This is a genomic window from Xanthomonas cissicola, assembly GCF_008801575.1.
In the GTDB taxonomy this organism is placed as follows: domain Bacteria; phylum Pseudomonadota; class Gammaproteobacteria; order Xanthomonadales; family Xanthomonadaceae; genus Xanthomonas; species Xanthomonas cissicola.
Map to the genome: position 1 here is coordinate 1 of NZ_VZPL01000028.1, position 57,671 is coordinate 57,671.

Annotated in this window: 44 protein-coding genes and 2 pseudogenes (1 of these 46 running past the window's edge); 16 read left to right on the forward strand and 30 right to left on the reverse strand. The window is 65.5% G+C overall.

What is annotated here, in order from left to right:
* Positions 1-187: transposase (locus tag F7R02_RS13230; RefSeq protein WP_151210039.1), on the reverse strand; the 187-nt coding region annotated here is incomplete at its 3' end.
* Between the two features lie 197 nt (positions 188-384).
* Between F7R02_RS13230 and F7R02_RS13235 the strand changes: the two genes are divergently transcribed.
* From F7R02_RS13235 to F7R02_RS13250, 3 genes are all read left to right on the forward strand, one after another.
* Positions 385-543, forward strand: a complete 159-nt coding sequence (locus tag F7R02_RS13235) for a DUF2256 domain-containing protein (RefSeq protein ID WP_011349095.1) — start codon at positions 385-387, stop codon at positions 541-543.
* A 224-nt stretch (positions 544-767) separates the two neighbouring features.
* Positions 768-1,301, forward strand: a complete 534-nt coding sequence (locus F7R02_RS13240; RefSeq protein ID WP_039416554.1) for a hypothetical protein — start codon at positions 768-770, stop codon at positions 1,299-1,301.
* Positions 1,302-1,853: 552 nt separating this feature from the next.
* The gene (locus F7R02_RS13250) at positions 1,854-2,876 is read left to right on the forward strand and encodes a Kelch repeat-containing protein (protein WP_011349097.1); all 1,023 of its coding nucleotides are present in this window, start codon (positions 1,854-1,856) and stop codon (positions 2,874-2,876) included.
* Between the two features lie 132 nt (positions 2,877-3,008).
* Here F7R02_RS13250 and F7R02_RS13255 read toward each other — a convergent pair whose 3' ends face one another.
* The 14 genes and pseudogenes from F7R02_RS13255 to F7R02_RS13325 form a co-directional block, all read right to left on the reverse strand.
* On the reverse strand, positions 3,009-3,755 hold the full coding sequence (locus F7R02_RS13255) for a TetR/AcrR family transcriptional regulator (protein ID WP_029820776.1): 747 nt from the start codon (positions 3,753-3,755) through the stop codon (positions 3,009-3,011).
* A gap of 211 nt (positions 3,756-3,966) precedes the next feature.
* Positions 3,967-5,403 carry an aldehyde dehydrogenase family protein gene (locus F7R02_RS13260; protein WP_078589833.1) on the reverse strand — a complete coding sequence of 479 codons (1,437 nt, stop codon included), beginning with the start codon at positions 5,401-5,403 and terminating at the stop codon, positions 3,967-3,969.
* Positions 5,404-5,505: 102 nt separating this feature from the next.
* A complete protein-coding gene (locus F7R02_RS13265; protein ID WP_078589850.1) occupies positions 5,506-6,645 on the reverse strand; it encodes an MFS transporter in 1,140 nt (379 codons plus the stop codon).
* Between the two features lie 78 nt (positions 6,646-6,723).
* Positions 6,724-7,365: a hypothetical protein gene (locus tag F7R02_RS13270; protein WP_029820779.1), complete on the reverse strand. Its 642-nt coding sequence runs from the start codon at positions 7,363-7,365 to the stop codon at positions 6,724-6,726.
* Positions 7,366-7,369: 4 nt separating this feature from the next.
* Entirely contained in the window at positions 7,370-8,818 is a 1,449-nt protein-coding gene (locus F7R02_RS13275; protein ID WP_078589834.1) for an aspartate aminotransferase family protein, read from the reverse strand.
* 11 nt (positions 8,819-8,829) lie between these two features.
* Positions 8,830-9,510 carry a class II aldolase/adducin family protein gene (locus F7R02_RS13280; RefSeq protein ID WP_065613378.1) on the reverse strand — a complete coding sequence of 227 codons (681 nt, stop codon included), beginning with the start codon at positions 9,508-9,510 and terminating at the stop codon, positions 8,830-8,832.
* The gene (locus F7R02_RS13285; protein ID WP_011349102.1) at positions 9,497-11,143 is read right to left on the reverse strand and encodes a xylulokinase; all 1,647 of its coding nucleotides are present in this window, start codon (positions 11,141-11,143) and stop codon (positions 9,497-9,499) included. Before F7R02_RS13285 ends, F7R02_RS13280 begins: the two co-directional genes overlap by 14 nt.
* On the reverse strand, positions 11,143-12,060 hold the full coding sequence (locus tag F7R02_RS13290; protein ID WP_078589835.1) for a TorF family putative porin: 918 nt from the start codon (positions 12,058-12,060) through the stop codon (positions 11,143-11,145). The genes F7R02_RS13285 and F7R02_RS13290 overlap by 1 nt, the downstream gene beginning before the upstream one ends.
* Before the next feature lie 82 nt (positions 12,061-12,142).
* The gene (locus F7R02_RS13295; protein ID WP_008573850.1) at positions 12,143-12,589 is read right to left on the reverse strand and encodes a DUF2147 domain-containing protein; all 447 of its coding nucleotides are present in this window, start codon (positions 12,587-12,589) and stop codon (positions 12,143-12,145) included.
* Positions 12,590-13,099: 510 nt separating this feature from the next.
* Entirely contained in the window at positions 13,100-14,137 is a 1,038-nt protein-coding gene (locus tag F7R02_RS13305; protein ID WP_008573847.1) for an SMP-30/gluconolactonase/LRE family protein, read from the reverse strand.
* A gap of 211 nt (positions 14,138-14,348) precedes the next feature.
* The gene (locus F7R02_RS13310; RefSeq protein ID WP_078589836.1) at positions 14,349-15,533 is read right to left on the reverse strand and encodes an endo-1,4-beta-xylanase; all 1,185 of its coding nucleotides are present in this window, start codon (positions 15,531-15,533) and stop codon (positions 14,349-14,351) included.
* Positions 15,534-15,580: 47 nt separating this feature from the next.
* Positions 15,581-18,352 carry a beta-galactosidase GalB gene (gene galB / locus F7R02_RS13315; protein ID WP_172397228.1) on the reverse strand — a complete coding sequence of 924 codons (2,772 nt, stop codon included), beginning with the start codon at positions 18,350-18,352 and terminating at the stop codon, positions 15,581-15,583.
* 84 nt (positions 18,353-18,436) lie between these two features.
* Complete coding sequence (gene uxaC / locus F7R02_RS13320; protein ID WP_078589837.1) at positions 18,437-19,855, reverse strand: glucuronate isomerase; 1,419 nt, start codon at positions 19,853-19,855, stop codon at positions 18,437-18,439.
* A 40-nt stretch (positions 19,856-19,895) separates the two neighbouring features.
* Positions 19,896-20,708, reverse strand: a pseudogene (locus tag F7R02_RS13325) (endo-1,4-beta-xylanase); the annotation flags it as partial.
* Here F7R02_RS13325 and F7R02_RS26905 point away from each other — a divergent pair.
* Positions 20,616-20,894, forward strand: coding sequence for a hypothetical protein (locus tag F7R02_RS26905; protein WP_026006886.1), 279 nt, complete (start codon positions 20,616-20,618; stop codon positions 20,892-20,894). The pseudogene F7R02_RS13325 and the gene F7R02_RS26905 sit on opposite strands and share 93 nt — an antisense overlap.
* 77 nt (positions 20,895-20,971) lie before the next feature.
* Here the strand turns inward: F7R02_RS26905 and F7R02_RS13330 are convergent, their stop codons facing one another.
* The 3 genes from F7R02_RS13330 to F7R02_RS13340 all read right to left on the reverse strand — a co-directional run bounded on the left by F7R02_RS13330 (position 20,972) and on the right by F7R02_RS13340 (position 23,853).
* Entirely contained in the window at positions 20,972-21,292 is a 321-nt protein-coding gene (locus F7R02_RS13330) for an MFS transporter (RefSeq protein ID WP_078589838.1), read from the reverse strand.
* Between the two features lie 74 nt (positions 21,293-21,366).
* Positions 21,367-22,359, reverse strand: coding sequence for an endo-1,4-beta-xylanase (locus F7R02_RS13335; protein ID WP_078589839.1), 993 nt, complete (start codon positions 22,357-22,359; stop codon positions 21,367-21,369).
* Between the two features lie 9 nt (positions 22,360-22,368).
* Positions 22,369-23,853, reverse strand: coding sequence for an MFS transporter (locus F7R02_RS13340; RefSeq protein ID WP_078589840.1), 1,485 nt, complete (start codon positions 23,851-23,853; stop codon positions 22,369-22,371).
* 279 nt (positions 23,854-24,132) lie between these two features.
* On the opposite strand from F7R02_RS13340, the gene F7R02_RS13345 reads away from it, so the two are divergent.
* The 4 genes from F7R02_RS13345 to F7R02_RS13360 all read left to right on the forward strand — a co-directional run bounded on the left by F7R02_RS13345 (position 24,133) and on the right by F7R02_RS13360 (position 30,599).
* Entirely contained in the window at positions 24,133-27,066 is a 2,934-nt protein-coding gene (locus F7R02_RS13345) for a TonB-dependent receptor (RefSeq protein ID WP_139370929.1), read from the forward strand.
* A 97-nt stretch (positions 27,067-27,163) separates the two neighbouring features.
* Entirely contained in the window at positions 27,164-28,651 is a 1,488-nt protein-coding gene (locus F7R02_RS13350) for an MFS transporter (protein ID WP_005922832.1), read from the forward strand.
* 32 nt (positions 28,652-28,683) lie between these two features.
* A complete protein-coding gene (locus tag F7R02_RS13355; RefSeq protein ID WP_078589842.1) occupies positions 28,684-29,718 on the forward strand; it encodes a glycoside hydrolase family 43 protein in 1,035 nt (344 codons plus the stop codon).
* A gap of 347 nt (positions 29,719-30,065) precedes the next feature.
* Entirely contained in the window at positions 30,066-30,599 is a 534-nt protein-coding gene (locus F7R02_RS13360; RefSeq protein ID WP_005916193.1) for a lipocalin family protein, read from the forward strand.
* A gap of 58 nt (positions 30,600-30,657) precedes the next feature.
* Here F7R02_RS13360 and F7R02_RS13365 read toward each other — a convergent pair whose 3' ends face one another.
* The 3 genes from F7R02_RS13365 to F7R02_RS13375 form a co-directional block, all read right to left on the reverse strand.
* A complete protein-coding gene (locus tag F7R02_RS13365) occupies positions 30,658-31,011 on the reverse strand; it encodes a ribonuclease E inhibitor RraB (RefSeq protein ID WP_003485066.1) in 354 nt (117 codons plus the stop codon).
* A gap of 207 nt (positions 31,012-31,218) precedes the next feature.
* Complete coding sequence (locus F7R02_RS13370) at positions 31,219-31,422, reverse strand: DUF5076 domain-containing protein (RefSeq protein WP_139371458.1); 204 nt, start codon at positions 31,420-31,422, stop codon at positions 31,219-31,221.
* Positions 31,423-31,665: 243 nt separating this feature from the next.
* Positions 31,666-32,238 carry a hypothetical protein gene (locus F7R02_RS13375; RefSeq protein ID WP_078517742.1) on the reverse strand — a complete coding sequence of 191 codons (573 nt, stop codon included), beginning with the start codon at positions 32,236-32,238 and terminating at the stop codon, positions 31,666-31,668.
* 152 nt (positions 32,239-32,390) lie between these two features.
* Here F7R02_RS13375 and F7R02_RS13380 point away from each other — a divergent pair, with 152 nt between their 5' ends.
* On the forward strand, positions 32,391-32,594 hold the full coding sequence (locus F7R02_RS13380; protein WP_003485069.1) for a YdcH family protein: 204 nt from the start codon (positions 32,391-32,393) through the stop codon (positions 32,592-32,594).
* A 241-nt stretch (positions 32,595-32,835) separates the two neighbouring features.
* On the opposite strand, the gene F7R02_RS13385 is transcribed toward F7R02_RS13380, so the two are convergent.
* The 3 genes from F7R02_RS13385 to F7R02_RS13395 form a co-directional block, all read right to left on the reverse strand.
* On the reverse strand, positions 32,836-33,816 hold the full coding sequence (locus F7R02_RS13385) for a zinc-binding dehydrogenase (RefSeq protein WP_078589843.1): 981 nt from the start codon (positions 33,814-33,816) through the stop codon (positions 32,836-32,838).
* Between the two features lie 192 nt (positions 33,817-34,008).
* Entirely contained in the window at positions 34,009-36,675 is a 2,667-nt protein-coding gene (plsB, locus tag F7R02_RS13390) for a glycerol-3-phosphate 1-O-acyltransferase PlsB (RefSeq protein WP_078589844.1), read from the reverse strand.
* Positions 36,675-37,646 (reverse strand): hypothetical protein, encoded by a 972-nt coding sequence (locus F7R02_RS13395; protein ID WP_078583750.1) that lies wholly within the window; start codon positions 37,644-37,646, stop codon positions 36,675-36,677. Before F7R02_RS13395 ends, plsB begins: the two co-directional genes overlap by 1 nt.
* Positions 37,647-38,056: 410 nt before the next feature.
* Here F7R02_RS13395 and F7R02_RS13405 point away from each other — a divergent pair, with 410 nt between their 5' ends.
* The 4 genes and pseudogenes from F7R02_RS13405 (at position 38,057) to F7R02_RS13420 (ending at position 47,202) form a co-directional block, all read left to right on the forward strand.
* Positions 38,057-39,109 (forward strand): LacI family DNA-binding transcriptional regulator, encoded by a 1,053-nt coding sequence (locus tag F7R02_RS13405; RefSeq protein WP_005917039.1) that lies wholly within the window; start codon positions 38,057-38,059, stop codon positions 39,107-39,109.
* A gap of 167 nt (positions 39,110-39,276) precedes the next feature.
* A complete protein-coding gene (locus F7R02_RS13410; RefSeq protein ID WP_005917037.1) occupies positions 39,277-42,315 on the forward strand; it encodes a TonB-dependent receptor in 3,039 nt (1,012 codons plus the stop codon).
* Between the two features lie 313 nt (positions 42,316-42,628).
* A pseudogene (locus F7R02_RS13415) lies at positions 42,629-45,663 on the forward strand (TonB-dependent receptor domain-containing protein).
* Between the two features lie 105 nt (positions 45,664-45,768).
* Positions 45,769-47,202: a tryptophan halogenase family protein gene (locus F7R02_RS13420; protein ID WP_078589846.1), complete on the forward strand. Its 1,434-nt coding sequence runs from the start codon at positions 45,769-45,771 to the stop codon at positions 47,200-47,202.
* Between the two features lie 402 nt (positions 47,203-47,604).
* On the opposite strand, the gene pyrF is transcribed toward F7R02_RS13420, so the two are convergent.
* Positions 47,605-48,336, reverse strand: coding sequence for an orotidine-5'-phosphate decarboxylase (gene pyrF, locus F7R02_RS13425; protein ID WP_005917031.1), 732 nt, complete (start codon positions 48,334-48,336; stop codon positions 47,605-47,607).
* Complete coding sequence (locus F7R02_RS13430; protein WP_078589852.1) at positions 48,333-49,292, reverse strand: 5'-nucleotidase, lipoprotein e(P4) family; 960 nt, start codon at positions 49,290-49,292, stop codon at positions 48,333-48,335. The genes pyrF and F7R02_RS13430 overlap by 4 nt, the downstream gene beginning before the upstream one ends.
* Positions 49,293-49,619: 327 nt before the next feature.
* Here F7R02_RS13430 and F7R02_RS13440 point away from each other — a divergent pair, with 327 nt between their 5' ends.
* Entirely contained in the window at positions 49,620-50,288 is a 669-nt protein-coding gene (locus F7R02_RS13440; protein WP_003485105.1) for a YceH family protein, read from the forward strand.
* Between the two features lie 276 nt (positions 50,289-50,564).
* Here the strand turns inward: F7R02_RS13440 and F7R02_RS13445 are convergent, their stop codons facing one another.
* The 3 genes from F7R02_RS13445 to F7R02_RS13455 form a co-directional block, all read right to left on the reverse strand.
* Entirely contained in the window at positions 50,565-51,599 is a 1,035-nt protein-coding gene (locus tag F7R02_RS13445) for a DUF4272 domain-containing protein (RefSeq protein ID WP_078589847.1), read from the reverse strand.
* 336 nt (positions 51,600-51,935) lie between these two features.
* Positions 51,936-52,490 carry a GNAT family N-acetyltransferase gene (locus tag F7R02_RS13450; protein ID WP_078589848.1) on the reverse strand — a complete coding sequence of 185 codons (555 nt, stop codon included), beginning with the start codon at positions 52,488-52,490 and terminating at the stop codon, positions 51,936-51,938.
* Positions 52,491-52,567: 77 nt separating this feature from the next.
* Positions 52,568-54,544, reverse strand: coding sequence for a UvrD-helicase domain-containing protein (locus F7R02_RS13455; RefSeq protein ID WP_011052868.1), 1,977 nt, complete (start codon positions 54,542-54,544; stop codon positions 52,568-52,570).
* A gap of 205 nt (positions 54,545-54,749) precedes the next feature.
* Here F7R02_RS13455 and F7R02_RS13460 point away from each other — a divergent pair, with 205 nt between their 5' ends.
* Positions 54,750-55,379: a thymidine kinase gene (locus tag F7R02_RS13460; RefSeq protein WP_005917020.1), complete on the forward strand. Its 630-nt coding sequence runs from the start codon at positions 54,750-54,752 to the stop codon at positions 55,377-55,379.
* A gap of 431 nt (positions 55,380-55,810) precedes the next feature.
* Positions 55,811-57,055: a GAF domain-containing sensor histidine kinase gene (locus F7R02_RS13465; RefSeq protein ID WP_005917017.1), complete on the forward strand. Its 1,245-nt coding sequence runs from the start codon at positions 55,811-55,813 to the stop codon at positions 57,053-57,055.
* A 166-nt stretch (positions 57,056-57,221) separates the two neighbouring features.
* Here F7R02_RS13465 and F7R02_RS13470 read toward each other — a convergent pair whose 3' ends face one another.
* A protein-coding gene (locus F7R02_RS13470; RefSeq protein ID WP_011052870.1) for an OpgD/OpgG family glucan biosynthesis protein crosses the window boundary here: on the reverse strand, positions 57,222-57,671 show its 3' portion. It continues 1,152 nt past the right edge of the window; only the last 450 of its 1,602 coding nucleotides appear in the window; its start codon lies off the right edge, out of view; it ends in the stop codon at positions 57,222-57,224.

Here is a 57,671-nt window from a genome sequence, read left to right on the forward strand (position 1 = left end):
AACGGTTCATGCGTGTGTAGACCGTATGCCAGTTGCCAAAGCGCTTGGGTAGGCCGCGCCATTTGCAGCCATGCTCGGCAACGTAAAGGATGGCGTTGACCACTTGCAGGTTGGTCATGCTGACATTGCCGCGCTGCGCCGGCAGGCAGTGTTCGATCAGAGAAAATTGTGCTGGCGTGATCTCCATGCCCAATAGTTTAATCGCTCGGGCCATTAGTGTTAACAGGCCCTATAACAAAGCGTGCGCGCCGGTCTCCCCGCCCATGTACTGCTGTGTTCTGGGCAGCTGCCTGCATGAAGTCCGAGACGGCATTTTGCAGTGGACCTCGCTATGACATGCTTTGCACCCCCCTGCACCGACACGTGTCCCAGTCCTTCCAGCCTATGGCAACACGCAAAAAACAGGATCTACCGGAGAAGGTCTGCGTGCAATGCGGGCGGCCGTTTCGTTGGCGCAAGAAGTGGGAGCGTGTGTGGGACCAGGTGAAGTACTGCTCGGACCGATGCCGGGGCGACAGCAAGCGCCACCGCTCCACGGCTTAGTCGGCACTGCCTCGGACCGGGGGCATGCCGACAAGAGACGGGCCTGTGCCGCCGCACCTCCGAGCGCAGCACGCACAAACGCGCGTTAACGATACCGCTATTTCTTCCCTGCACGCTGTTTCGTGCCGCCGGACTTGGCCGCACGCTTGCTCGTGCTGCGCTTGCTGGCGACGGCCATGTTGTCCACCAGATTCGGATATGGGCGGCCTGCGGCTTTTGCGCGCTTGCGGGCCTGGGTCTTCTGCGATGCAGACAGTGGCTTGGAGCGCGAAGCGCTCTTTGGGCTGGACGTGCTCCAGGGCGCGGACGTCTTGCCTGCACGCTGTTTCGCAGCTGTGGAGGTGCTCTTCTTCTTGGCCGCAGTGCGCCTTGATGGCGCTTTCTTGGTCGCGCCTTTCTTCTCAGCCGCGCTGCTCCTTGCTGCAGCTTTCTTGCTTGCCTTGCTTGCCTTGCTTGCGACCTTGGACGATGCAGTCTTTCTGGCAGAGGCGCTTGCGGCCGCCGTTTTTTTCGTGGTGCGCTTATTCGGTGCGGTCTTTTTTGCGACTGTCTTTTTTGCTGACTTCTTGGCCGCCGTTTTTTTGGCTGCGGCTTGCCTGGTTGCACTCTTCTTTGCTTTAACCTTCTTTACAGCAGTCTTTTTCGAGCCATTTCCGCTGCTGGCGCCCTTCGTCGCGCTTGCCTGGTGCAGGCGCGCGTACACACGCGCTGCCCAGCGCTGGCCTGCATCGCCGCCCCAGAGCAGCCAGGCGATGTAGCCGGCCGATGGCGCCTTGGCATCCGCCCAGCCCTTGCCGCTCTTGTCCACGCTGTGTCGCGCGAAGTACGAATGCATGCGTCCAATGGTCTGTGCAGACAGCGACGTTTGCGCGGAGAGATCGCGCGCACGCGCCACACCAACGGCGGTACCGCCACGGCCGTGCTGCTCGCGCAGGCGCAGTCCACGCGCCGCTGCAGCGGCGACGCTCTTGGGCGGCGTTGTCGCCGAACGGGAAGTTGTCGGGGAACGCGTCACGCAGGTCTCCTGTCATTGCGGTCGCGGTAGTGTTTGCATACGCGGTGCTGTCGGACGTGAAGAGCCGGCGTCTCCCCTGGCACTTGCAAGCAGCAAAGGCACTGGGTTTGATGAAGTGCACTGCGTATCCGGCTGCAACACCGCAATGCAGATGATCGACCACTGCCATCGTCAGCGTGGTGACAGCGCTGCACTGTCGCGGTCGCTACGCGCGTCGCGGCTCTGTCCGCTTTCTGCTATGGCGGTGCGTCGACAGGTAAGTAGACTGGCCGCTCTTTGCAACCAAGGAACACCGATGCATCGCTTGGCAACGTCTTTCTGCGCGGTGTTCCTGCTCGTGGTGACCGCAAGCATGCCTGTCAGCGGGCAGGCCAATGACCTCGAACCAGCCGGATCGACCAGCAAGCAGCAATGGCGCGCGGTGCAGGCGCAGGGCGAGCCGCACGCACGCCACGAAAACAGCATGGCCGCCATTGGCGAGCGCCTGTATTTGCTCGGCGGTCGCGGCGAACGCCCGCTGGATATCTTCGATACCCGCACCCGGCGCTGGTCGCGCGGCAGCGCACCGCCATTGGCGGTCAACCACGCCCAGGCGGCGGTCTGGGCAGGCAAGCTCTATCTGGTGGGCGGGTTTACCGGCGACTATCCCAACGAAGCGGCGTTGACGCATCTGCTGATCTACGACCCGGCCACCGACCGCTGGCAGACGGGCGCGGAGATTCCTGCCGATCGCCGCCGCGGTTCGGCCGGTACCGTCGCGCACGACGGAGTGCTGTATCTGGTGGGTGGCAATACGCGTGGCCACAACAGCGGCTATGTGCCCTGGCTGGACGCCTTCGACACGCGGACCCAGCGCTGGACGCGCCTGCCCGATGCGCCGCATGCGCGCGATCACTTCCAGGCCGTGGTGCTCGACGGCAAGCTCTACGCGGGCGGCGGGCGCCGGTCTTCGCACGACACCGGCGACACGCTGTCGCAAACAATTCCGCAGCTGGATATCTACGATCTGCGGCAGGCCACCTGGTCGGTGGCCGATGCCACGCTGCCCACCCCGCGCGCGGGCGCGGCAACCGTCGCGCATCACGGCCGGGTCATGCTGTTGGGCGGCGAAAGCACGGCCCAGGTCGCCGGCCACGCGGAGGTGGAGTCCTACGACCCGGCCACCGCGCGGTGGGAGACCGGTCCGGCCTTGCCGCGCGGCAGGCACGGCACGCAGGCGGCACAGGTGGGCGAGGATCTGTACATCGCCGCAGGCAGCGGCAACCGCGGCGGCGGACCGGAACTGCAGGATCTGCTCGTGCTGCCGTCATTGCCCTGAGCGTTGCATGCGGCGCAGGTGTGCTTGCGGCATTCAGCGCCTGCGAGCAGCCGCATTGCACCTGCCAGATGCCTCGGTGCAGGGAAGGCGCGTCCTTCGCAGGCTCTGACGACCGCGCCCGCTGCCGGCCCATCACCCAGCGCGGTTTGAACGCCGTGCCGGTGGCGAACCTCGCCGGCGCTCCACAGCGCTGCCTTTCGGCACATCGGCCGTTGCATCGCGCAACTGCTCGACGTGGCCGGCGATCATCGTGCCGACTGTCTCGGCCACCGCACGGCTGCTCAGTCGCACATCGAACAGCAGCTCCACGGTCGCATAGATCAGGTCCACCACGATGCGGCTGACCAGACGCAGTTGGCGCGGGTCTGCATCGGGGAAGAATTCGGCGAGCATGCGCACCTGCGCCTTGGTGACCTGCGCGTGCGAGTCCAGGCGCACCTGCTGCAAGGCCGGCACCGCACGCAGCGCGCGCAGGATCCAGACACCGCCCTCGGTGGCCTTGGTCACCCGGTAGGTCTCCAGCACCAAGCCGGTCAGCGCCTGCTGCACCTGTTCGCGCGAACCGGACATCGCCTGCGGCGTGATCCACTTGGGCACCAGCGCGTTCTGCCGCTGCATCAGGCGCGTGCCGAGCTCGGACAACAAGGCATATTTGTTGGGAAAGTAGCGGTACAGCGCCGGTGGCGTCAGTCCGGCATGCGCACAGACCAGATTGGTGGACAGCCGTTCCACGCCGACATCGCCGAGCAATTGCGCGGTCACCGCCAGGATATGTTCGTAGGTCTCGGTCGCGCGATGCTGGGCCGGGAGCTTGTTGCCGGTCAGCCTGGGCGCAGGCGCCTTGAGCGGCGCGCGCGGACGGGACTTGGTCGTGGACATGGGCGGGGGATTCCTCGAACACGGAGTGATGCGTCGGCCAGACCACCGCGACTGCACCTGCGCCGTTGCGTCGCTGCTGCATTGCGCCGGCCAGGCGGCGTCCATCGTCTGCAGTAGCGCCATGCCACCGCCAAGCCATGCGCCTGCACGGCCGGTGTTTGCCAGAGCCACATCATACGCGCTGCGTCGCGGGCGATCTGTGCCGCGCGCGTCATCGGCGGGCCAGCCAGGCGGTCAATGCGGTGGCCACGCGGTGCTGCCAGCCCCGATACGGCGGAAAGAAGGCCCGCGCGGTCAGCAGGCGGCCGCCGCGCAATACCGCACGTTCGTGCGAAAACGCCTTGAATCCATGCATGCCATGCGCGCTGCCGATCCCCGACTGGCCAATGCCGCCGAACGGCAAGCCGGTGTGCATGAATTGCTGCAGGCAGTGATTGACCACCACGCTGCCGGAGCTGCTGCGCGCCAGCACGCGGGCGACCTGTGCGGCATCGTTGCTCCACAGATACAGCGCCAACGGCTTGGCGGCGGCGTCGAGCCCGGCGAGCACGGTGTCGAGATGGTCGAAGGTCACCACCGGCAGCACCGGGCCGAAGATTTCTTCCTGCGCGATGCGCGCGTGTTCCGGAACATCGGCCAGTACCGTCGGGGCGATGAAACGCTGCGCCACGTCATGCTCGCCGCCGGCCACCAGCTCGGCACCGGCAGCGCGCGCTTCATCGATCAGGGCCGCCAGGCGCGCCGCATGGCCGACATGGATCATGCGCGCCAGGTCGGGGCTGGCAGCCACCGCCGCCGCGCTGCTGCCGTAGCGCTGCGCCAGCAGTTCGCGGCACCGCTGCAGCAGCGCCGTGCGGACCTCGCGATGCACGAACAGCGTATCGGGCGCGATGCAGGTCTGCCCGGCATTGACCAGCTTGCCCCACACCAGCACCTGCGCGGCGCGTTCCAGGTTGGCGCTGCGGTCGACGATGGCCGGCGATTTGCCGCCCAGCTCCAGCGTCACCGAGGCCAGCTGGGCGGCAGCGGCGGCCATGACCTGCCGCCCCACTGCCGGTGAGCCGGTGAAGAACACATGGTCGAACGGGCAGGCCAGCAAGCGCTTCGCAGTGGCCACCCCGCCCTGCACCATCGCCACTTCGGAAGGGTCGAACGCCTCGGCCAGCAGCTCGCGCAGCACCGCGTTGACCTGCGGGGTGAATTCGGACGGCTTGAGGATGGCGGTGTTGCCTGCCGCCAGCGCCGAGACCAGCGGCCCCAGCACGGTGGCAACCGGATAATTCCATGGTCCGATGATCAGGCAGCGGCCCTTGGGCTGATAGCCGATCTGCGCGTGCGTGCCCAGCGTCAGCAAGGTGGGCGACACCTTGCGCGGGCGCATCCAGCGCGGCAGCCCGGCGATGGCGGCGGCGATTTCGTCGACCACCGGCAACAGCTCGCTCAGCTCCACTTCCAGTGCCGGCTTGCCGAAGTCGCCGGCAAAGGCGGCATACAGGGCCTGCCGCCGCGCCAGCAGCGCGCTGCGCAACGCGCGCAGGCGCTCGCGCCGCTGCGCGGCGGTGGAACTGCGCCAGGCCGCGGCCACCGGCTGCTGGGCGGCGAACAGTGCCGCGATGTCCTCGGCGCAGACGTCCAGGTCAGCGTGCATGACGCGCACGCCCCTGCTGCAAGCGCACACACTGCAAACGCATCCGCGACCGGCGCGCCGGACGCGCCGGCACGCTGCGGCCCATTCCGCACACGCTGTCGCTCATCGATCCCCCCTGTTCTGCTGCGCTCCGGCCGGCGCCCGGCGGCGCTGGTCGCGGCCGGCTGCCGCCGCCAGGACCGCCGCCAGCAATGCGGCGGCCAGACTGAACGCCGGTACCGGAGCCGGATCATCGTGCTGTAGCAGCAGCGAAGCGAGCAAGGGGCCGGCTGCCGATCCCAGCAACTGCACCGCCGGCACCAGCACCGCCACCCGGCCATGCGCGTCGGCAACGAACGCCAGACCCACGTGGAAGGGCATCAGGAACATCCAGGCCAGGCCGAAGCCCACGCAGGCAACCGTGAACGCGGCAGTGCCGGCCGGCGCCGCACGCGCCATGGTGGCCGCCACCGCCGCCAGCACCAGGCTGCCGACCACCAGGGTGCGCGCGTGACCGAGCCGGCGCACCCACCAGATCGCCGCCAGCGCGCCGACGATCTGCAGCGTCAGCACCAGCGAGGTGTGCGCCTGCACCGCCCCGGCATCCAGGCCGGCGCGCAGCCCCAACGGTTCCATGTACGCCCACAGCGCGCCGATCGCGGCCATCTGCACGAAGGCGATCAGCAAGGGCAACAGGGTTGTCGGCGACCAGCGCACGCGGCTCGCCGGCGCGGTTGCGCTCACGGCAGACAAGGTCGCCGGCAGCAACGGTGTCAGCAGCGCCGCGCACAGCGTCACCGCGCCCAGCGCCACGAAACCGCCTTTCCAGCCGGTGGACGGCAGCACCCACCACGCCAGCAGATTCGCCAGTGCGATCTGCGCCACCGCCTGGGTCAGCATGAACACCGCGGTGACCCGATCCGGCTTGGCCGCGCGCACGATGGTCAGGGTCGCCACCCACAGCAGCAGCCCCTCCGCCAGGCCGGCAGCTGCGCGTACCAGCACGAATGCGGTGTCGCCGACCGCCTGGGTGGTGGCCAGGTCCAGCAGTGCCGCCAACAGCGCCGCCAGCACGGCGACCTGGCGCTGCCAGCGGTGCGGCAACAGCGCATCGCCCAGCGCCACGCCCAGGCCGAGCGCGACGATCTCCCCCATTGCCACGATGCCCACGCCGGAGAGCGTGATCAGCTTCTGCTCGACCAATGTTCCCAGCAGGATCGGCTGCACGCCCAGGATGAGCAGGGCGATCGAACCGATCAACAAACCGGACGGCAATCCCTGCGAGGCGGGAACGGCCACGGCGGACAACGCGGGTGGATGACTGCTGCGCATGAGATGCCCTCAGTAGGCCGTGCTTTCGGTGGGCAGGGCGCCATTGGCGAATGCGGCGCTCGCACGTACCTGGTCCTTGCGCAGACGCCCGTTGGCGATGCGACGCACCCACCACGGCAGCTGCCGGGTGGGTCCTCCGGTGGCCGCCGCCAGCACATACGCCTTTGCGCACTTTTCGAACAACGCGATGTTCAGCGCCAGGCGACGCGCACTGGTACCCAGGCACAGCGGCCGCCGTGCCACCAGCACGGCATTGCCGATCGCCCCGGCCAGCGTGGCCGCCGCGTCGGCCGCGCGCACCGGCGGCGGCATCGGCCCCAGATGCCGCGCCTGTTCGTCGAACACCTGCGGCAACGCGCCGCCGCAGTCGGCCAGGCAGTGGCCGAAGGCACCGGCCGACCACGCCACCGCCCCCACATCGCCACGCTGCGCATAGACCTGCGCATGCAGGCGCTGCGCCGCATCCAGCGCGGCATCCTCGCGCCAGTCCAGCAGCAGCGGCGTTGACGCGGTGGCGCTGCCGATCCACATCTGCGTGGCGCCCGGGCAACGCACCGACAAGGCCGCGTCATCGTCGCCGAGCAAGTGGGAGGCCTGCAGCCGTTCGCGGGTCTGCAGCCAGGTGTCGCGCAGGGCATCGGTGGCGTTCATCGGCTCAGACCAGTGCGAAGACATCGTCGAAACGGTTCAGGGCCTCGTCGATCACCGCATCGGTGTCGGCCATGCTGGTGTAGATGCGGCTACCGGCCAGGGTGATCAGGCCATGCGCCGAATACGCCGCGCCCATCTCTTCCATCATGTGCTTGCGCGCCTTGGCTTCGTTGCGCACGCGCCAGAGTTTGTAGAGGTTGCCGGTGTCCAGCAGCAGCACGCCGGAGGTCTGCAGGTGCACGATCGAGCCCATGTTGTAGACCACGTACGGCAATCCGCAGCGCTGGATGATCGCCTCCAGACCCGCACGCAGGCGATCGCCGGCGCGGCCGGCGCGGCCGGCCGCATCGTTCTGCTGCGCTTCCAGCAACGCGTAGTAGCCGGCCACGCAGGACAGCGGGTTGGCCGAGAGCGTGCCGCCGACAAAGGCGCGCCGCGCGGTCGTGCCGATGCCGCCCACCAGGCTCATCATGACCTCACGGCGGCCACCGATCGCCCCGGCCATCGGATAGCCGCCGGCCAGGCACTTGCCCAGCACGGTGATGTCCGGCGCAACGCCGAAGTAGCCTTGCGCACCGCCGGGGCCCAACCGGAAACCGGTGACCACTTCATCGAAGATCAGCAGCGCCCCGAACTCGTCGCACAGCGCGCGCACCTGGCGGTTGTAGTCCGCATGCACCGGGCGGGTTCCGCTCTCCGGCCCCAGCGGTTCCAGCAGCACCGCCGCGGTGCCGCCACGCAGGCGATTGAATTGCAGCTTGCGGCGCAACGCGTCCAGATCGTTGGGCAGGCATTCCTGGGTCTGCGCGGTCGCCCCACGCGGAATGCCGATCGCTTCCATGCGGCCGGTGCCGGGCAGGCGCAGGCCGTACACCAACTGGTCGCTCCAGCCGTGATACGCACCGCCGATCTTGATGATCCAGCGCTTGCGGGTATACGCGCGCGCCAGGCGCACCGCGCCCATCACCGCCTCGGTTCCCGAACCGAGCAGGCGCACCATCTCCACCGCCGGCATGCTGGCGCAGACCAGCTCGGCCAGTTTGACCTCGTATTCGTGCAGCAGTCCGGTCACCGGTCCGCACTGGTCCAGCACCTCGTTGACGCGTGCGCGCAACGCCGGAGGGTTGGAGCCGAGCAAGGTCGGTCCGCCGGCCTGCAGGAAATCGATGTAGCGGTTGTCGTCGACGTCGGTCAGGTAGGCGCCCTCGGCGCTGCGCATCGCCAGCGAGAACGGGTAATTGAAGGCCAGGTTGTGCTGCACGCCGCCGGGAATCACCCGCTGCGCGGCGTCGCCCAACTGCTTGGAGCCTTGGCAGCGCTGCTCGAAGTAGCGCATCACCTTGTCCATGCCTTCGCGCCGGACCGGCCGCATCGGCTGTTTGACCAACGCATCGAAGCGGCGATACAGCTGGTCCACATCGGGCCATTGCGAAATCGCGGAAGTCACGCTCATCGTCGGTGTCATCATGTCTGGGAAAGGGAGGACGCGCCGGACGTGTGCCGGCTGGAATCCAGCGCCGTCAGCACCCGCTGCAGGCCGACCGCGAGGTCGGGCTCGCGCGCCGCACGCGCCTGGATCTGCGTCTGCAGGTGGCTGCGCGCGACCAGCTCCAACGCCTCGACCACGGTAACGGCCGCCTCCAGGTTGGTGCCGCAGCAGACCACGCCGTGATTGCGCAGCAGATAGGCGTTGACGGTGGGCTGCAGCTGCCGGGCCAGCAGGCGGGCCAGCAGGCCGGTGCCCGACGGCATGTAGCCGGCGATCGGAATCCGTGCGCCGAGCAGCCGGCGCAACGCCGGTTGCGTCACCTCCAGCGGCGCGCCCAGCAGGGTGCAGGCGCTGGCGACCGGCTGGTGGGTGTGGATGCTGCAGCCCACGTCCGGGCGCCGCCGCATCACCTGCGCATGCAGGCCGGTTTCGACCGACGGCGTGCGCGTGCCGTCGAGCTGGTGCAGGTCCTTGGTGCGGACGATGCAGATATCCTCGGCCTGCATGCTCAGGTAGTCGATCGCCGAGGGAGTGACCGCGAAACACTCGGCATCGATACGCAAGGCGACATTGCCGCCGGTGCCGGCCAGATAGCCGCGGCGCGACAGTTCGATGCACAGCGCGACCACGCGCTGGCGTTGTTCAAGGGCAAACATGCGTGGCGACCTCCGGGGCGGGCGCAGGCGTGGAGGGATTGAGCCGTCGGTAGATCGGCGCCAAGGTGCGCTGCAGGTCCTTGAACACCGCGTAGCGGTCGTCGTACAGCGCACGCGTGCCCGCATCCGGCTCGTAGACCCGCCGGGGGCGCTGCAATGCCGCCAGGTCGCCGAAGCCGAGCCGGCCCAGGCCGACCCCGGCGATGAAGGCCGCGCCCACTGCGTTGGCCTGGATCGGATTGTGCAATTGCCGGATCGGCCGGCCGCTGACATCGGCGATGATCTGGCACCACAGATCCGACTGCGCGCCGCCACCGACCGCGGCAATCGTGCCTGGGTCGCAGCCAAGCAGGCGCGCGAACGGCTCCATCATCCAGCGCGTGTTGAACGCCACCCCTTCCATCACCGCGCGGATCATGTCCTCGCGGCTATGCATCAGCGAGAGATTGATCAGGCCGGCACGCAGGCTCGGGTCTTCCACCGGCGTGCGTTCGCCGAACAGCCAGGGCATGTAGATCAACCCGTTGGATCCTGCGGGCACGCGCGCGGCGATGCGATTGAGCACTTCATAGACGTCCGGGCGCTGCTCGTCGCTGAGCAGTTCGTCGGCATGGAACAGGATGCGGTCGCGCAGGAAGGACAGGTTGGCACCGGCGGTGGTCTGCAGGGCGATCGCCAGATAGCGCCCTTCCACTGCGCACGGCACCGCGGCGATCGTACTGCGCACATCGGTTTTCATGCGCGGCACATGCGCGCCGAGCCATGACGAGGTCCCCAGGTACAGATGCGCGGCGTGATCCTCCACCGCCGCGGCCACCGCCACTGCCGAGGTGTCGATCGCGCCGGCCACCACCACGGTCTGCGGCGACAGGCCCAGCGCCTGGGCCACCTGCGGCAGCAGCGGCCCCAGCACCGCAGTGGACGGCACCAGGTCCGGCAACTTGTCGCGCTCCACGCCGACCATGTCCAGCAGGCCCGCGTCGTAGCGAATATGGTGCGGGTCGCGATTGTCGGTGACCCAGGTGGTCAGCATCGAATCGGGAGTGGCACAGAACCGGCCGGTCAGGCGCAGGTTCATGTAATCGAGCACGTTGAGAAACTTGTGCGTGCGCTGGTAACGCACGGGCTGGTGATCGCGCAGATAGGCGATGTGGCCGGCGCAATCCTTGCCGCTGCGCGCAGGCGCGCCACCGCTCAGGCGCAACCATCGCCACAGGCGCAGGGGATCGTAGCCGCGCACATTGAGCCAACGCCCCTGCAGACGCCGGGCGATGGCCGCCTGGCCGCGCATGTCCAGCCACAGCATGGCGCGCCCGAGCGCCTGGCCGTTATGGTCCACGCAGACGGTGCCTTCGCCCTGGGTCGAGCAACACACGGCCACCACGCGTCGGCGCAGCGCCGCATCACCCTGCACCACGGCAGCGGCGGTGGCGCTGAACGCGTCCCACCACGCGTGCGGGTCTTGTTCGGCAGCGACGCCCTGCACGTGCAGTTGCACCGGTTCGAACGCCCAGGCGAGCACCTTGCCGTCCAGCGTCACCAACGCGCATTTGCAGCCGGAGGTTCCCAGGTCCACCGCCAGCACCAGCGGCGCATTGCCGCCGGTGTCGTCTGCGAGCGTTTGGGTGCGCATCAGAACGTGTAGCCGATCGAGAACACCAGCGCATCGCCGTCGGTCTTGCGGATACGCTCGCCGTCCTGCACCCAGTACAACTGGTGCGCGTTGGTGTTGGTGGTCAGCCAGTCCAGGTTCCAGTCCAGGCCCCAACGCCGATGGGTGATGCCGATCTGGTAATCGGCGAAGTTGCCTTCGCGAAAGTTGGCCAGTTTCTGGTAGCCGGCATGCAGGCGCAGCGTCGTGGACGGCAGCAGCGAGGGCAGCAACGGCAACTGGGTATTGAGGTCGGCCAACACGGTGCCACGCGAATCCTGTTCGCCGCGCGCGTAGCACTGCAATGCGGCGGTCGGATCGATCGAGAAGCGCAGGATCTGCCCGCACACGCCGCCAGTATCGGCACCGCGGTAGGTCTTGGACACCACATACAACACGCGCCCTTCGACGATGCCGTAGCCCAGCTCCATCACGGCGAAGTCGCTGTTGTAGTTGGTCGTGCGCACGTCGGTCGGGGTGCCGGCTTCCAGGTCGATGCTGTGCGGCGCCATGAAGCGTGCGCCCGGGAATCGCTCGGTGGCCAAGCCCACGCCGGCGTGCCAGCGGTCCGGATTGCCGAAGCGATAACCGCCCGCCAGGGTGACGCCCAGGCCGTCGCCATTGACGAACTGCTTCTTGCTGACCCCGGCCACTTCCAGCAAGGCGACCAGCCCGCTGGCATGCACGAACTGGGTGCTCCACTTGGCCGAGGGCCGCATCAACGAATCGGAGATGCCGCGCGTGCGCTGTTCGCTCATCAGCTTGACCTGGTTGTCGAACTGATAGGTCGCCACGCTGCCCTCGCTGGCCGGGTCGGCTTGCTGGGCCTGCGCCGGCAGGCAAGCCGCACCTTGCAGCAACGCACACGCGACAACCGCGCCGACATGGATCTTCGCCATCTGGATTCCCCCGGTGGATGTGAGTGAGAACCGCCGCGATCGCGGCGGCCGGTGCTGCGCGCGCATGTGGCGCTGGCCGCAGCTAGTGGCTGGCGCACACCGGCGTGGATGGCAGGGCCTGCACGCGGGTGAACAGCATGTTTTCGCCGAGCACTTCGGCGCCGATGAACGCGCGCAGGGTCAGGCTGTCGCCCTTGCTCCGCAGCGTGGCCTTGTAGCGCTTGCCGCTGCGCGGATCGAATGCCCAACCCTCGCGCCAGGTGCCGTTGTCGTCGCGCTCCAGGCGCGCGATCTGCACACCGCAGGTGTCCTTCGGCGTGCCGGCGTCCTTGTCCCACACCACCTTTCCGCACATCGCGCTGGCGGCATCGGTACACGGCGCAAATGCGATGACGGCGTCCTTGGCCGCAGTCAGCCACAGGCCCTGTACCGGCGAGGACGCTGCCGCCAGCGCAGGCATCAGCGGCAGCGCCGCTACGACAACGCACGCCAGGGTGCGCAGCAACCGGGAAACGCAAGCTTCGTTCATTGCCGCAACCCCGCGGGCACCCGCTCATGACAGTAGTGAAAACTACCGTATAGCGATGATTACCTTTTTGCAACAGGCTCAAGCGTGGCGATTGCCTGGACAGCTGCACGCCTTGGCACAGCAGGCGTTGCGCGGTGCAAGAGCGATTCGGTGCACGCCTGTTTTGACGCGCCGCACCACGGTTGCGGTCGCCAACGTTGGTGCGGCGAGCCAGGTAAAAGGCCTGGCTCGCAGGCGCTGCGGCCGGCGGTCGGAGGTGCGGGCACCACGCTGCTCGGTAAGACCGGCAGCGGTGGCGCTACGGGCGAGGACGCGTCGTGCGGGCGCGCGTCATGGCCGCTGGCCTTGTCTGCAAGCAAGCGGCCTGTGGCGGCTGGACGATTGACCGAGGCAGTACACAAGGCAGCCGACACGGCGGCAGTACCAGGCGATTGGCGCTGCGGTCAGACACGCATGCGGCCAGACGTGCGTGTCCATCGCGAGGCGATGCAGCGGCATCGCCGCGATCGTCTAGCGCACGAACTGCAGGCCCAGCGACTTCACGCGCACGCGCGCCAGCATCGCGTGCGAGGTCATGTACAGCGTGTGGCCATCGTTGCCGAAGGCGCAGTTGGAGACGGCCTCGCCGGTGGCGATGCGACCCAGGCGTTGGCCGGCGGGATCGAAAACGATCACCCCGCCGGGGCCGGTGGCAAACAACGTACCGTCGGCGGCAACCGCCATGCCGTCGGGCAGGCCGGGAACATCCTTGGCGATCAGGTCGGACGCATCGGCGAACACGCGCTTGCCGGTGACGGCACCCTGTGCATCCAGTGCATACGCCATCCAGATCGGCCGTTGCGGATCGGAGTTGGAGACGTACAAGGTGCGCGCATCCGGCGACAGGGCAATGCCGTTGGGAAAGCTCAGGCTATCGTCCAGCAGATGCACGCTGCCATCGGTGTCCAGGCGATAGACGCCATTGAAGCGCAGCTCCTTGACCGGCGATTTATCCAGATCCTTCAACCCGTACGGCGGGTCGGTGAAGAACACCACGCCATCGCTGCGCCGCACGACATCGTTGGGGCTGTTGAAGCGGTGGCCCTCGAAGGCAGTCGCAAGCGGTGTCTTCTTGCGCGTGACCGGATCGAGCCTGGCCAGGATGCGCGTGCCGGAATCGGCTAGCAGCACCGTGCCGTCGGGCTCGGCGTACAGACCATTGGCGCCGGCTTCGCGCAGCGTGGGCAGTTCCGGGCCGGTGTAGCCGGAGGGCGAGAGCAGGACCGACAGGCCGGCCTGTTCGGACCAGCGATACAGCTTGTTTTCCGGCACATCCGTAAACAACAGATAGCCTCCCTTGCGTACCCATGCCGGGCCTTCGGACCAGGTGAAGCCTTCGGTGAGCTTCTCGATGCGCGCATCGCTTGCCACCACATCACCGAAGCGGCGGTCGAATGTCTGCAGCTGGCCGATGGCCGCAAAACGCGGCGTCGGTGGAGTCTGCTTGGTGCAGGCAGCAAGCACCGCCAGCAACGGCACGGCCAACAGCAGATAAGACGGCAAGCGCATCGGTCAGTCCTGTCTCATGGTTGGGGGCATGATGCCATCATGCGTGTGCAGGCGACTGCGCATAGCGGCCACCAATGCATCGCGCGCATGCATCTATGAGGTGCACGGCACGCAGGAATGCGGTGTTTCGAGCCATCCATGCCGCACCGAACATCGGCCGTGCTCGCCTGTGCCCGGGCGTGGTGGTCAGCAGCTCTTGGGCCGGCAGCCGCTAGCGTGCAGCGGTTGCGGTGGGCACGGCCAACACCGCATCCAACGCCGGCTTGGGTTGATGATTGCGATCGAACAGCAGCGGATAGTTGGTGCGCCCAGGTACCGGGTAATCGTTTTTCCACGACATGTCATCGCTGACGCCCCACACGCTGACGCGCGCAATCTTGTCGCGCTTGCGCCAGAACAGCGCGAACAGCTCGGCATACCGGTCGCGCAATTGCGCCTGCACGTCGGCAGGCAAACCATCGCGATAGGGGTCGAGAAAGCGCTTGAATTCCGGCAGCTGAAACTGCTTGTGCGCCATGCCGGTGCCGATGATCTGGCCTTCCTTGGTGAGCGGCAACACATCGATGTCCAGCTCGGTGATCATGACCTTGACGCCAAGCGCAGCGTACGCATCGATCGCGTCCTCGATGTCGCGCAAGCTGGGGTAGTTCAGCCCCCAATGGCCTTGCATGCCCACGCCATCGATACGGACACCAGCCTGCTGCAGCATCTTGACCATGCGCACGATGCCCTCGCGCTTGGCCGGCCGCCATGCATTGAAATCGTTGTAGTAGAGCTGCGCATCCGGTGCATAGCGCTGTGCGAAGGTGAAGGCATTGCGGACCACCGTGTCGCCGTCGCCCACGCGCTGTACCCAGTTGGTCGAACGGTAACTGCCGTCTTCGTCGATGATTTCGTTGACCACATCCCAGGCTTGCACCTTGCCCGTGTAACGCCCGGCCACCGCCGCGATATGCGCACGCATGCGTTCCAGCTGCTGTGCCGGCGTATTGGGCCGACCATCGGCGGTAGTGAAGAACCACTCCGGTGTCTGGTTGTGCCAGACCAGGGTGTGACCGACCACGAACTGCCGATTGCGCTGTGCGTAGGCCACGAATGCATCGGCTGCACTGAAATCCTGCACCCCACGACGCGGCGCCACCACTTCGGCCTTCATCACGTTTTCCGCGGTCACCGCATTGAAGTGACAGGCCGCCAACGCAGCGGAGGCTGCGTCCTTGCCGGAGACGATATCGGCATTGACGGCAGTCCCCAGCAGAAACCCTTGCGCATACGCCTGCTTGAGCGAGGTGCCGGGCGTCCCGCACGCGGCCAGGGCCTGCAGCGTGCACACTGCACTGAGGCCGGCGATCAGCAATCCCAGGCGTTTGGTGAGGTTGGCGCGGTTGATGTGCATGAGCAGGTCCGTTGAGAGGTCACAGGTTTCGATTGCACTGGATCGCATCACTGCACCGCCACCTGGGTCTGTGCGGCTTGCAACGTGTCCGATTCCACATGCACGGTGATCGTGCCACGCGCCCCGGCCTTGGCACGCACGATCGCCAGGCACAGCCCATTGAAGGCATGACGTTGCGACGCAGCGAACGTTTCCAGATTGGTGGGGTCGCCGTTGTCGGTGGCCACCAACTCGCCAGGGCCTTCGATGCGGAAGCGCAGGCGGTCGCCCGCGGTCGGTGCGGGACGTCCGTCGCGATCGAGCAGGCGCACGGTGATGAAGCTCAGGTCTTGTCCGTCGCCGCGGATACTGCCCCGATCCGGCGTCAGCTGCATGCGCGCGGCGCGGCCTGCCGTCTGCACGCGCTCGCTGGCCCACGGCTTGCCGTCCTTGTACGCCTGCACCCGCAATTCGCCCGGCTGGTACACCACCGCGTCCCAGCGTAGCCGGTACTGCCGTGGCGCCTTGCGCTTGCGCCCCTGCGAAACGCCGTTGACGAAGAGTTCGGCCTCGTCGCCGGAGGTGAACACATGCACGGGCGTGACCTGTCCTTCGCGCCCTGGCCAGCTCCAATGCGGCAGCAGATGCGCCACCGGCAGTTCCGGACGCCAGCGCGACTGATAGAGCCAGTAACGGTCCTTCGGGAAGCCGGCCAGATCGAAGATGCCCGAGTAGGAACTGCGCGAGCTGTAATACGGGGTGGGCTCGCCCAGGTAATCGAACCCGGTCCAGACGAACTCACCGGCCACGTAAGGGTGTTGATCCAACGCAGCGAACACCTTGTCCGCGCTGGAGCCAAAGTCCACCGCATGCAGTTCGTACGCGCTGACCTGATGCGCCACCGAATCGCCGCCACGGCCATCGCGTACCGGTGCGCTGTTGTCCGCAGTGACCGGAAACAGGTACACGCCACGACTGCTCAGTGCCGAGGCAGTCTCGCTGCTGACAATGGCCTTGTGTGGAAACCGTGCATGGAACGCGGGGTATTGCGGCGGTTTACGGATGCGCTCGGTACCCTCGAACTCGGCTGCATCGCGGATGCCTTCGCCCTGGTAATTGAGGCTGACGACATCCAGCGCAGCGGGCAGCGGCATCTCGGGCGAGGCGTAGTTCATCGCCACCGTGGCCGGGCGCGTCGGGTCTTCTGCATGCACGATGGCGCGCAGCGTGCGCGCAATCGCCGCGCCCTGTTGGCCGGTGTATTGCTCGCCAACCTCGTTGCCCACGCTCCACAGCATCACCGAGGGGTGGTTGCGGTCGCGGCGCAGCATCGCGCGCAGATCGGCGGCATGCCACTGCGGAAACACCAGATGAAAGTCCAGCGGGGTCTTCTTCATCTCCCAACTGTCGAACACCTCATCCACCACCAGCAGACCCATGCGGTCGGTCAGGTCGAGCAATTCGGGCGCAGGCGGGTTATGGCTCATGCGAATGGCGTTGGCGCCCATCTGCTGCAGCAATTGCAACTGTCGCTCGGCGGCGCGCCTGTTGAACGCTGCACCGAGCGCGCCCAGGTCGTGATGATTGTTCACCCCGCGGATCGGCACGTGCTCGCCATTGACCAGTAGGCCCCTGTCGGCGTCGAACACGATGCTGCGAATGCCGAAGCGGGTTTCGTAGCGGTCCACCACGTGCCCCTGCTGGCCAACCTCGGTGATGGCCACATAGCGATGCGGTTGCTGCGTGGGTGGAGGCCCCCACAGGCGCGGGGCGTCGATCCGGGTACTGCCTTGCACGTGCGCGGTGCCGCCGGCAGGGACCGCGATGGGCTGCGCTGGAATGCGCGCGACCGCCTCGCCGCTGGGCCGGTCGCTTGCATCGTCGAGCAGATAGATCGCTGTGCTCACCTGCGCCTGGGTGGCGCTGCGGGCGGCGTTGTCCAGCGTGACGGTCAGCTGCACCTGCGCCGCATCGGCCGAAACGTGCGGCGTGGTCAGCTGCGTGCCCCAATGCGCGATATGCAACGGCGCCGTTTTGGTCAGCCACACGTTGCGATACAGCCCGCCGCCCGGATACCAACGCGCCGATTCGGGCGGGTTGTCCAGGCGAATGACCAGTTGATTGCGCTTGCCTGCAATCACATACGGCGTCAGATCCACGCGCCAGGAGCTGTACCCGTAAGGCCATCCGCCGACAAGGGTGCCGTTGAGCCAGACCGTGGCGTAAGACATCGCACCATCGAGATCCAGAAACAACGCGCGGCCGCGATCGCTGGCTGGGATGTCCAGGCTCTTGCGATACCAGCCAATGCCCCAGCTCGGCAACCGGCCCATGCCACCGTAAGGCCCATTTGCCAGGAACGGCCCGGCAATGGCCCAGTCATGTGGCAGGTCCACGGTTTCCCATGCGCTGTCGTCGAAGTGCGGCTGCACATAAGCCACCGTGCTGCCCGGGTTGCCTGGGGGGCGCGTGTGCCGCTGGGCCGGGTCTGCGATCAAGCCGTTGGCGGTGGGCAGGATCCACGGCTTGAGCACGCGCACGGCGGACGCATCGGTGAGCTGCGCTTGCTCCGGTTGCGCATCGGCCACCTTGCCGTCATCGCTGCGCACCACCTGCGGGCGCACATCGTAGTCCAGGATTTCCTGGTTTGCGGGTGGGTCGCCACGATGAAAGCGCCACTGCGCATTGAGCGAAATACGTTCGCGCGAGGCGTCGCTGGCCGGGTGCGGTGCTGCGATGATAGGCAATGCGCTGCAGAGCCAGACAACCCCTGTGCAGGCACGTACTGCGCAAGCTGCGAGCAGCTGTCGTGTGACGTTGTGCTTGGCGTGTGCACGCATCAGTTCACCGACCCTTCCGCTGCGCAGGATGCAGCGACGACGTGTGCGGACGCGTCGGCACCACCGCCCTCCGTTTGCGCCACCTCACAGCTTGTACGCTTGCTTGGGTAGGCGGTAGGCCAGGTCGATCGCCACCTCGGTGGCCTCGTCCTCTTCCAAGCGGTGCTCGGCAACGAGTTTGGCCAGGAAGGCGCTATCCACGCGCCGCGCCACATCGTGTCGCGCCGGAATGGACAGGAATGCGCGGGTATCGTCGTTGAAGCCCACGGTGTTGTAGAAGCCGGCGCTGGCCAGGGTCTGCTCGCGAAAGCGCCACATGCCTTCCGGCGCGTCATGGAACCACCACGCCGGGCCGAGCAGCAGGGAGGGGTAATGCCCGGCCAATGGCGCCAGCTCGCGGCTGTAGCTGGTCTCGTCCAGGGTGAACACGATCAGGCGCAGGCGCGGGTCGTTGCCATGCCGATCCAGCAACGGCTTCAACGCATGCACGTAGTCGGTGCGCATCGGAATATCGGCGCCCTTGTCGCGTCCGTACTGCTCGAACAGCTGCCGATTGTGATTGCGGAAGCAGCCCGGATGCAGCTGCATCACCAGGCCGTCGTCCAGGCTCATCGCCGCCATTTCGGTCAGCACCTGCGCGCGAAACAATTCGGCCTGCTCCGACGTGGCCGCACCGCGCACCACCGTATCGAACAGGCGCTGCGCTTCGGCCGGCGACAGATCGGCGGTCGCGGCGCTGGGGTGCCCGTGATCGGTCGAGGTGGCGCCGTGCGCGGCAAAGAACGCACGCCGTTGCCGATGCGCGCGCAAGTAGCCATCCCAGGTCAGCACGTCCTCACCGGTGAGCGCGCCGAACTGCTGCAGCGCGCCGGCGAACTGCTCGTGCTCCGGGTCCACGACCGGGTCGGGGCGATACGCCGTCACCACCCGTCCCTGCCAGCCGCTGGCGGCAATGGCCGCATGGTGCTGCAGCCGATCCAGCGGCGATTCGGTGGTGGCGATCACCTCGATATTGAAGCGCTCGAACAACGCGCGCGGCAGGAATGCTGACGTTTGCAGCGCGGCGGTGATGTGGTCGTAATAGTGATCGGCGGTACCGGCGTCGAGACGAATACGTAGATCGAAAACGTCATGGAACACATGATTGAGCCACAGCGCCGACGGCGTGCCGCGCAACAACGTGTAGTGCTCGGCAAACACGCGCCATGCCGCACGCGGGTCGACTGTTGCGCGGGTTCCATCTGCGCGTGGGATGCCCAGGGCATCGAGGTCGATGCCCTGGCTGTACAACATGCGGAACACATAGTGGTCCGGCACCAACAACAGTTCGGTGGCGTTGGCGAACGGCGCATTGGTGGCGAACCAGGCCGGGTCGGTGTGGCCATGTGGGCTGATGATCGGCAGCGTTGCGACCTGCGCGTACAGGCGGCGGGCGATCGCGCGCGTGCCGGGATCGGCCGGCAGCAAACGATCGGGATGCAAGGACAACACGGAAGAACGCATGATCGATATCAGCCCTATGGACAATAAATGGGAACCCTGGTCAGGGCTTGCTGGCGACGTAGCTGCGTAGCCAGGTCAATGCCGGGCGTTCGCTGCCGTCGTAATTGATCAGATAAGCACCTTCATTTTCGCGCCACAGACCGTGACGGAAACCCCACAGGTTCACGCCACGCACGGCCGGGTGCTCCCAGAACATCGGGAAGAAGCGCTGCCAGGCTGCCAACTGCTGAGCGTCGGTACGCCCATCCAGGTCGAACTCGGTGATGTAGATCGGCAGGCCGGTGGATGCCAACAGGTCGAGGTTGGCACGCTGCACCGAAACTGAAGGACCGTTGCTCGAGAGGTGCCCCTGGATACCGATCGCATCGATCAGGTGTTCTTGCTGCAGCAGCTGGATGGTGTGCAGATACTGCCTGGCTTGGTCGTTGTACTCGGTGACGTTGTAGTCGTTGATCATCAGCTTGGTATGGGGGAAATACTCGCGTGCCAGGCGGAATGCCTCAAGCACCCAGTCCACGCCGGTCGCCCCGGTGCCGCCCAGTGCCTGCAGATAATTACCCGTATCGCTGCGGCGATTGTCCGGTTGGTTGTGACCCGGCAGCGTCTCGTTGGCCACCTGCATCAGGTCGATGTCGGGGTAGCGCTGCGCAATCGCCGCAAATCAGTGCTCGATCGCAGCAAGCTGCTCGTTTGGCGGCAGGTTGCGTACCCATGTCGGCTGCTGGGCCCCCCAGAGTCCGACATGGAACTGGAACTGCATATGGTTGCGCTTGGCCAGCTGGTAAGCCTCGTCGAGCGGGCCCCAGTTCATCTGGCCGCGCACGGCTTCGACGCTGCCCCATTTGCCCGCATTTTCGGAAACGTCGGCGTTCCAGTAGTTGGTGAAGCCCTGCGCTTGCCGTGGGCTGTAGGCGCTGCCCAGGACGCGTTGCTTGCCGGCAGCGATAGGCCCGGCGACAGCGGACGCACAAGCGCCCAGCAACAACGCAAGCGTGAGCGGATAACGGAGTTTCATCATGTTGGCATCCTCGATGAGTGAGCGAAGCAGTCACGGAAAGGACAGGTGCGCTGACGTGCGTCCGATCGACGCCAAAGTGCAGACACCTGGAACCGCGTCTAGGCCGGTTGCTCCACTCGCGCCGGCCGTCGTGGCACCAGGCGGTGCACCACCGCCAGCGCCAGAATGTAGGCCGCACCCACCATCAAAAAGACCGGCACGCAGCTGCCGATGGCCTGCAAAACGAAACCAATGAACGGTGCGATCACCATGTCGCTCGCCGCAGCGGCGACGCCGCCGAAGCCGGCGACTGTTGCAACTGCACGACACGTAAGCAAGTCAGAAAGCAGCGTAAAAAGACACGCCAACCAGCCGTGTTGTGCGGCAGTGGCCAGCCCGATCAGCACGACTGCCCGCCGCACGATGCATGCAGCCAGCACGATGACATGATGCCTGCGGCATAAGGTCAGGACACCACGTAAGTATCTGTGAGCGCGGTGAGCATCAGCAATTGTCATGGCGCAGGTGTACCGGGATGGGCAGCAACGTAATCGCGCAGCCACGTGAGCGCGGGACGTTCGGTGCCGTCGGCGCGGATCAGGTACGCAGCTTCCTTGTCGTGCCACAAACCGGGCCGAAAGCCCCACAAGGTGATGCCATGCACTGCCGGGTGTTCCCAGAACACCGGAAACACCCGCTTGTAGTCGGCCAGCTGCTGCGCATCGGTCGGGCCGTCCAGATCGAACTCGGTGATGTAGATCGGCAGGCCGGTGGCGGCCAACGCATCCAGATTGTCGCGATGCACCGACATCGCAACCTCCGGCGTGGTCTCGAAGGCGTGCTCCTGCACGCCGATGGCATCGACCAGGTTCTCACGCTGCAGCCGCCGCACGATCTGCAAATACTTCTGTGTGGCCTGCGCGCTATTGGTGATGCTGTAGTCGTTGATCATCAACTTGGTGTGCGGAAAATGCCGGCGCGCAAGCCGAAACGATTGCAGCACCCATTCCCAGCCGCTGTCGCCGTTGCCCCCCAACGCCTGCAGATAATTGCCGCCGCCGGTATCGGCCTTGCTGGGCGGGTCGTTGAGTGGCTCGTTCACCACCTCCAGCAGTGCGATATCCGGGTAGCGCTGCGCAACGGCGGCAAACCACTGCTCGATCTCGCGGCGCTGTTCGGCCGGCCGCAAGGTCTTGATCCATTCCGGCTGCTGGTTACCCCACACCATGACATGCATCTGGAACGGCATCTGATTGGCCTGGGCGAACCGGTATGCGGCATCCAGCGTGCTCCAATCCATCTGGTCGCGCACGGCCTCCACGCTGCCCCATTTGCCGCCGTTTTCCGGGGTGAACTTGTTCCAGTACTGCGCAAACCCCGGCGCCTGCTGCGCGCCGTACGCACATCCGAGGAACTTGGACGCTGTCGCTGCCAGTGGTGCCGCGTGTGCAGGCGCGGCCATGCCGGCCGCCATCGACAACCCCAGTATTACTGCGCGCATGTGCATAAGCTCACCTCAGGACGATGTCGGCGCTGGATCGGCAGGCAACTGCGCCGGCTCCAGCCGCGGCACCAGAGTGTGCACGAGCGCCAATGCCAGCAGGTAGGCGGAGCCTGCCATCAGAAACACCGGCACATAGCTGCCGGTGGCTTGCAACAGGAAGCCGATGAAGGTGGCGATCAACATGCCGCCCACCGCACCGGCAAAGCCGCCGATACCCACCACCGTGGCGACCGCGTGGCGCGGAAACATGTCCGAAGGCAGCGTAAACAGATTCGCCGACCAGCCCTGATGTGCGGCGGTGGCCAGCCCGATCAGCGCGACCGCCAGCCACAGGTTGTCGGCGCGTGCGGCAAATACGATGGGCACCACCGAAATCGCGCAGATCAAAATCGCGGTCTTGCGTGCGCGGTTGACGCTCCAGCCACGCGCGATGAAACGCCCGGCCACCCAACCGCCGGCAATGCTGCCGATGTCGGCCAGCACGAAGATCACGATCAGGGGCACGCCCAATTGCAGCAGGCTCAAGTCGTATTCGGCGTGCAGGAACTTCGGCAGCCAGAACAGGAAGAACCACCAGATCGGGTCGGTGATGAACTTGCCCAGCACAAACGCCCAGGCTTGCCGATGTCGCAGCACCTGTAACCACGACAGCCGGCGTTGCACCGGCTCATGCGCATCGCTGCGGATATACGCCAGTTCTGCGGCAGACAAACGGGGTTGTTGCTCGGGCGGGTGATAGCTGAACCACCACACCGCCAACCAGGTTGCACTGAGCACGCCGGTGAACAGGAATGCCGCCTGCCAGCCCCAGGCTGTGGCAATCAACGGCACCAGCAACGGGGCGACAATGGCCCCGATATTGGAGCCGGAATTGAAGATGCCGGTGGCCAGCGCACGCTCACGGCGCGGGAACCATGCGGCCACCGTCTTGAGCGCTGCAGGAAAATTGCCCGATTCGCCAAGGCCCAGAAAAAACCGCGCAATCGCAAACCCCACCACGCTGGTGGCCAGGGCATGCCCCATCGCCGCCAGGCTCCAGAGGCCGATCGCCAGCGCATAGCCGAGCCGCGTGCCGAAGCGGTCGATCACCGCACCGCTGCACAGCAGACCCAGCGCATACGCCGCCTGGAATGCGGTGACGATATAGCCGTACTGGATTTCGTTCCAACCGATCTGCGTCTGCAGGAACGGCGCCAGCACGCCCAGTACCTGGCGGTCCACATAGTTGATGGTGGTGGCGGCCAGCAGCAAGGCGCAAACCCGCCAGCGCACCCGGCCGAGCCTTGCCGATGCAGCCTCCGGCGTTGCGGTGGGCACGTTGCTCATGCGCGTGGCCTGTGCAACCGCGCCAGCGCGCCGGCGGCCTGGCTGATGTGGTGCATGCATGCATCCATCAGGTGCCGGCCGGACCCGTCGCTGCCGTGTTCTTCGGTTCGATTCATCGACCACTGCACCTGCACGAAGGTGGCCTTGCGCCACGGATGATAGCGCTACCATTACCACGGCATCGCGATAAATCCATCGCGCAGTGCAGCACTGCGCCACCGTACGCAAGCGAGTCTGGCACGATGGCGTGGGTTGGCTGGCGGCCTGCCGGCGCTCCACGCATCTATGTTGCCCTGCAGCGTGATGTTCCGAATTTGTTAGCGCTAACATCCCGAGCACTGATCGTCCGTCTCCCCCATCGCACCATCGTCGCGCCGCGCAACGGCAGCGGCACTCCCTGCGCAGGGGCGATGCGTGGGACATCTGCTACCTGTTAGGGAAGGGATTACGGTGAAGAACAGCTACGCACGAACCGCGTTGTCCTGCGCGTTGGGATCCATCCTGCTGGGTATGTCCAGCACCGCCGCCTGGGCACAGTCCGCCGATGCCCAGGGCACGGCGCAAAACCCGCCAACCACTGCCGGCAATAACGATGCGGTGACCCAGCTGGACACTGTCACCGTCTCCGGCTACCGACGTAGCATCCAGTTCTCCACCGACGCCAAGCGCGATTCGGTCGGCTTTGCCGACACGGTGTTTGCCGAAGATATCGGCAAGTTTCCGGACATGAATATCGCCGAGTCGCTCAACCGTATTCCCGGCGTGCAGCTGGCGCGCGACGTCAATGGCGAAGGTCTCAATATCGCCATCCGCGGCCTGGGCACCAGCTTCACCAAGACCACGCTCAACGGCGCCAGCATTGCCACTGCCTCGATCGGCTTGAATGCGCAGAACCAAAACCGCGAAGTCGATCTGAATCTGTTCCCCACCGAATTCTTCACCCAGCTCACGGTGAGCAAGACACCCACCGCAAGCATGCTCGAAGGCGGCGTTTCCGGTGTGGTGGACATGCGCAGCGCGCGTCCGTTCGATCGCCCCGGCGTGCACTTCACCTATCAGGCGCAGGCCGACTGGAACAGCACCAGCGAAAAAACCACCCCACGCGGCGCCTTCATGGGCAGCTGGACCAATGAAGCAGGCACCTTCGGCGCCTTGTTTGGGGTGGCTTCGGTACGCAGCAAACTTGGCGTGCGCGGTTTCGAGAGCGTGGGCTGGACCAACCCCGGCCTCACCTACACCCAATGCGGTCTCGCGCCGCCGGCAGGCACGCCAGCCACCAACCAACCGGCGGCGTGCAACGTCAATGGCGGCGGCAACTGGCGCATTCCCGACACGGTGCCCGCCACTGCCGGCAGCGGCCTCACCACCGGCGAAACCATCGACGCCGCCTGGCTGCTGGCGCGCAACCCGGGCCTGAGCATCGACCAGATCAGCGACGCGCTGATTCCGCGTCTGGGCCGCAGCGTCTACATGAGTGGCGATCGCGACCGCGATGCGTCGGTGATGTCGCTGGAATGGCGCCCGTCCGACAACATGCATTTTTATCTGGACACGCTGTACTCCGAAGCCGAGCGCACCACCGAGCGCATCAGCATGAATCTGATCGGCCGCAACGGCAACATGATCCCGCTCGGCATGCAGGTGGATCAGAACAACGTGGTGACCAGCGCCACCTTCGCCAATGCGCAATATTTTTTGGAAGCGCGCCCGTACCATGAAAACGTCAAGTTCTGGAGCGTCAATCCTGGTGCGGAACTGCTGTTTGGCGCCGAGCAGGACATCACGCTCAATGTGCAGGCCAATGCCACCCGTAGCTGGCTCGCGCGCGAATCGCCCAGCATCCTGGTCACCTCGCCGTTCACCACCGTGGACTACCGCAACGAAGGCGGCGACCGCCCCAGCATCACCAGCCCGCTCGATCTCAACGACCCCAATCTGGGCTGGGGCTGGACGGGCGGCCGGGTCAATATCCAGAACGAAAAGCGCCAGACCGAAACGCGTGGCGCGCGCGCCGATCTGCAGTTCGGCGAGGACAAGCGCAACGTCAAGATCGGCGCGTCCTACGACATGGCCGAGCGCACCATCCGCGGTTTCGACAACAGTACCGCCTGGGAACAGGTGGTGTGCCGCGGCAACGGCGGCAACGTGTGCAATGGCGGCGCCGGCTCGGCAATCCCGAACTCGGCCCTGGCCAGTTATCTGAAACCCGGCCCAGACGGCTTCATCACTGCCGACTTCTCCCGCTTCCTGGCCGACACCAACTACTACGCGCTGCGCGATGCCGCACCGGAGAGCAACTCGGCCAACACCGGCGCTTCGACCGGCGGCATCCGCGAGAAAAATCTGGGCTTCTACATCGAGACCAATGCGGAAGCCGATGTCTGGAACCGCACCATGCGCTTCAATGCCGGCGTGCGCTATGTGACCACCGACCAGACCATTACCGGCCCGGTCACCATCAATGGCGTCCGCAGCGTACAGGTGCTGGATTCGGATTACACCGAAACCCTGCCCTCGTTCAACGTGGCGTGGGACGTGGCCGACAAGGTGGTCGTGCGCCTGTCCAGCTCGCGCACGCTGACCCGCCCCGATCCCAGCGCGATGCTGCCCAACACCAACTTCAGCGACCCTTCCGCGCAGACCGCCACACAGGGCAATCCGAACCTCAAGCCGTATCTATCGACCAATGTGGACTTCGGCGGCGAGTGGTACACCGGCGGCGAAGGCTATGTGGGCCTGACCCTGTTCAACAAGCGCATCACCGGCTTCACCGTCAACGGCATACGCCGCATCCCGTTCAACGACCTGGGCGTGAACTACGACACGCTGTTGCCGATCCAGCAGGCCGGCCTGGCCCAGCGCGGCGGCCCCAATGCGGCCACCGTGGATGTGCAGACGCAGGTCAATGCCGATGGTGTGCTCAATATCCGCGGCACCGAGGCCATCTGGGTCCAGCCGCTGGACAGGCTGTTCGATGGCCTGGGCTTCAGCCTCAACTACACCCACGTCAACCAGCAGTCCGAAGGCGAAGGCGTGCCGGCGGTGGCCGTCGGTGTCGCGCCCAACCTCTGGAACGGCACCGTCTACTGGGAAAAGGATGCAGCCTCGATCCGCCTGTCCTACACCTGGAACGACGACATGGTGATCTCCGGCGCCAACCAGAACGGCATTCCGTATGCGCGCCTCAACGCCGACGCGCGCGGACAGCTCGATATGTCGGCGAGCTACGCACTGGATTGGCTGCCGTCCAAGCCGCAGATCACGCTCAACGTCACCAATATCACCAACGAACCGTTGCGCACGACCTTCGCCTGGCCCAACGCCACCTACGACCTGTATGAGCCCGGGCGCACCGTCATGCTCGGCATCCGCAGTACCTTTTGAGTGTTGTCGTCATCGGTCGCCGTTCCTCCCAGCGGCGACCGGTGGCGCAATGCGCGCCGCGGCGTTTCCGCAGCATTCTTCGAGTCCGCCCCACCTCATGAACGATCGGTCACAGCAGCTCTCCTTGCGCGAAAAGATCGGCTACAGCCTGGGCGACCTGGCCGCCAATCTGATCTTCCAGACGCTGGTCACTTTCCTGGCGTTCTTCTACACCGATGTGTTCCGCATTCCTGCAAGCGTGGCAGCGACGCTGATCTTTGTGGTCGGCATGCTGGGCGCATTCGTGTTTACGCCGGCCATCGGTATCCTGGCCGATCGCACGCGCACCCGCTGGGGCAAGTTCCGCCCGTGGATCCTGTGGACGGCGCTGCCCTTCGGGGCGTTGTCGCTGGCCGCCTTCAATACGCCCACGCTCGGCGAGCAGGGCAAGATCGCCTACGCGTTTGCCACCTACACCTTGCTGATGCTGGTGTACGTGGCCAACAACCTGCCGTATTCGGCCTTGAGCGGCGTGCTCACCGGCAGCATGGAGCAGCGCAACAGCTTGTCGGCGTACCGCTTTCTGGCGGTGACCTTTGCGCAGTTCATCATCCAGGTGCTGTTGCTGCCGTTGGTCTTGATCCTTGGCAATGGCGACAAGGCGCAGGGCTTTCGCAACACCATGGCGCTGTTCGCTGCGATCGGCACGCTGTGCTTTTTGATCACCTTTTTCACCACGCGCGAACGGGTGCTGCCAATCAGCGAACAACGCAACAGCGTGCGCCAGGACCTGACCGATCTGGTCCGCAACAAACCCTGGCTGGTGATGCTGGCGCTCACCATCCTGGTCTTCATCAATCTGGCGATGAAGGGTGGGATGTACATCTACTACTTCAAGTACTACCTCGACGCGAATGCGTTGACGCAGTTTCTCGATCACGCCGGCTTCAACCGCTTCATCGCCGGCGTCAACAGCGTACTGACTGGCGCCGGCATGAGCGCGTTGCAGTGGCCACAAGATGCACCGACTTCCGCATTCAGCGTCTTCAGCGCCGGCGGCATCCTGGCGATGATCGTGGGCATCGGCTTTTCCAAACGCCTGGCCGACCGCTATGGCAAGCGCAATGTGTTCGGCGGCGCGCTGCTGATCTCCACGCTGTTCCTGCTGGCGTTCTATCTGTACCCACCCAATGCGATCGGCTGGGTGTTCGCCTCCTACGTCCTGCATGGGTATTTCTACGGCATCACCATTCCGTTGCTCTGGGCGATGATCGCCGATGTGGCCGATTACTCGGAGTGGAAGAACCACCGCCGCGCCACCGCGATCATCTTCTCGGCGATGTTGTGCGGCTTGAAGATCGGCCTGAGCGTAGGTGGCGCACTGGTCGCCGGCATCCTGGCGTTGTATGGCTATGACGCAGCATTGCCGCAGCAAAGCGCGGCCGTCACCAACGGCATCCGCCTGGCCATCAGCGTGTACGCCTCGCTTCCGTTCCTGCTCGGCACCGCACTGCTGGCGCTGTACGAGATCGACAAAGCGCTGGAAGCCCGCATCGAACACGAACTGAGCGTGCGCCGACACACCGCCCCGCTCGCCACCGTCTGACCTCCCCTCCCACTTCATGCACAGGTACGCGCATGTCCGATGAACTGCAAGCCGCTAATCTGCAGGCGCTGGCGCGCACCGCCATTTCCGCACCGCTGGTGACCCATCTCTACACCGCCGATCCGTCCGCACATGTCTTCGACGGTGCGTTGTATATCTATCCCTCGCACGACCTCGATGCCGGCGTGGCCTTCAGCGACGACGGCTCGCATTTCGACATGGCGGACTACCACGTGCTGCGCATGGCGCATCCGGGTGCAGCGGTGGAAGACCTCGGGCAAGTGCTGCATGTGCGCGATGTGCCCTGGGCGCAGCGGCAGATGTGGGCACCGGATGCGGCACAACGCAACGGCAAGACCTATCTGTACTTTCCCGCAAAACGCGCCGACGGCATGTTCCAGATCGGCGTGGCGGTGGGTGATCGCCCCGAAGGCCCGTTCGTGGCCGAGCCGCAGCCCATCGCCGGGACGTACTCGATCGACCCGGCCGTGCTTGCCGACGACGACGGCGCGCATTATCTCTACTTCGGCGGCATCTGGGGCGGCCAGCTGCAGCACTACCGCGACAATGCCTATGCGCAAACGCATCAGGAACCGGTGGGCGACGCACCCGCGCTCGGCCCACGCGTGGCGCGCCTGCATGAGCGCATGATCGACCTGGCCGAACCCAGCCGCGAAGTCGTCATCCTCGACGAACACGGCACTCCACTGCGCGCGGACGACCACGCACGCCGTTTCTTCGAAGGCCCCTGGGTCCACCAGCACGCCGGCCGGTACTACCTGTCGTATTCCACCGGCGACACCCACCAGATTTGCTACGCCACCAGCGACTCACCCTACGGCCCGTTTACCTATCAAGGCGTGCTGCTCGCACCGGTGGTCGGCTGGACCACGCATCACTCCATCTGTTTGTTCCAGCAGCAGTGGTATTTGTTCTATCACGACAGCGTGCTCTCAGGCGGTCAGACGCATCTGCGCAGCATCAAGATGGCGCCGCTGGCGCATGCTGCAGATGGAACGATCGCGACAATTTATCCGTATGGGGAAGATGCGGCATCGCCTTGGTGAGTGCTGTTGGGTAACCGGCTGCCTCGACTCCAACCAGCCCGTCATGGCTCGACCGCCGTCGCTGAACGACACGTCCCGTCACCGCTGCGCTTCCAGGGCGCGTCGTGAGCCTCGTTGCGGCTGATCGTCGACCCGGTGCTCATCGCGCGGTGATCGCGCGTTTCCTGGCATGCGCAACGCGTCGGCGCGGCTCTTGAACGCCGCCATGACGTATCGAACGTTATCGTCATCCCACTGGCGAAAAGAGTCATCGTGCGCCCAGTCCGGAACTGCATCGCATGGGGTTGCATCCGGACGCACCGCAACGCCGTAGGCCTGTCTACGGATTCTTTCAGGTGGAGGTTGCCATGCGAGGTGGTTCGATGCTGTTGTTGCTGACCTTAGCGGTCTACGGGAGTGCAAGTGGGAGCGAGTCGCGTGCCGCCCTGCCCCGCGCAGATAGCGTCGATGTGCCGCGCTTCATGGGCGACTGGTACGTCATCGCGCATATTCCGACCCGCCCGGAACGCAACGCCTACGACGCGGTCGAAAGTTACGCGCTGCGACCGGATGGTCGTATCCAGACCACCTTTACCTTTCGCAAGGGCAGCTTCCAGGCGCCGCTCAAGTCGATGCACCCGATCGGCCAGGTGGCGAAGCAGGGCAATGGCGCGCTCTGGCGCATGCAGTTCTTCTGGCCGTTCAAGGCCGAGTACGTGATTGCCTGGCGGGATGCGGGGTATACGCAAACCATCGTGGCGCGCAGCAAGCGCGACTACGTCTGGTACATGGCGCGCACTCCACAGGTCTCAGATGCCGACTATCAGCAGGCCGTTCAACGCATTGCCGCGATGGGCTACGACGTGTCGCAGCTGCGACGTGTGCCGCAGTCGGCACGCTGATGCGGAAGCGCCCATGGGGAATCTGCACGCCGTGCAGTCCTCCAGCCGGCCAAGCGCATCAGGCGTCTTTCGTGTCCACAGAAAATTCCCATCCATCGTTTAAGCCGTCCAAGGGCTTGGCCTCGGTTGCCAAGTCGTCCTCGAACGCCGAAATGGCCTTGTACGACGGCAGCATGGTCGGATACACCGTCACATCCATGGGAAACGCGGTATTTTCCGGGTAATGACAGCAGCGGACTTTCTGCTCGAAGCGAAGCATCTTCACCGAGAACTCAAGCGCCGATTCCTTGCTGGGGAAGACGACTGAAAAAGCGATTTCCCGCGGCGTTGAAAGGTCTACACCTTGCTGCGCGATATGCCAGAGCGTGTCGCCATTATCGTCTTTGGGATACAGAATCAGATCTCGCTGCATGACGCTCTCATCAAGTGTTGGTCGGGAAGGCCTGTGAGGCCAGGATCTTCGCCGTTGGGCAAGAAAGCCAGCGTCGATGGTATCCAAAAGGCGCCACGGCGATGCGTCCGTGCCCGGCTCGCTGCTGACCGAGTCCTCGCAATCAGGAGAAGCTTGCCCGTGGAGAGGAGACACGCGATTACGCAACAAGGGTCTTGAACGGCGCCGTTAATGCTCGACTGGCAGCGCTCCCTCTCGCCGACCGCTCGGATCGGCAACGCGTCGCAAGAAGTCATCCAGCATCAGCGAGCGACATCGCGCAAGCGGCATGCCATCGCGCTGCGCGTACATCCGCGAAGCATGCTCGAACAGATCTGCGAGCAGTTCGCCGAAGTCCTCTGCACCGCCGCCCAGCTCGCAATTGATGCTCACGTGCCGCTGTTCATTCGCGGCCTACAGACGCAGTAGTTCGAAGGCCTCCGGATCGGCCAGTGGGTCGGGCGGGACAATCAATTCTCCATCGTGCATGTCTTCCCTAGTCGGGGGCGAACGTTCGCGCGGTGTCGTCGATGCCTCGCATTCGCCAGCGCGCATACGCGCGACATCAGTGATCAGTAGCCGTGGGGCGATGACAGGTGCCGGCTCACGCCGGCGCCTGCTGCTCCACTGAGTGCCTCAAGGCACCCAGATCAAATTCATCAGCTGCGGATCGGCGGTCACCTTGACCAGCTTGCCGCTGGGGCCGAACTGCACCTGGTACTCGGAGAAACTGTCGCGCCAGTAGCGCCACAGCGAGGCGTCCAGGTTGGGGTTTTCGCTGCTGATCGGGTAGCCGGCCGCCATCAGCACCTGTTCGCGGGTCATGCCGCCGGTGAGCTTGCCGTCGGTGATGGCCTGGCGAATCTTGGGCGGGAAGGTGGCGAGCTTGAGCTTGGGGTCGGCGGTGACCACATAGCGGGCGGCGAAGGCGGTGTTGTCCAGGTCGCGGCTGTAATCGTTGCCGATGGATTGCTTTTCGCCGGCGATCTTGAGGTTGACGCGGTTACGGCCGAAGCCGGTGACGCTGACCGGGGTGCCGACCGGGAGCATGCGTTTGCCGTCTTCGGCGTAGTTGCTGTCGCTGATCCAGCTGCCGTCGGTGCGCAGGTTGCAGCACAAAAAGCCGTCGTACTTGGCGACATCGGCGGCGCTGGCCAGGTTGGCGGCGGTCAACAGGCTCAGGGCCAGCAGGGACGAATGCAGACGCATCGAAAGACTCCGTTCTCGACGGCCGTGGCCGCGCGGCAATGATGGACGAGGCGCGCCACCGTTTCCCCGCGGCGCGCGGGCATTGTCGCAGCCCCAGGCCGCTTGGCAAGCGCGGGTGACGCGCACAACCCGGGGTTGTGTATGCTCGGGGGGTGGAAACCCTGTCAACCGCCGAGATCGTCGAGCAGATCGCCGAGTTGCGACGCGCCCACCGCGCGTTGGACGAGGAGATTCAGCGCATGCCCGCCAATCCGGAAGACGAACTGCAGATGAAGCGCCTGAAGAAGCGCAAGCTGCAGATCAAGGACAACATCATCCGGCTGGAGATGGAGTTGGTTCCCGACGAGCCGGCGTAGCACGCGCCTGCGGTTGGGTTTGCTTTTTTTTGTGGTGCGCGGGCACGCGTTGCGGCGGCGCGGTCCACGCATAGCCGGCGCGGCGCTCCCCCATCCGCCCTTCGGGCACCTTCCCCCCCCGCACGCGGGGGAAGGGAGTGGACTGGCGGTATTTGAGCAGCTGGCGTCGCGCTCCTACACAAGGTTGACTGCCTGGCTTTCGACGATGCTGCGTGTGATTGTGCCCGTCGGCTGCGGCGGCTCAACCTGCGCGCAACAGGATCTTGCCGCCTCGCCCTGGCTCGGCACTGGCCGCTGCGGCCTTGGCCGCGTCTTTCAGGTCGAACACCGCTTCCACCGGCAGTGCCAGGCTGCCGTCGAGCGCGGCCTTCAACAGCTCGCCGATCATGCGGCGCTTGTCCTCGGACTTGGTGGCGGCCATGACCTTGCTGCCCCAGAAGCCGCGCACTGTGGCCTGCTTGAAGATCACATCGCCACTGGCAATCTCCAGCGGTTCGCCGGTCATCGAGCCGAACGAGATCAACTCGCCGCCTTCGGCCAGCAACCCCATCAGCTCGCCTGCTGCCTTGCCGGCGACCGAGTCGATCGCGCACACGATCGGCGCATCGCCGGCCAGCGCGCGCACGCGGTTCTGCCAACCGTCTTGCGCGGTCGACACCGCATTGCCGATGCCCAGTGCCTCGAGTTCGTCCACGCCGGCATCGCGACGCACCAGATTGATCACGTTGACGCCGCGTGCCGCCGCGAGCATGGCGACGGTCTTGCCAACCGCGCCGTTGGCGGTGTTCTGCACGATCCAGTCGCCTTTCTCGACATGCAGGAACTCGATCAGCATCAATGCGCTCAGCGGCATGGCGATGAGCTGGCAGCCACGGTCGTCATCCAGTGCATCGGGCAGTGGGACCACGCCGGTCGCCTCGGCCAGAAAGTAGTCGGCCCAGCTCTCGTGTACGCCGGCAGCGACGACGCGCTGGCCGACCTGCAGGCCCTGGACGCCTTCGCCCAGCGCATCGATCACGCCAGAGCCTTCGCTGCCGCCGATCGCCGGCAATGTGGGCTTGTAGCCGTAGTTGCCGCGCACCGTCCACAGGTCATGGTTGTGGATGGGCGAACGCCGCATCGCGATGCGAACCTGGCCCTTGCCGGGTTGCGGTGTGGGCCGTTCGCCAAGTTCGAGCACCTTGGCCGGGTCGCCGTACCGGGTGTGGATGGCTGCGCGCATGCAAGTCTCCTGCCGGCGACGCCCGTGGTGCAACGCAGCCGATCACAGTGAAAGGTGCTGCGATGCTAACGGGAGTGCTGGAAGTGCCCGATGAAACGAACGGAACCGCTGCGTGAAGGCGGCCGGCGTCTCGCCCACACCCCGCCACGCGCCCAACGCCTCCCACAGGGCTTGAAGGCGTTCGCCGACGGCTTACTGCGGGGGCACGACCACGTCCGGCTTGGCCGCTGCCGGGCTGACGCGTTCGATGGTATGGCGCAGTTCGCGGCCGAGAATGAACTTGGCGTCCTTGGCCCAGGCATCCAGGCGCTCGTCGAACATCAGCTTGCTGTTTTCGTCCGGCCACACCAGGCGCAACTCGCGCAATTTCTGGATGAAGCCGCGGAACAGCGTCTTGTCGAAGAACTCCGGCGCGGCCGGTGCGTACAGCAGGCTCAGACGCTGCGCGGCCTGTTGGCACAGGCTTTCCAGTTCGCCGGCACCGAGCACGCCGGGACCGTTCTTCACCAGCACCGAAATGGCGATGTAATAGCGCTCGAAGGCCTGTTGCAGCGAGTGGCCGATCGCACGCAGGCGGAACACTTCGTCGGTCTGCCCGGTGTTGCGTGCCAGGATCCCGCCGTCGTCGTCGGTGACGTTGAGCAGCAGGCCTTCGCGCACGAACATGTCGATGGTCTGTTCGATGCGTTCGGCAAAGCGGTCTTCGCTCCACGGCAGGAACAACTCGGCCTGCAGGAACGGATACACCGTGCGACCCAGGCGCAACAGACCGGCGCGGCTCATGCGGCGGTTGTTCTGGAAACAGCACGCCACCCACGAGGAGGCAGTGAACAGGTGCAGCACGTTGTTGCGGAAGTAGCTCAGCAGCACCGCCGTATCGCCGCTGACGCTGAGCACATCGCCCAGCGGGTGCGACACACGCGTGAGCACGTTGATCTCTTCGGCATGGGTGATGATGCGCGCCGGCGTATGCGGGGTGACGGTGACGCGGTCCGAGTAGGGCATTTCGGCCAGCAGCTTCTTGCACAGCTGGATCTGCGCGATCAGATCGGCCTCGCCCATCGCGTGCTTGGGCGTGGACAGCAGGGCCAGCGCCAGCAGGTTGATCGGATTGACGTCGGCGGCGCAGTTGATGCGGGTCTGGATCTGCGTCGACAGCATGTCGACCGCGGGCGCCAGCCAGGTGGGTTTTTCGTCTTCCGGCAGCGGCTGGCCGTCCCAATCGGGCGCGTGCTTGGCCAGCACGTCGTTGAGCGCGATCGGCTCGCCGAAGTTCACCACCACCTGGCCATAGTTCTGCTTGAGCACCTTGGGGATGGACCACAGCAGGCCCCAGATGGATTCCTTCTCCTTGGGCCGGCCGGTGAGCTCGTCCAGGTAGCTGTTGCCTTCCATCAACTTCTCGTAGCCGATGTACACCGGCTGGAACAGCACCGGCTTGCGCGGCTGGCGCAGATACGCGCGCAGGGTCATCGCGATCATGCCGCCCTTGGGCTGCAGCAAACGCCCGGTGCGCGAACGCCCGCCTTCGACGAAGTATTCGATCGAATAGCCGCCGGCCACCAGTTGGGCGACGTATTCGCTCAGCACCGCCGAATACAGCGCATTGCCCTTGATCGAGCGGCGGATGAAGAACGCGCCGCCCTTGCGCAGCAGGGTACCGACCACCGGCAGATTGAGGTTGATGCCGGCCACGATGTGCGGCGGCACGATGCCGCGTTCGTACAGCAGGTAGCTCAGCAGCAGGTAGTCCATGTGGCTGCGGTGGCTGGGCACGTACACCACTTCGTGCCCGGGCGCGGCCTGTTTGAGCTTGTCCAGGTGATGCACCAGCACGCCGGCGTAGATGCGGTTCCACACGTGGGTCAGCAGGAAGCTGGCCGAGCGCACCACCGGGCTGGAATAGTCGGCGGCGATTTCCCACGCATAGGCATGCGCCTTGCGCCAGGCATCGACCGGCTTGGAATTGTCGCGCTTGGCCTGGATGGCGATGGCTTCGCGTACCGACTCGGCGGCCAGCACCTGGTCCACCAGCAAGCGGCGGGTAGACAAATCCGGGCCGATCACCGCTTCGCGGATGCGCCGGAAGTGCGTGCGCAGCACGCGCTGCACCTTGCGCAAGGTGCGCTCGGGCGGCAGCCCTTCGGCCATGGTCTGGCGCAACGAGATCGGCGGGGCGAAGCGCACGATGGTGGTGCGGCCGTTGAGCAAGACCGACAGCAGGCGGCGGAAGCGGCCAACCAGCGCCCAGTTTTCCGAGAACAGCACCGCAAACCAGCCGCTCTGCTTGTCCGGCGCGCGGCCGACGAAGATCGACACCGGCACCAGATGCACGTCCAGGTCGGCGCGCACGCGGTGCGCCTGCAGCAGCTTGGCCAGCGAATCGGAATGGGTCTTGCCGCCGCGCTGCTCGGGAATCAGCGAATTACTGCTGCTGCGCCGTGAGAGCGCCAGGTAGGCGCGCTTGCGCTCCAGCGGGTCGCCCGGCAACGGCACCAGCGGCGACGGCAGGCCCACTTCGCGACAGGCCTTGTCCAAAATCAGCGCGTTGGACATGCCGTAGTCTTCCAGCACGTACACCACCGGGTGGCCATCGTCGTAGCGACCGGGCTGGTCCGGCTCGATGGTCAGGCTCAGCCAGGGGTCTGCCAGGCGGCCAAGCAGGCGCGCCCACCAGGGGCGCTTGCCGCTGCCCGCAGCGGCAACGCTGGGGGCGATCGATGGCACAACCGCTGGCGGTACCGGCTCGGCGAGCGGCAATGCCGCCGCCGTGGCGCCGGTGTCGGCTGCGGCAGTGCTGGGCGGGCTGGGCTGGCCGTCCGGGAACGGCAGGGGATTCTGTTCTGGCATCACGGTCATTATCGCCCAGCCGGGCGGTTCCCGGTGTCGGCAGGCTTCGCCGGCGCGGCCGCTGCGGTGTCAGGCGCTGCAGTGGCGCTAGGTAGGGGCGTGGCCTGGGCATCGAGCAGCGCCTGTACTTCGTTCTGGGTCTGCAGCTGGTACCAGTGGCCCTCGCGCTTGATCAGCGCAACGTTCAGATCGATATCGTGGGCGGCCAGCGGATAGCGCAGCCGTACCTGGGCGGTGTCGGCATCCTGCTTGATCAACCCGGTCCGCAGCGCGTCCAGGCTGCTGTCGATCGACAGGTCGTAGCGCTCCAGCACCTTCTTGCAGGTTTCCCAGAACGGCCCGAGCCGGCGCAGGCTTTCTTCCATGCCCAGCCGCTGCAGATCGGCATCGGACGTAATGCCGGTGGCGCGCGCGGCGCTCGTCAGATCGGCGATGCTGGCCTTGGCGCGGGGGCGATCGGCCAGCGGCGCGGTGGCAGCCCACGCGCTCAAGGCATCGACCAACTGCACGTAATGGGCGCGCTGCTCGGGCTGGTAGTCGTTGCGGCTACGCAGGTATTGCACGCCGAACTGGCCCAACGATTGCGCCGCCTGCGCGATGCCCTGGGCCTGGCCGGCCAGCTGCGCATCGAAGGCCTGCTGCAGGCGGCGTTCGGCATCGGGCGCCGACAACGACCCCAGCAGCGCGCCGACTTCATTCGGCAGCGGCAGTTCGGTCAGCGGCCAGCGGCTGGCACCGCTGCGCCACGCCGCCTCCAGCTGGGTGTATTGCGCAGGCGTTACCCGGATGCGCGCATACGCCACCAGATCATTGCGCCGCAGCGGCAGGGTCATCGCCTGCATCGCCGCGGCCGGCTCGGCCTTGGCGCCGGGCAGTGCCGGGGCGGTCTGGTTGCGCTGGCAGCCGCTCACGCACAGCGCGGCCAGCAGCAGCCACGCGGCGGAGTGGAACCGCCCTGCACGGACGGTAGGTAGCGACATGCGCACGATGTTCCCCCTGATCGATCGGCGCATCTTGCTGTCTGGATGCATTGGCGGCAAGGCAGGCCTGAACCGTGCGCCGGGGTATGGTGTGCAGATGTTACGTTTTCGTAGTTCCTGGCACGTTGTCGACCAGTGTCCGACATTGGCTGCCGATGTCTTATTCGGACAAACTTGTCCAGCGATCAGGCTGCAGCCCTTGCGCCACTTGCGTTTGATCGCATGCTGCGGCGCATCATGTAAGCGCTTGCAGTTCCTGCTAGCGTGCGCTGCATCTCGCTTGGGGGTCACCATCAGATGGGGCTGATGTCATGCATGTGCCTGTCCGACACGGGCGCTCGGTGCCAGCAGGCCGTGCGCCTTACCCCGGCGCGCGGCGCCACGTGCGTTGACCTGGTGAACGCCACAGCATGAGTCGGCCACGGTCCGAAGGCGGCAGCGTCACCATCAAGGACGTTGCGCGCGAAGCGCAGGTGTCGGTGGCGACGGTCTCGCGCACCATGAACGGGCATCAGCACGTGGCCGAGTCGGTGCGCGAGCGTGTCTTGCAGGTGGCGCGTGCGCTCAATTACATCCCGCACCACGCCGCGCGCAGCCTCAGCAGCCGGCGCACCCACACCATCGGGGTGGTGCTGCCGGACCTGCATGGCGAATTCTTTTCCGAATTGATCCGCGGCATCGATCAGGTGGCGCGCGACCAGGGCTACCATCTGCTGGTGTCCAGCTCGCACGGCGACCCGCAGGCGCAGCGCCGGGCACTGGAGCGCCTGCCCGGGCGCGTGGACGGGGTGGTGGTGATGTCGCCGTCGCTGGGCGATTCGGGCGTGCATGAAGACGCGCTGCCCGGCGGCCTGCCGGCGGTGCTGCTCAATTGCGCGGGTAGCGCGAGCCAGCGCCCGGTGCTCAATGTGGACAACTACGGCGGCGCGCGGGTCATGACCCGGCATCTGCGCGACAGTGGCCACCGCCGCATCGCCTTCATCGCCGGGCCGGACGACAACTTCGATGCGCATGAGCGCATGCGCGGGTATCGCGACGAACTGGCGCTGGACCCGGCCGTGCAGCCGTGGGTCTTGCCCGGCAACTTCGACGAAGAATCCGGTTACCGCGCCGGCCAGGCGTTGGCTCGGGACACGCGGCCCGACGCGGTGTTCGCCGCCAACGACATGATGGCCTTGGGCTGCCTGTTCGCGCTCGGCCATGCCGGGCTCAAGGTGCCGCAGGACATTGCGCTGGCCGGATTCGACGACGTGCCGATGGCGCGCTACGTGCTGCCTGCGCTGACCACGATGCGGGTGGATATCGCCGGCCTGGGCGCGCGTGCGTTGCAGTTGTTGCTGGGCCAGCAGTTGGTCGATGCGCCTGCACCGCCTGCCGAAGCCGCACCGCCAGCATTTTCGCAGATGGTTCCGGAACTGATCGTGCGTGCCTCCAGCGCCGCCCGTGGCACAGCCGGACATTGACAACGATGCGCCGCATCGCATCTTCACGAATTATTTACGCTTTCTTATGTTTTTTATAACTCTATCGTTGCCGCTACCGCTGCTCGTTCGTCCTTGAAATAACGCGTCACCCTGCGCCACGCCGACCACGCTGCCGGTACGCGCCTGACCCCTGGGAGGGGGAAGTCATGAAGACCTACCGTACCGTCTCCACCCTGCCGGCGCGCAGCCTGCTGTGCTGCGCCCTGGCCGCTTCGTTGCTGGCCGCCAGCCCGGCCATGGCGCAGTCCAGTAACGCCACCCTGCGTGGGCAAGTGGCCGCGTCCCAGGCAGGCACCACCGTGACCGCCACCAACGTCGCCACGGGCACGACGCGACGCGTGGCGACCGGCCCGGATGGCACTTATGCCCTGGTTGGCCTGCCGCCGGGCACCTACAAGGTGGATGCCGGCCCGGGCACCGAGAAGACGGTGACCCTGTCGGTGGCCTCGTCGGTGAGCCTGAATCTGGGCAGTGGCGGCGAGGCGACAACGCCCGCCGATGGCACCGCCACCACCCTGGACACGGTCAAGGTCACTGCCACCTCGCTGCAGGAGGTCAAGACCTCCGAAGTGGGCACCAATGTGTCGCTCAAGCAGATCAACACGGTGCCGCAGCTGACGCGCAACTTCCTGGAGTTCGCCGACACCGTGCCCGGCATGCAGTTCGAGACCGACCCGAACGGCAACAGCCGCATCCGGGGTGGCGCGCAGGCCAGCTCGGCGGTCAACGTCTACATCGACGGTGTGGGCCAGAAGAGCTATCTGTTCGGCGGCGTCTCCGGCCAGGAGCAGAGCGCGGGCAACCCGTTCCCGCAGCTGGCGATCGGCGAGTACAAGGTCATCACCTCCAACTACAAGGCCGAGTTCGACCAGGTGGGGTCGGCGGCGATCGTGGCCTCCACCAAGTCTGGCGGCAATGAGTTCCACGGCGAGATCTTCGGGCGCACCACCAATACCGATTTCCGGGCGCGTCAGGCCGACGAGCGCGCCGGTGCGCCCAATGCCGACGGTAGCAAGCGCCAGACCCACCAGGACGAATACGGCATGGCCTTCAGCGGGCCGATCGTCAAGGACAAGGCGCATTTCTTCGTCAGCTACGAAGGCAAGGGCTTCGAGGTGTCGGCCAACCCGGTCTCGGTGCCGGACAGCTTCAGCGCATTGCGCGACGACCTGCCGGCCGGCGTGCAGAGCCGCCTGGGTTCGGTCACCCGTCCGTTCAAGGAAGACCTGTACTTCGGCAAGATCGACTGGGACGTGGGCGAGAACGATCGCTTGGAATTGACCGCCAAGTACCGCGACGAGAAGAGCCGCGACGACGTGGGCGACCGCAACACCGCCATCGCCGGCAAGAACAACCTCAACACCGAAGAGCGCTACGACCTGCGCTGGCAGCATTTCGGCGAACGTTACGTCAATGAGGCGCGTGTCTCCTACGAGGACGTGCTGTTCAACCCCAATGCCTTTACCCTGGGCAACCAGAACATCTATACCCGCGGCGTCGCCGAAGACGATGTGCTGATCCGCGACAACGCCACCAGCGGCCTGGCGATCCAGCGCAAGGGTCAGAAAGGCCCGAGCTTCCAGAACGACCTGACCTTCAACAGCATCGACTGGCACGGCAGCCACGTCATCAAGATGGGCGTGAAGTACAAGGAAGTGGAGCTGACCCAGAGCGAAAACGCGGCGGTCAATCCGTCGTTCTACTACGCGGTGGCCGATGGCCTGGGAACCTCGGCGATTCCGTACCAGGTGAAGTTCAATCTGCCGTTTGCAGGTGCCGCGCCGTCGGTGACGACCAAGAGCAAGCAGCTGGGCCTGTACATCCAGGACGATTGGGACGTCAACGACAAGCTGCAGTTGAACCTGGGCGTGCGCTGGGATGGCGAGAAGATTCCCTCGTATCTGGACAACGTGACCCCGCCGGAAGTGGTGGCGGCCTTGAACGGCCCCGGCACCGACCCGACGGTGAGCGCCACCTACGCCGAGCAACTGGCCAAGGGCGGCGTCAACATCAACGACTACATCAGCAACGGCCATAACCGTAAACAGGACAACAACAACTTCGCGCCGCGCCTGGGCTTCTCCTATGATTTCCGCGGCGACGAATCGCTGGTGTTGTTTGGCGGTGCCGGGCGCAGCTACGACCGCAATCTGTTCGACATCCTGGGACTGGAGCAGGTCAAGTCGGCGCTGGCGCAGTACACGCTCCGCTTTGCCGAAGCCGCGCCCGGCTGCACGCCGGCGCCGGGCACCTGCGTCAACTGGAATCCGGCCTACCTCAGCGATCCGGCAAGCCTCGGCAGTCTGGTCAATTCAGGGGTGCGCAACGGTGAGATCGACCTGCTCAACAACGATCTGAAGACGCCTTATTCCGACCAGTATTCGCTGGGCCTGCGCACGCGGCTGGGCGAATGGAACACCTCGGCCACGGTGTCCTACATCCATAGCAAGGACGGTCTGATCCTCACCTTGGGTAACCGCTACCCCAATGGCGATTTCTTCCAGAATGGCGGCCAGCCGTGGAACGAGAATCCGCCGGGCTTCGGTTCGCTGCTGATCGGCAATAACGGTGTGGAAACCAAGACCGGCCAGCTGCTGCTGTCGGCCGACAAGCCCTATACCCAGGAAAGCGGCTGGGGGTTGACTGCGGCCTACACGTTCTCGCGCGCACGCGGTAACCGCGGCAACGATGATCGCTACGGGTTCGATGCGGCCACCATCGCCGACTACCCGTTCCTGGATCTGAACGCAGTGCCGCGCCATCGGCTGGTGCTGACCGGCATCTACGATCTGTTCTGGGGTATCAGCGCCTCGGCCAAGCTGACCCTGGCCACGGTGCCGCCGCGCAATGAAGCGGTGTCCTACGACCAGTACGGCGGACAGCCGTCGGACAACATCCGTATCGTCTCGGTGGATGCACCGGGCGGCAAGTTCATCGCCGGCGGCGACATCTTCGGCACGCGGCAGCTGGATCTGTCGCTGTCCAAGGACATGCATGTCACCGAGGCGTTGACCGTGCAGGTGCGCGGGGATCTGATCAATGCGCTCAACTTCCGCAACTACGACCAGTACGCCATCGACTGGGGCCAGAACGGCGTCTACAACCCGCGCGCCAGCATCAACCAGTACGGCGCGCTGTCCACCTCGCCGCGGACGCTGTTCCTGAGCGCACGCATCATCTGGTAAGTCGCTAGCAATGCCAGCGATGCCAGCACAGGGAGGCCGCCTGTGCTGGTCTCCGCGCACGGCACGCATCCTGGTGCATCGTTGGTCTTGCATTGCCCGGTGATTGCCGAGGCGCTGCATCGGCCACGCCCCCACTGTTTCATCCGTCTCGACCCGTGCCTGAAGGAGCAAGCACCCGTCACTGCAGACTCTTGTTGTTCTTGCAGCCCTCGCGGCTGTCGTTGCCTGTTGTCCCTGTGTTCCACACCAAAGCACCAATCCAACGCGCCAGTCACTGCACTGCGTCGCGCCTTACCCCTGGGAGGGGGAAGTCATGAAGAATCACCGCACCGTCTCCACCCTGCCGGCGCGCAGCCTGTTGTGCTGCGCCCTGGCCACCTCGTTGTTCGCCACCACACCGGCCATGGCCCAGTCCAGTAACGCCACGTTGCGTGGCCAGGTCGCTTCCGCGCAGAACGGCAGCGAAGTCGTCGTCACAAACGTCGCCACCGGCTCGGTGCGACGCGCGCCGGTCAATGCGAACGGCAACTACACCATCGTCGGGCTGCAGCCGGGTACCTACAAGGTCGAATCCAACGGCATCAGCCGCACGGTGACCCTGTCGGTGGCCTCCAGCGCCACCGTCGATCTGGGCACCGAGACGGCCGCTGCGCCCGCAGGCGATGCGACCACGCTGGATACGGTGACGGTCAGCGCGCCGATGATCCGCGACGTCAAGACCTCGGAGGTGGGCAACACCATCAGCGCGCGTCAGATCCAGCAATTGCCACAGGCCACGCGTAACTTCCTGGAGTTTGCCGATACCGTGCCGGGCATGGTGTTTCAGGTCGATGGCAACGGCAACACCAAGTTGCGCGGCGGTGCGTCCAATGCCAGTGCCGGCAATCTGTACATCGATGGCGTGGGCCAGAAGAGCTACGTACGTAGCGGTGGCGTCGCCGGTCAAAGCGATACGCAGGGCAACCCGTTCCCGCAGCTGGCGATCGGCGAATACAAGGTCATTACTTCCAACTACAAGGCCGAGTACGGCCAGATCAGTGGCGCGGCGATTACCGCGGCCACCAAGTCGGGCACCAACGAGTTCCACGGCGAAGCGTTCTATCGCTATACCGATCAGGATCTACGCGACAAGCGGCCCGACGAAGAAGCCAACGGCAAGATCGATTCGCAGACCAAGGAATACGGTTTCGCGCTCGGCGGGCCGATCATCCAGGATCGCATGCATTTCTTCGTTGCCTACGAAGGCAAGGAAAACGTGGCGCCCAAGAGCGTGCAGCCGAGTTCCGAGGCGGCGGCGTTCGTCAGCCAGCTGCCGGCCAACCTGGCCAGCCAGTATGGCCCGGCCAATATGCCGTTCGAAGAAGACCTGTTGTTCGGCAAGATCGACTTCGAGCCCACCGATCGCGATCGCATCGAACTGAGCACGATCTACCGCGACGAGACCCAGACCGCCAACGTCGGCGGTACCAACACGCTCGCGCAGGCCACCGACAAGATCAACAAGGACAAGCGCACCAACCTGCGTTGGCAGCACAGTGCCGACAACTGGTTCAACGAGGTCATCGTCGGTACCGAAAATTCGGAGAACAACCCGACCCCGCGCACCCTGGGCAACGGCATCGTCTACACCTATTTCCAGCCGCGTTCCGGTTCCACCGATATCGATGAGCGCACGTTCCTCACCACCGGTTCGGCTGGCGGCAAGAACGCGCAGCGCAAGAGCCAGAAGGGCTGGTTCATCCAGAACGATCTGACCTTCACCAGCTTCCAGTGGCATGGCGAACACACCATCAAGATGGGTGTGAACTACAAGGACATCGAGCTCACCTCGCAGGATGCGGCGGCGTTGAATCCGCAGTTCAGCTATCGCGTCAGCAATGGCAGCATTGACGCCACACCCTACCGCGTGGACTTCATAGCGCCCTACACCACGCCAGGCCAGCGCGCCACGGTGGTCTCCCCGTCCAAGCAGTACGGTATCTATCTGCAGGACGACTGGGCCGCCACCGACAAGTTGATGGTCAACATCGGCGTGCGCTGGGATTACGAAGACACTCCGGCCTACACCAACTTCGTCACCTCGCAGGCCTTCGTCGACGCGCTGTATGCCAACGACGCAGAAAATCCCGGCCAGCCTTGGGCCAACCGTCTGCTGCCCAGCGGCATCAACGTGGCCGACTACATCAGCACCGGCAACAACCGCAAGAACTTCAAGGATGCCTGGGCGCCGCGCTTCGGTTTCTCGTATGACATCTTCGGCGACGAAGCCGCCATCGTGCATGGCGGTGCCGCGCGCTCCTACGATCGCAACCTGTTCGAACAGTTGGCGCTGGAAACCAGCAAGGCGGCGCTGTCGCCGGTGGCGGTGTATTTCGAAAATCCGGCCACCGGCACCTGCTATCGCGCCGATCGCACCTGCGTGGCGTTCGACCCGCGCTATCTCAACGGCATCGATCAGCTCAACACCATTCCCGGTGTCGCTGGCAGCGCCGAGCTCTTCATGTTCAACAACAGCTCAAGACGCCGTACAGCGACCAGTACAGCATCGGCATCACCAACCAGGTGGGCGACTGGCTGACCGATGTGACCTTCCAGCGCATCCTGAGCTACGACGGTTTCGCGATGGGCTTGATCAACCGCTATCCGGATGGCTCCTACTTCCAGAACGGCAACGTGCCGTGGGGCGAGCCGGTACCGGGCTACCAGAACACCATCCTGGGCAGCAACGGCCTGGAGCAGCGCAACAGCCAGGTGCTGCTGTCGGCCGACAAGCCGTACACCAAGGAATCCGGTTGGGGCCTGACCTTGTCCTACACCCACACCAGCGCGCGCCAGAACCGCAACATCGATGAGCCTTACGGTTTCGACAAGGCCACCATCCGCGGCTATCCGTTCGTCAAATCCGATGCCGTGGCCGCGCATCGCTTCGTCGCTTCCGGCTCGATCGACGGCCCATGGGGCGTGACTTTCGGTGCCAAGCTGGTATTGGCCACGCCCGAGCCGATCAACACGATCGCCTGCTTCGGCTTCACCGATCCCGATGGCGCGACGTGCCAGCAGGTCGGCGTCACCCCGCCGGGCAGCGGCAAGTTCCTGGTCGGTGGCGATATCTGGGGCTACCGCACAGTGGACTTCCAGGCCACCAAGGAGTTCACCGTGGCCGGCGACTTCAAGCTCAATGCACGTGTGAACCTGCTCAACGCGTTCAACTTCAAGAACTACAGTGCGTACGCCTACAACGGCTTCGGTAGCAATGGTCAGTTCGCTCCGGACATCGCCATCAACACCAGCGGCGAGATCAACTACGTGCCGCGCAGCGTCGTGCTGGAAATCGGCGCCAAGTTCTGATGCGTGCCTTGCCACATGCGCCGGGACGGGCATGTGGTCTGTCGAACGGGGCCAACTGGCCCCGTTCGTGTGTCCGTCCGCCGTCTTGCTCAGGAATGCATCGACATGATTCCCGCTCCACTTCGCAACATCGTCATTGTCGGCGGCGGCACCGTCGGTGTGGGCGAAGCCACCGTGCCGCACATCAAGGCCTTCAACAACCTGCTCGGCATCGATGAGGCCGAGTTCGTCCGCCAGACCCAGGGCAGCTTCAAGCTCGGTATCGAGTTCGTCGACTGGCAACGCCCCGGCAATACGTACATGCATGGCTTCGGCACCCAGATCGGGCACCCGCTGGGGCTATTGCCGTTCCACCAATACTGGATCAAGCAACACGCGCGCGGTAAAGCGCAGCCGCTGGGGGCGTACACGCTCAACACCGTCGCGGCTGCGCGCGGCAAGTTCATGACCTCCGCCGGCGATGTGCCGGCCAACTCGCCGCTGGCCAACATCGCCTACGCATACCACTTCGATGCCACGCAGTACGCGCACTTTTTGCGGCGGTATTCGCAGCAGCGTGGCGTGACCCGCATCGAAGGGCTGGTCGAGCAGGTGCAGCTGCATCCGGAAAGCGGCCATGTGCAATCGCTGCAGCTGGCCTCCGGGCAGGTGGTGCATGGCGACTTGTTCATCGACTGCTCCGGCTTCGGTGGGCTGCTGATCGAGCAAGCGCTGCACACCGGCTATCACGATTTCACCCATTGGCTGCCGTGCGATCGCGCGCTGGCGGTGCCCTGCGAAAAAGTGGGCCCACCGGCGCCGTACACGCGCTCCACCGCGCGCGCAGCCGGCTGGCAGTGGCGCATTCCGCTGCAGCACCGCACCGGCAACGGCTATGTGTATTGCAGCGCGCACATCAGCGACGACGAAGCTGCCGCAACGCTGCTGGCCAACCTGGACGGCAAGCCGCTGGCCGACCCGCGCTCGCTGCGCTTCACCACCGGGCGGCGCAAGCAGTGCTGGAACCGCAATGTCGTCGCGCTGGGCCTGGCCAGCGGATTTCTGGAGCCGCTGGAATCGACCAGCATCCATCTGATCCAGTCCGGCATTTCCAAGTTGCTGGAGCTGTTTCCGCGCGAGGGCATCAGCCCGGTGCTGGTGCAGCGCTACAACGACCGGCTGGCATTCGAGTTCGACCGCATCCGCGACTTTCTGCTGCTGCACTACCACGCCACCGAACGCGACGACAGCGCGTTCTGGCGGCATTGCCGCCACATGCCGATCACCCCCGAGTTGCAGGCCACGCTGGACCTGTTCCGCGACAGCGGTCGCTTCTACCGCAACGCCGAAGAGATGTTCGCCGAGATCAGCTGGGTGCAGGTACTGGTGGGCCAGGGCATCCTGCCGCAGGGGTATCACCCGCTGGTGGACCAGGTGCCCGACCGCGACGCCGAAGGCTTTCTGGCCAGCGTGGCGCAAACCATTTCGCACTGCGTGGATGTGATGCCGAGCCACCAGCAATTCATCGACCGCTATTGCAAGGCAGCGACGTTGCCGTAAGTGCCTTTTTGCCCTGCGCTTGAGCTGATGCTGAGGGTGGCAGTGACGGATGGCCGATTACGGATGCGGAGATCGAAGCATGCGCTACCGGCACAGTCCGCTCTGACGTCCAGGCGATGCATGCTCGCCTGGTGCAGCCAATAACGCGCCATCCACTGCCACCACGCGGCCAGCCATTGCCCTCGGTCGCCGCGACATGCGACGTGACGGCCAAAAAAAGGATCGGGCACGAGGCGCGATCCCTTCGAAAACCGGGACACGCCCGGTGGACAATGAGTGACACAGCTTCCGACTGACATCGGACGCCGGCATGTTAACGAGGCTTTCACGTTAAAGCAATGCTTTAATTGTTGCCGCATAAGCCATTGATTTGTTTTGGAGCCAACGGCTGTTATAGCGAGATTAGTCTCCGTTCTGCATCAGTGCCGCGCGGATCTCCGCCTGGATGGCGTCAGCCGCCGCTGCAGGGTCGCTCGCCAGGCGGATCGGGCGGCCAACGACGATCGCATCGGCGCCGTCGGTGAATGCCTGCGCCACGCCGACCGTGCGTTGCTGGTCGTCGCCGACCGGGCCGCCGGGGCGGATGCCGGGGCAGACGATCGAAAAGTCCGGACCGGTGGCACGGCGGATCGGGCCGGCTTCCTGCCCGGAAGCGATCACGCCATCGATCCCGGCGGCCTGTGCGGCCAGCGCGCGCTCCACCACCACGTCCACCGGTTCGCGGTCGATGCCCATTGCCGCCAGGTCCGGGCGGCCCATCGACGTCAGCACCGTGACCGCCAGCAGGCGCATGTCGCCGTGGTTGGCTTCGGCGGCAGCCTGCAGCATGCCGGCGTGCCAGCCGTGCACGGTGCAATAGCTCACCGGCCACTGCGCCAGGCGGCGAATCGTGCCGGCCACGGTGGCAGGAATGTCGAAGAACTTGAGGTCCACGAACACGCGCTTGTCGCGCTTGGCCAGCGCATCGAGCACGTGGAAGTACTCGCCCGATGCCAGCAGCTCCATGCCGATCTTGTAGAACGACACCGAATCGCCGAGCCGGTCCACCCAGGCGATTGCTTGGTCGTGGCTGGGCACATCCAGCGCGAAGATCAGCCGCTCATGCGCGGCCAGCGGCAATGGCGCGCGGCTCATCGGGCCACCTCCAGCGCAGCGCGCTTGGCGTCGTGGCGCGTTTGCCAGGGTTGCGCGTAGTCGTTATTGAACTGCGCCGGCTCCCAGCCGCCGTAGCTGGGGTTGGGCAGCATCCACCAGCGTTCGCCGAACCAGTCGTGGTACTGCTGCAACAACGCACCGCGTGCCTGGCCGGTGTTGGCGGTGACCTGCACGAAGTCGCCCAGCTGGTCGCCGAACTGCATCAGCACGCGGTACTTCTGTCCGGCCAGCTGGCGGCGGCAGTTCTTTTCGCTGCCGTTCTGCTCGCAGCCGGGCACCACCGTGCCCAGGCCGAGAAAGACGCTGTCGTCGGCCACCGGCAGGCCCACGCTGCGCAGATTGGCCAAGGTGGCGTCCTTCAGGTGCACCGCACGATTGGAAATGTAGATCAGGGTGATGCCGCGGGCATTGGCGGCCTTGGCGAAATCCACCACGCCGGGGATGGCGGTGGCCTTCTTCTCGGCCACCCACTGGTCCCAGCTCAACTCGTCGTATTCCTTGCCATCGCGCAGCAGGCGCGCCTGGTATGGCGAGTTGTCCAGCACGGTCTCATCCACATCCAGCACCACCGCCGGCTTCAGGCCGGTGGCGGCATTGCCGCGTTCTTCCGGCACCAGCGCGTCCCAGTTGGGCTGCTTGAGCGCGTTATCGAGCTTGTCGGCAGCGGCGCGGTAGGTCTGCTCGGCCACGGCGCGGTATTCCTCCGAGCGCTGCATCCACAGCACCGCATTGAGGTTGTCGTCGCCGGCCGGTGTGGTGGTGGACGACGTTGCGGCCTTGCTGGCCGCAGCGCTGGCGTCGGCATTGGCAGTTGCGGTGGCGTCCTGCGCGTGCGGGGCTGGCTGCGTGTCGGCAGGCTTGCAGGCGCTCAGGGCCAGCGCGGTGCAGGCGATGAGGGACAACGGTGCGTAAAGCGAGGGGCGCATGGCATCCACCGGGACAGGATCGGCAATAAAGCCTGCGATTTTAGCCGGTTCGCGTCGCATCGCTCGCGCTGGCCGATGGCAGCGCCATTGGAATGACAGAGGCGTACGGATGACGGCCGCCGCGATGCCGCTCGTCCAGCTGCTTGGCTGCATCGGCGTCCCCACGATTGCAGGTCTGTGCCTGTGCCCGTCCCCGGATGCACAGACCCGTTGCCGGCGCGCGACGCTGACACGCGCGATACCGTCGATGACGTCGGCCAGCTTGCATGGCGTCGCAGCGGAAGAACGCCGGCAGCGGATCGGCATATCCTTGTGCTGATTGCCCCGGAGCCACCCATGACAGAGACCTCGCCCCCGCCCGTCCTCGACACCGCCCAGGCCCGCGTGCTCGGCTGCTTGATCGAAAAAGAGGCCACCACGCCAGACGCGTACCCCCTCACCGTCAATGCCGCGCAGGTGGCCGCCAACCAGAAAACCGCGCGCGAGCCGGTGTTGAATCTGCAGACTGGCGTGGTGCACCACGCGCTGCGCCAGCTGGAAACCCTGGGCCTGGTGCGCCAGCAGTTTTCTTCGCGTGCCGAGCGTTACGAACACCGCCTGGGCAGCGTGCTGGATCTGACCCGCCAGCAAGTCGCACTGATCGGCCTGCTGTTGTTACGCGGCGCGCAGACGCTGGGCGAACTGTACGCACGTAGCGAGCGGCTGGCGCGTTTCAACGACGCCGACGACATGCGCCATCACCTGGATCGGCTGATCCAGCGTGGCCTGGCCGCGCAACTGCCGCGCGCCAGCGGTCAGCGCGAAGATCGCTACGCGCATCTGCTCAGCGGCGAACTGGATGTGGAGGCGCTGCAGGCCGCCGCCGCGCGAGCGGCACCGAGCGCGCGCAGCGGCAGCGACACCAGCGACCTGGAAGCGCGCATGCAGGCACTGGAAGCGACGGTCGTCGAACTGCAGGAAGCGCTCGCGGCGGTACAGGCGCGGCTGGACGCAGCTGGCGCCTGATCGATCGGCAGCACCCGCCGACGGCTGCAATGGCAGCGCGGCAGGTGTGCTGCAGCATCGGCGCCTGTTGCCTTTGGAGATCCGGCCGTTGCCGGATCACAAACATGCGCCACCGCACGCAGAGGCATGCGGCATCGCCCGCCAGATCCACACTGCCTTGTCGCCCGGCTGCACCGTGTCAGTCTGTGCACGTGCCGGATGGATGCACCGGCAAGTCCCCCGCGTCCGTGCAACAGCACTGTCCGCGCTCGAACGCCGGGGCGGGGCACGCCAGCGTCAGGTCGGCGTATCCACCTCGTCCCACTCGGCATCTTCGAAGTGCAGTAGCCAATTGAGCGCGTAATGCCGCTCATACACCACGCCCGGCACGATGCCGGCGGGTACCGGCTGAGCGGATTGGCCGGCCTGGCGGACCGCCCAGTGCAGGCGCAGGTGGCGGTCCAGCATGTCGAGCAACTCGGGGAGCGGGCGTCGTGCCACCGTCGGGCGCTCGGCGGCTTGCGCGTTGTCCAGCGCGCGCTGTGCAACCAGGGGCACCTCGCACAGGACGGTGGGTTCCGGCAATGTGTCGGCCAGCCCCAAGGCCCATTGCAGCACGGCCAGGCTTTCGTAGCGCCAGCCGAAGTTGGCCAGCGCCTGCGCCTCCGGCGCTGCCTGGGCAAAGAAGGCGCGCTCCTGCGGCGACAGCGCCGCGGCCACGCCGGGAAGGCGCGTCTCCACCTCGTCCAGCGATGGCGGCGTATCGCCTGCTGCCAGGATCTCTGCACGCAGCGCCACCGCAAACAACGCCAGCATGCGCCCACTGACAACTGCCGCATCGCGCACGCGTGCTTCGGCCTCGCCGGGCACCGGCGGCAGACTGGGCGGCACGCGGATGCCTTGCGCGGTCAGCAGGGAACGTTGCTGCGCGCGCCGCTGCAACGCATCGGGCGGATACGGCACCTGCGCATCGTCGTCGATCGCCGGCTCGCCCTGGCTGATCAGCACCCGCCCATGCGGGTCGCGCACGCTGCCATCGGCCAGGAAACACACCGCATTGGCCTGCTCGGCCCACTGCGCCAGCGCGCCGAACTCCCCATCGTCGACCTGGAAGCTGAAATGCTGCCGCACCCGCTGCACATGCCGCATCAGGTGATAGCGCGATTGCGTCATCTGCCCATCGCCGGCCTGATTCACGTAGCCGACAAAGCCATGCAAGTGATCGACCAACGCCGGATCGGCATGGTCGCGGTGCTGCACGGCAGCCTGCGGCAGAAAGTCCGGCCACAGCGGCGTGCGCAGCGTGGAATAAGCATTGACCACCAGTGACATGCAAGCATCCTTCGGAGAGCAACCAACTACCCGATTATGCGTCCGCGCGGTGATGCGCTGTGTCGACCAGAGCCGATGCAAGCACCCGCCTCAGCAACAGAAGCGGCTGGCAAAACGTGCCAAGTCTGGTCCGGAGCATGAACGGCGCGCAGGGCGCGGAGCGTGGATGGATGTGGATGTGGACGCGCAGTGCCCAGCAATGGCGACGCCCGCCCGACGGCACGCACCGTCGTTGCAGGCGCCCCGTTCCAAGCACGCCCTGCGCATCGACGCTGCAGCTACTTACGCAGACTGCCGGTCGCGCTGCCCGTTGAATCGGTGCGTCAAGCCTGCTGCTCAACCCGCCCTGCCCACAGGCCCAAGATCGATCGCGTAATACAGCACTGGCGCGGTTTCCGGGCTCAATACACGCAGGCCCTGCTGCTGCAGTCCGAGCTTTTCCAGCGCACGGATCGATTCGGCATTGTCCGGCGAGACGATCGCGCACAGCTGCGACAAGCCCAGCACGTCGCGGGCATAATCCAGCACCGCGCGGCCGGCTTCGGTGACATAGCCCTTGCCGCGATATGCAGGCAACAGCGCAAAACCAAGGTGCGGCACCGGCAAGGTCTCGCGACACAACAAGCCCAGCGTGCCGATAAACGCGGCGTCCTCGCGCATCTCCACCGCCCAATGCGCAAACCCATACCGCGCGTGATGTGCCTGCGCCCATTCGCATAGATGCGCGCGCGCCTGCTCGCGCGTGCGGATGCCGCGGTCGTTGATACCGGCGATAAAGCCAGGGTCGTTGACCAGCTCCAACATCGCACCGGCATCGCGCTCGGGGTCGAGCGTGCGCAAGCGTAGTCGCGGGGTTTGGATCACAACGGTCACGGCACACTCCGGCATCATGAAAAACCAGACTGCCGTGCCGGCGCGTCACTGGCAAGCGATGAGCGGCAGGTGCGCGTGCTACGGCGCACTGCGCATCAGTCGAACAATGCCTGGATCGCGGCCAATCCCGCACTGGCGCGTTCTTTCTTGCGCTCGGCGTCGGCCACCGGGTCGGCGCCATCGCGCTGCAGTTCTTCGGCCGGAATCTCATCGAAGAACCGGCTCGGCTTCAGTCGCACATGCTCACCGAACTTGCGCGTCAACTTGCTGTGACTCATCCACAACTGCTCCTTGGCGCGGGTGATGCCCACGTACAGCAAGCGGCGCTCTTCCTGCAGATTACCTTCTTCCAGGCTCACTTCGTGCGGCAGTACGCCGTCCTCGCAGCCGACGATGAAGACATAGCGGAATTCCAGTCCCTTGGACGCATGCATGGTCATCATGCGCACCTGGTTGCCGCCATCGTCCTTGTCGTTGCGCGACAGCAACGCCAACTGCGCAGCCAGATCGCTGGCGCTTGCACCGCGCGGACCACCTTCGAACCACTCGGCCAGTTCGTCCAGATTGCGCTTGCGCCGCTGGAAGCCGGTCTCGTCTTTAGATTGATTGCGCAGGTCGTTGAGCAAGCCGGACTTGTCGGCCAGCAGGCGCACCAGCTCGCCGGCCGGCATGCTGGACGAGTGCTCCCGCATGTCGCGCAGGATGTCGGTAAACGCACTCAAACCGTTGGCCGCGCGCGGCGGCAAATGCTGCAGGGCGCCCATCGACTCGGCTGCGCGCGACATCGGCACCGACTTGGCGCTGGCAAGCTCGGCCAGACGCGCCAGCGAGGTCGCGCCGACTTCGCGCTTGGGCGATTGCACGGCACGCAAGAACGCCGCGTCGTCGTCCGGGTTGACGATCAACCGCAGCCACGACAGCAGATCCTTGACTTCCTGCCGCTCCAGAAACGCGGTGCCACCGGTGAGGTGATATGGAACGCGCAGCAGCTGCAGCGCTTTTTCCAGCGGACGCGACTGAAAATTGCCGCGGAACAGAATGCAGAAATCGCTCCACGGCACCTGCTTGGCGGTGCCCAGGAACGAGATCTCCGCAGCGACCTTTTCGGCCTCGTGCTCGCTGTCGCGGCATTCCCACACGCGGATGCGCTCGCCGTCGGCCTGGTCGCTCCACAAGGTCTTCAAGTGTTCGTGCGGGTTATGCGCGATCAACGCGTTGGCCGCGCGCAGCACGCGATTGGAGCAGCGGTAGTTCTGTTCCAGCTTGATGATTTCCAGCGCCGGATAGTCGCGCGCCATCTGCTGCAGGTTTTCCGGATTGGCGCCGCGCCAGGCATAGATGCTCTGGTCGTCGTCGCCCACGCAGGTGAAGTTGCCGCGCGGGCCGGCCAGCATCTTCAACAGCCGGTACTGCGCATCGTTGGTGTCCTGGCACTCGTCCACCAGCAGGTAGCCGATGCGCTCGCGCCAGCCCATCACAATGTCTTCGTTGGCTTCCAGGATCTGCACCGGCAGGCGGATCAGGTCATCGAAATCCACCGCGTTGAAGGTGGTCAGCCGCGCCTGGTAGCGCTCGTACAAGCTGGCCGCTTCCTTTTCGCGGGTGCTGCGCGCAGCTGCCATCGCCTGTTCCGGCGACAGGCCGGCGTTCTTGGCGCGCGAAATCAGGTTCTTGGCGTCTTCGATCGCATCGGGCTTGGCGCCATGCATCAGGTCCTTGATCTGCGCAGCGGCATCGTCCGAATCGAAGATCGAAAAGCCGCGCTTCAAACCGGCGGCGGCATGCTCGATCTGCAGGAACTTCAGGCCCAGCGCGTGGAAGGTGCAGATGGTCAGGCCTTCAGCACCGTCGCCGCGGATGCGCTTGGCCACACGCTCACGCATTTCCTTGGCGGATTTGTTGGTGAAGGTGATCGCGGCGATCCGCTTGGCCGGATAGCGGCCGATGGCGATCAGATGCGCGATCTTTTCCACGATCACACGCGTCTTGCCGCTGCCGGCACCGGCCAGCACCAACAAGGGACCTTCGCAGTGCAGCACCGCGGCGCTTTGCGGGGGATTGAGACCGTACATAGTGGCTTCCGACAGAGCGCGCCATTGTACCGGGGCTGCTTGCGGCTGGCCGGCGCGATGGATTCATGTCTCCATCACCGCTAGCCGTTGCCTTAAGCCAGGGGCTGCGCTTCCACCCACTCGATGGCGGGCATTGACCCCGCCTGGCCGCGCCAACGCAGCACACAGGCGCCGCATCCTGCCGCCCGGCCGGTAAAATCGCCCGATGGCCAAGCTCTATTTCTACTATTCGGCAATGAATGCCGGCAAGACCACCACCTTGCTGCAATCGGCGCACAACTACCGCGAGCGCGGCATGCGCACGCTGATCCTTACGCCCAAGCTCGACCACCGCGCCGGCAGCGGCGTGGTCGCCTCGCGCATCGGCCTGCGCGCGGACGGGCGTATCTTCGAGCGCGACACCGAGCTGCAACAGCTGGTCGAACGCGACATCCACAACGACGGCGCGTTGCACTGCGTGCTGGTGGACGAAGCGCAATTCCTCAGCCGCGCCCAGGTCTGGCAGTTGAGCGAGGTGGTCGACCGCCTGCGCATTCCGGTGCTGTGCTACGGCCTGCGCACCGATTTTCGCGGCGAGCTGTTCGAGGGCAGCCAGTTCCTGCTGGCCTGGGCCGACGAGCTGGAAGAGATCAAGACCATCTGCCACAGCGGCAGCAAGGCGACCATGACCGTGCGCGTGGATGCGCACGGGCACGCGGTGCAGGACGGCCCGCAGGTGGAGATCGGCGGCAACGAGCGCTATGTGTCGGTCAGCCGGGCCGAGTTCAAGAAGATCATGCGCGGCGAAGGCCGCATCGATCCGCTACAGATCGCCTTGCCGCTGCCGGTTGCCTAGCGCCGGGGCCGGGTCACGCACCCGCAGCCATCAGCGCCCCGTGGTGCATCCAGGACGGCAGTACCCCATGAGCAGCAGCATTCGGGCGCATCCTCGTTTGCGCTGCGCTATCGTGCGGGAAGCAGGGCCTACACATCGCAGTTGGCCGTTCGACAGCACCAAAGGCTCGCCGCCGCGCTGACGCCAGCCGCTAACACCCACACGTCGGCACACGCTGCGCGCCGCGTTCGTCGACAGCCACCCGCGACCCACTGGCCACGCCCTATACGCTTTGCAGGCGGTGCTAAACCTATGCGGGCATGCGGTCACGGCGGCGTCGCGGGCGCCGTCAGACAGGCGTATCGTGGTGTCTGTGAGACAGCGGCGCACCACACAACCGGGCGCAACCGCGGTCCTGTAAACTGGCAAGCGTCCACTCTTTGGAGGCACTCATGGATCCACTGCCTCCCGCATTGCGCGCCGACATCGCGCGTGTTGGCCGGCTCTCCTCGGTCCCCGACGTATTGAGCGTCCTCACCCGTCTGACCGGGATGGGATTTGCCGCCGTCGCCCGCGTCACCGACGCGCGCTGGATCACCTGTCAGGTGCACGATGCATTGTCCTTTGGCCTGCGGCCCGGCGACGAGCTGCCGCTGGCCACCACGTTTTGCGACAGCGTACGGGTGCGAGGCAATGCCGTGTGGTTCGGGCATGCATCGGATGACCCGATCTATCGCGATCACCCCTCGCCGCGACTCTACGGCTTCGAGAGCTACGTCTCGGTGCCGATCAAGTTCGACGACGGCAGCGTGTTCGGCACCTTGTGCGCGCTGGATCCGCAGCCGCGCGTCATGGACGCACCGCTGGTGGAAAAGGTCGAACTGCTCGCGCAGTTGCTGGCCGCCCAGATCCAGGCCGAGCAACGTGCCGAAGAAAGCGCGCTGGAATCGCGGCGCGCCCGCAGCGAGCTGGGCCGCGTGGGCGCCTCGGCGCGCTTGCGTGAAGAATTCATCGGCATTCTCGGGCACGACCTACGCAACCCATTGCAGTCCATGCATGCGGTGGTGGATATGCTGTCCATCGACCAACTCAACCATCGCTACGGCAGCTCCATTCGCTCGCTGCAGCGTAGCCTGCGGCGCATGGAAGAACTGATCGATTTCGCCTGCGATTTCGCTCGCGGCATCGAACTCGATTGGTTGCAGCTGGACTATGGCGACGGGAGCGACCTGCTCGATGCACTCTCCCAGGTCGTGGACGAAACCCGCGCCGCCTATCCCAACCAGGTGCTGTCCACGCACGTGGCCATCGACGAGCCAGTACACGGCGATGCGATCCGTCTGGCGCAGATGTTCGGCAGCCTGATGATCAACGCCGTCGTGCAAGGGCCGCAAAGTTCGTTGATCAAGGCGGTCGCGGTCACCGAACATGGCCGGCTACGCATCGAAGTCTGCAATCTGGATGGGATCGATCCGCGTCGGCTGGATGTGCTGCATGCTTCCACCCATGTGCATACCGGCGGACGTGCGCTACCGGATGTCGATCTGGGCCTGCATATGGCGGCGCAGATCGCAAAGGCCCATCAGGGCGAATTACGCATCATCAGCGGCAAGGACGGCACCTGCTTCCGCGTGGAGCTGGCCTGCAGTCGTCCGCGCGGACGACTGCATCTGGTCGGCACCTCGGCGCCGACCTGAATGCGTTACGCAGCGACTATCGTCCCGCAAACAAGTGCGCCAAAGGTGGCGCTCCAGCCGCATGCGGCATGCCGGCCACACGTCCTCTGGCGCCGCATTGCCGCATGGAGCGGCGCTGGCAACCGGATGCCAGTAACAAGCGCCGCCGGACCCCTTGCTCGGCTCCTCAGTAGATCCTGCGCTCGCTCGGCGGCGGTGGCGTCCATTGGTACAGCCAGGTTTCGGTGAGCGGCTTGCCGTTGGCGCGCAGATACAGGCGGATATCGATCTGCTGGGTGCCCTCGTCCGGCGGCACCAGGTCGAACATCGCCCGATAGCCCTTGAGCTCGTGCAGCGGGCGCGCCGACACGATTTCAGTGGTGCCGCGCGACACCTGCAACACCGCCTCCACCTTGGCCTTCGGGTCCTTCGCCAGCGCGGCCAGCTCGCCACCGGCAAAATCCACCGCAAAGCGCCAGGAGAAATGGCTGCGTTTTTGCCCGACGATGCCACCCAGGCCGGTTCGGGTCGCCACGCAATGCGCCAACGGCGAGCTGGCCGGTGGCTGCGCGCCCCAATACAGCCGGTAGCCCATCAGCAGTTCCTGGCCCGGCTGTGGCTTGGCTTGCGGATTCCA

Coding starts and splice junctions, on each gene's coding strand:
- F7R02_RS13350 (WP_005922832.1), top strand. CDS start 27,164: ATGAACGATCGGTCACAGCAGCTCTCCTTGCGCGAAAAGATCGGCTAC.
- F7R02_RS13375 (WP_078517742.1), bottom strand. CDS start 32,238: ATGCGTCTGCATTCGTCCCTGCTGGCCCTGAGCCTGTTGACCGCCGCC.
- F7R02_RS13285 (WP_011349102.1), bottom strand. CDS start 11,143: ATGCGCACCCAAACGCTCGCAGACGACACCGGCGGCAATGCGCCGCTG.
- F7R02_RS13420 (WP_078589846.1), top strand. CDS start 45,769: ATGATTCCCGCTCCACTTCGCAACATCGTCATTGTCGGCGGCGGCACC.
- F7R02_RS13460 (WP_005917020.1), top strand. CDS start 54,750: ATGGCCAAGCTCTATTTCTACTATTCGGCAATGAATGCCGGCAAGACC.
- F7R02_RS13255 (WP_029820776.1), bottom strand. CDS start 3,755: ATGTCCACGACCAAGTCCCGTCCGCGCGCGCCGCTCAAGGCGCCTGCG.
- F7R02_RS13335 (WP_078589839.1), bottom strand. CDS start 22,359: ATGCACATGCGCGCAGTAATACTGGGGTTGTCGATGGCGGCCGGCATG.
- F7R02_RS13465 (WP_005917017.1), top strand. CDS start 55,811: ATGGATCCACTGCCTCCCGCATTGCGCGCCGACATCGCGCGTGTTGGC.
- F7R02_RS13455 (WP_011052868.1), bottom strand. CDS start 54,544: ATGTACGGTCTCAATCCCCCGCAAAGCGCCGCGGTGCTGCACTGCGAA.
- F7R02_RS13295 (WP_008573850.1), bottom strand. CDS start 12,589: ATGAACGAAGCTTGCGTTTCCCGGTTGCTGCGCACCCTGGCGTGCGTT.
- F7R02_RS13250 (WP_011349097.1), top strand. CDS start 1,854: ATGCATCGCTTGGCAACGTCTTTCTGCGCGGTGTTCCTGCTCGTGGTG.
- F7R02_RS13260 (WP_078589833.1), bottom strand. CDS start 5,403: ATGCACGCTGACCTGGACGTCTGCGCCGAGGACATCGCGGCACTGTTC.
- F7R02_RS13310 (WP_078589836.1), bottom strand. CDS start 15,533: ATGCACATCAACCGCGCCAACCTCACCAAACGCCTGGGATTGCTGATC.
- F7R02_RS13385 (WP_078589843.1), bottom strand. CDS start 33,816: ATGCGCGCAGCCATCCACACCCGGTACGGCGACCCGGCCAAGGTGCTC.
- pyrF (WP_005917031.1), bottom strand. CDS start 48,336: ATGAGCCGCGCGCCATTGCCGCTGGCCGCGCATGAGCGGCTGATCTTC.
- F7R02_RS13355 (WP_078589842.1), top strand. CDS start 28,684: ATGTCCGATGAACTGCAAGCCGCTAATCTGCAGGCGCTGGCGCGCACC.
- F7R02_RS13280 (WP_065613378.1), bottom strand. CDS start 9,510: ATGTTTGCCCTTGAACAACGCCAGCGCGTGGTCGCGCTGTGCATCGAA.
- F7R02_RS13305 (WP_008573847.1), bottom strand. CDS start 14,137: ATGCGCTTGCCGTCTTATCTGCTGTTGGCCGTGCCGTTGCTGGCGGTG.
- F7R02_RS13270 (WP_029820779.1), bottom strand. CDS start 7,365: ATGAACGCCACCGATGCCCTGCGCGACACCTGGCTGCAGACCCGCGAA.
- F7R02_RS13450 (WP_078589848.1), bottom strand. CDS start 52,490: ATGATGCCGGAGTGTGCCGTGACCGTTGTGATCCAAACCCCGCGACTA.
- F7R02_RS13340 (WP_078589840.1), bottom strand. CDS start 23,853: ATGGTAGCGCTATCATCCGTGGCGCAAGGCCACCTTCGTGCAGGTGCA.
- uxaC (WP_078589837.1), bottom strand. CDS start 19,855: ATGCGTTCTTCCGTGTTGTCCTTGCATCCCGATCGTTTGCTGCCGGCC.
- F7R02_RS13440 (WP_003485105.1), top strand. CDS start 49,620: ATGACAGAGACCTCGCCCCCGCCCGTCCTCGACACCGCCCAGGCCCGC.
- F7R02_RS13275 (WP_078589834.1), bottom strand. CDS start 8,818: ATGAGCGTGACTTCCGCGATTTCGCAATGGCCCGATGTGGACCAGCTG.
- F7R02_RS13290 (WP_078589835.1), bottom strand. CDS start 12,060: ATGGCGAAGATCCATGTCGGCGCGGTTGTCGCGTGTGCGTTGCTGCAA.
- F7R02_RS13360 (WP_005916193.1), top strand. CDS start 30,066: ATGCGAGGTGGTTCGATGCTGTTGTTGCTGACCTTAGCGGTCTACGGG.
- F7R02_RS13235 (WP_011349095.1), top strand. CDS start 385: ATGGCAACACGCAAAAAACAGGATCTACCGGAGAAGGTCTGCGTGCAA.
- plsB (WP_078589844.1), bottom strand. CDS start 36,675: ATGACCGTGATGCCAGAACAGAATCCCCTGCCGTTCCCGGACGGCCAG.
- F7R02_RS13445 (WP_078589847.1), bottom strand. CDS start 51,599: ATGTCACTGGTGGTCAATGCTTATTCCACGCTGCGCACGCCGCTGTGG.
- F7R02_RS13395 (WP_078583750.1), bottom strand. CDS start 37,646: ATGTCGCTACCTACCGTCCGTGCAGGGCGGTTCCACTCCGCCGCGTGG.
- F7R02_RS13365 (WP_003485066.1), bottom strand. CDS start 31,011: ATGCAGCGAGATCTGATTCTGTATCCCAAAGACGATAATGGCGACACG.
- F7R02_RS13410 (WP_005917037.1), top strand. CDS start 39,277: ATGAAGACCTACCGTACCGTCTCCACCCTGCCGGCGCGCAGCCTGCTG.
- F7R02_RS13405 (WP_005917039.1), top strand. CDS start 38,057: ATGAGTCGGCCACGGTCCGAAGGCGGCAGCGTCACCATCAAGGACGTT.
- F7R02_RS26905 (WP_026006886.1), top strand. CDS start 20,616: ATGGTTGCGCTTGGCCAGCTGGTAAGCCTCGTCGAGCGGGCCCCAGTT.
- galB (WP_172397228.1), bottom strand. CDS start 18,352: ATGCGTGCACACGCCAAGCACAACGTCACACGACAGCTGCTCGCAGCT.